51 protein-coding genes and 1 pseudogene (2 of these 52 only partly in view) are annotated in these 55,691 nt (G+C 71.6%); 25 read left to right on the top strand and 27 right to left on the bottom strand.

The features are described 5' to 3' along the window. Positions 1-725, top strand: partial view of a PaaX family transcriptional regulator gene (locus ACH4G3_RS04730; protein WP_397623078.1) — the 3' portion only. 103 nt of this gene lie to the left of the window's left edge; the window shows 725 of its 828 coding nt (coding positions 104-828); its start codon lies beyond the left edge, outside the window; the stop codon is at positions 723-725. Here the strand turns inward: ACH4G3_RS04730 and ACH4G3_RS04725 are convergent. From ACH4G3_RS04725 to ACH4G3_RS04710, 4 genes are read right to left on the bottom strand one after another with little or no spacing between them, the layout of a single operon-like run. Further along, positions 716-1,171 carry a MaoC family dehydratase gene (locus ACH4G3_RS04725; protein ID WP_397623077.1) on the bottom strand — a complete coding sequence of 152 codons (456 nt, stop codon included), beginning with the start codon at positions 1,169-1,171 and terminating at the stop codon, positions 716-718. The genes ACH4G3_RS04730 and ACH4G3_RS04725 overlap by 10 nt on opposite strands. Positions 1,172-1,182: 11 nt before the next feature. After that, the gene (locus tag ACH4G3_RS04720; RefSeq protein ID WP_397623076.1) at positions 1,183-2,691 is read right to left on the bottom strand and encodes an acyl-CoA synthetase; all 1,509 of its coding nucleotides are present in this window, start codon (positions 2,689-2,691) and stop codon (positions 1,183-1,185) included. A gap of 10 nt (positions 2,692-2,701) precedes the next feature. Beyond that, positions 2,702-3,577: an amidohydrolase family protein gene (locus tag ACH4G3_RS04715; protein WP_020277638.1), complete on the bottom strand. Its 876-nt coding sequence runs from the start codon at positions 3,575-3,577 to the stop codon at positions 2,702-2,704. Next, positions 3,577-4,494 (bottom strand): SDR family NAD(P)-dependent oxidoreductase, encoded by a 918-nt coding sequence (locus ACH4G3_RS04710; protein WP_354744721.1) that lies wholly within the window; start codon positions 4,492-4,494, stop codon positions 3,577-3,579. The genes ACH4G3_RS04715 and ACH4G3_RS04710 overlap by 1 nt, the downstream gene beginning before the upstream one ends. A 185-nt stretch (positions 4,495-4,679) precedes the next feature. Here ACH4G3_RS04710 and ACH4G3_RS04705 point away from each other — a divergent pair, with 185 nt between their 5' ends. The 5 genes from ACH4G3_RS04705 to ACH4G3_RS04685 all read left to right on the top strand — a co-directional run bounded on the left by ACH4G3_RS04705 (position 4,680) and on the right by ACH4G3_RS04685 (position 10,279). Next, positions 4,680-5,105 (top strand): MarR family winged helix-turn-helix transcriptional regulator, encoded by a 426-nt coding sequence (locus tag ACH4G3_RS04705; RefSeq protein WP_397623075.1) that lies wholly within the window; start codon positions 4,680-4,682, stop codon positions 5,103-5,105. Positions 5,106-5,232: 127 nt separating this feature from the next. After that, positions 5,233-6,534 carry an MFS transporter gene (locus ACH4G3_RS04700; RefSeq protein ID WP_397623074.1) on the top strand — a complete coding sequence of 434 codons (1,302 nt, stop codon included), beginning with the start codon at positions 5,233-5,235 and terminating at the stop codon, positions 6,532-6,534. Then, positions 6,531-7,898 carry an alpha/beta hydrolase family protein gene (locus ACH4G3_RS04695; protein ID WP_397623073.1) on the top strand — a complete coding sequence of 456 codons (1,368 nt, stop codon included), beginning with the start codon at positions 6,531-6,533 and terminating at the stop codon, positions 7,896-7,898. Before ACH4G3_RS04700 ends, ACH4G3_RS04695 begins: the two co-directional genes overlap by 4 nt. Next, the gene (locus tag ACH4G3_RS04690; RefSeq protein WP_397623072.1) at positions 7,895-8,689 is read left to right on the top strand and encodes an IclR family transcriptional regulator; all 795 of its coding nucleotides are present in this window, start codon (positions 7,895-7,897) and stop codon (positions 8,687-8,689) included. The genes ACH4G3_RS04695 and ACH4G3_RS04690 overlap by 4 nt, the downstream gene beginning before the upstream one ends. A gap of 195 nt (positions 8,690-8,884) precedes the next feature. Further along, on the top strand, positions 8,885-10,279 hold the full coding sequence (locus ACH4G3_RS04685; RefSeq protein WP_397623071.1) for a glycoside hydrolase family 16 protein: 1,395 nt from the start codon (positions 8,885-8,887) through the stop codon (positions 10,277-10,279). 64 nt (positions 10,280-10,343) lie between these two features. Here ACH4G3_RS04685 and ACH4G3_RS04680 read toward each other — a convergent pair whose 3' ends face one another. Continuing rightward, entirely contained in the window at positions 10,344-11,231 is an 888-nt protein-coding gene (locus ACH4G3_RS04680; RefSeq protein WP_397623070.1) for a helix-turn-helix domain-containing protein, read from the bottom strand. Between the two features lie 166 nt (positions 11,232-11,397). On the opposite strand from ACH4G3_RS04680, the gene tkt reads away from it, so the two are divergent. From tkt to ACH4G3_RS04640, 8 genes are read left to right on the top strand one after another with little or no spacing between them, the layout of a single operon-like run. After that, positions 11,398-13,473 (top strand): transketolase, encoded by a 2,076-nt coding sequence (gene tkt / locus ACH4G3_RS04675; protein WP_397623069.1) that lies wholly within the window; start codon positions 11,398-11,400, stop codon positions 13,471-13,473. A gap of 19 nt (positions 13,474-13,492) precedes the next feature. Next, positions 13,493-14,638 carry a transaldolase gene (gene tal / locus ACH4G3_RS04670; RefSeq protein ID WP_397623068.1) on the top strand — a complete coding sequence of 382 codons (1,146 nt, stop codon included), beginning with the start codon at positions 13,493-13,495 and terminating at the stop codon, positions 14,636-14,638. Further along, positions 14,635-16,302 carry a glucose-6-phosphate dehydrogenase gene (gene zwf / locus ACH4G3_RS04665; protein WP_397623067.1) on the top strand — a complete coding sequence of 556 codons (1,668 nt, stop codon included), beginning with the start codon at positions 14,635-14,637 and terminating at the stop codon, positions 16,300-16,302. Before tal ends, zwf begins: the two co-directional genes overlap by 4 nt. Next, complete coding sequence (gene opcA / locus ACH4G3_RS04660; protein WP_354744699.1) at positions 16,299-17,234, top strand: glucose-6-phosphate dehydrogenase assembly protein OpcA; 936 nt, start codon at positions 16,299-16,301, stop codon at positions 17,232-17,234. The genes zwf and opcA overlap by 4 nt, the downstream gene beginning before the upstream one ends. Then, positions 17,227-18,891 carry a glucose-6-phosphate isomerase gene (pgi, locus tag ACH4G3_RS04655; RefSeq protein ID WP_397623066.1) on the top strand — a complete coding sequence of 555 codons (1,665 nt, stop codon included), beginning with the start codon at positions 17,227-17,229 and terminating at the stop codon, positions 18,889-18,891. Before opcA ends, pgi begins: the two co-directional genes overlap by 8 nt. Position 18,892: 1 nt before the next feature. Next, positions 18,893-19,777 (top strand): phosphogluconate dehydrogenase (NAD(+)-dependent, decarboxylating), encoded by an 885-nt coding sequence (gene gnd, locus ACH4G3_RS04650; RefSeq protein WP_397623065.1) that lies wholly within the window; start codon positions 18,893-18,895, stop codon positions 19,775-19,777. Between the two features lie 3 nt (positions 19,778-19,780). Next, entirely contained in the window at positions 19,781-20,368 is a 588-nt protein-coding gene (locus ACH4G3_RS04645) for a histidine phosphatase family protein (protein WP_397623064.1), read from the top strand. A 59-nt stretch (positions 20,369-20,427) separates the two neighbouring features. Continuing rightward, complete coding sequence (locus ACH4G3_RS04640; RefSeq protein WP_397623063.1) at positions 20,428-21,894, top strand: membrane-associated oxidoreductase; 1,467 nt, start codon at positions 20,428-20,430, stop codon at positions 21,892-21,894. Here ACH4G3_RS04640 and ACH4G3_RS04635 read toward each other — a convergent pair. Then, positions 21,881-23,677, bottom strand: a complete 1,797-nt coding sequence (locus ACH4G3_RS04635) for a bifunctional sugar phosphate isomerase/epimerase/4-hydroxyphenylpyruvate dioxygenase family protein (RefSeq protein ID WP_397623062.1) — start codon at positions 23,675-23,677, stop codon at positions 21,881-21,883. The two genes, ACH4G3_RS04640 and ACH4G3_RS04635, sit on opposite strands and share 14 nt — an antisense overlap. Positions 23,678-23,691: 14 nt before the next feature. Then, positions 23,692-24,567, bottom strand: coding sequence for a shikimate dehydrogenase (locus ACH4G3_RS04630; protein ID WP_397623061.1), 876 nt, complete (start codon positions 24,565-24,567; stop codon positions 23,692-23,694). A gap of 141 nt (positions 24,568-24,708) precedes the next feature. Here ACH4G3_RS04630 and ACH4G3_RS04625 point away from each other — a divergent pair, with 141 nt between their 5' ends. Together ACH4G3_RS04625 and ACH4G3_RS04620 are read left to right on the top strand one after the other, a co-directional pair. Beyond that, positions 24,709-25,380 (top strand): TetR/AcrR family transcriptional regulator, encoded by a 672-nt coding sequence (locus tag ACH4G3_RS04625; protein WP_397623060.1) that lies wholly within the window; start codon positions 24,709-24,711, stop codon positions 25,378-25,380. A gap of 176 nt (positions 25,381-25,556) precedes the next feature. After that, entirely contained in the window at positions 25,557-26,915 is a 1,359-nt protein-coding gene (locus ACH4G3_RS04620) for an MFS transporter (RefSeq protein WP_397623059.1), read from the top strand. Positions 26,916-26,964: 49 nt separating this feature from the next. Here ACH4G3_RS04620 and ACH4G3_RS04615 read toward each other — a convergent pair whose 3' ends face one another. Then, positions 26,965-27,375, bottom strand: a complete 411-nt coding sequence (locus tag ACH4G3_RS04615) for a VOC family protein (protein ID WP_397623058.1) — start codon at positions 27,373-27,375, stop codon at positions 26,965-26,967. 239 nt (positions 27,376-27,614) lie between these two features. Here ACH4G3_RS04615 and ACH4G3_RS04610 point away from each other — a divergent pair, with 239 nt between their 5' ends. Then, positions 27,615-28,847 (top strand): serine hydrolase domain-containing protein, encoded by a 1,233-nt coding sequence (locus ACH4G3_RS04610; protein WP_397623057.1) that lies wholly within the window; start codon positions 27,615-27,617, stop codon positions 28,845-28,847. 6 nt (positions 28,848-28,853) lie between these two features. Here ACH4G3_RS04610 and ACH4G3_RS04605 read toward each other — a convergent pair whose 3' ends face one another. The 3 genes from ACH4G3_RS04605 to ribA all read right to left on the bottom strand — a co-directional run bounded on the left by ACH4G3_RS04605 (position 28,854) and on the right by ribA (position 31,871). After that, positions 28,854-30,011 (bottom strand): saccharopine dehydrogenase family protein, encoded by a 1,158-nt coding sequence (locus tag ACH4G3_RS04605; protein WP_397623056.1) that lies wholly within the window; start codon positions 30,009-30,011, stop codon positions 28,854-28,856. Continuing rightward, positions 30,001-31,062, bottom strand: coding sequence for a saccharopine dehydrogenase (locus ACH4G3_RS04600; protein ID WP_397623055.1), 1,062 nt, complete (start codon positions 31,060-31,062; stop codon positions 30,001-30,003). Before ACH4G3_RS04600 ends, ACH4G3_RS04605 begins: the two co-directional genes overlap by 11 nt. 149 nt (positions 31,063-31,211) lie before the next feature. Beyond that, positions 31,212-31,871, bottom strand: a complete 660-nt coding sequence (gene ribA, locus ACH4G3_RS04595) for a GTP cyclohydrolase II (protein ID WP_397623054.1) — start codon at positions 31,869-31,871, stop codon at positions 31,212-31,214. A 41-nt stretch (positions 31,872-31,912) separates the two neighbouring features. Here ribA and ACH4G3_RS04590 point away from each other — a divergent pair. Then, positions 31,913-32,635: pseudogene (locus tag ACH4G3_RS04590) on the top strand (creatininase family protein); the annotation flags it as partial. Here the strand turns inward: ACH4G3_RS04590 and ACH4G3_RS04585 are convergent. From ACH4G3_RS04585 to ACH4G3_RS04565, 5 genes are all read right to left on the bottom strand, one after another. Continuing rightward, on the bottom strand, positions 32,518-33,828 hold the full coding sequence (locus ACH4G3_RS04585) for a lysylphosphatidylglycerol synthase domain-containing protein (protein ID WP_397623053.1): 1,311 nt from the start codon (positions 33,826-33,828) through the stop codon (positions 32,518-32,520). The pseudogene ACH4G3_RS04590 and the gene ACH4G3_RS04585 overlap by 118 nt on opposite strands. Then, positions 33,825-34,817 (bottom strand): class I SAM-dependent methyltransferase, encoded by a 993-nt coding sequence (locus ACH4G3_RS04580; RefSeq protein WP_397623052.1) that lies wholly within the window; start codon positions 34,815-34,817, stop codon positions 33,825-33,827. The genes ACH4G3_RS04585 and ACH4G3_RS04580 overlap by 4 nt, the downstream gene beginning before the upstream one ends. Then, positions 34,814-36,019 (bottom strand): glycosyltransferase family 4 protein, encoded by a 1,206-nt coding sequence (locus ACH4G3_RS04575; protein ID WP_397623051.1) that lies wholly within the window; start codon positions 36,017-36,019, stop codon positions 34,814-34,816. The genes ACH4G3_RS04580 and ACH4G3_RS04575 overlap by 4 nt, the downstream gene beginning before the upstream one ends. Beyond that, positions 36,016-36,414: a 6-pyruvoyl trahydropterin synthase family protein gene (locus ACH4G3_RS04570; RefSeq protein WP_243378660.1), complete on the bottom strand. Its 399-nt coding sequence runs from the start codon at positions 36,412-36,414 to the stop codon at positions 36,016-36,018. The genes ACH4G3_RS04575 and ACH4G3_RS04570 overlap by 4 nt, the downstream gene beginning before the upstream one ends. 161 nt (positions 36,415-36,575) lie before the next feature. Next, a complete protein-coding gene (locus ACH4G3_RS04565) occupies positions 36,576-37,556 on the bottom strand; it encodes a zinc-dependent alcohol dehydrogenase (RefSeq protein WP_397623050.1) in 981 nt (326 codons plus the stop codon). A 108-nt stretch (positions 37,557-37,664) separates the two neighbouring features. On the opposite strand from ACH4G3_RS04565, the gene ACH4G3_RS04560 reads away from it, so the two are divergent. Further along, on the top strand, positions 37,665-38,426 hold the full coding sequence (locus ACH4G3_RS04560; protein WP_397623049.1) for a CDP-alcohol phosphatidyltransferase family protein: 762 nt from the start codon (positions 37,665-37,667) through the stop codon (positions 38,424-38,426). Between the two features lie 13 nt (positions 38,427-38,439). Here ACH4G3_RS04560 and ACH4G3_RS04555 read toward each other — a convergent pair whose 3' ends face one another. Beyond that, positions 38,440-38,823 (bottom strand): winged helix-turn-helix transcriptional regulator, encoded by a 384-nt coding sequence (locus ACH4G3_RS04555; protein ID WP_020274346.1) that lies wholly within the window; start codon positions 38,821-38,823, stop codon positions 38,440-38,442. 113 nt (positions 38,824-38,936) lie between these two features. Here ACH4G3_RS04555 and ACH4G3_RS04550 point away from each other — a divergent pair, with 113 nt between their 5' ends. Continuing rightward, positions 38,937-39,338, top strand: coding sequence for a RidA family protein (locus ACH4G3_RS04550; protein WP_397623048.1), 402 nt, complete (start codon positions 38,937-38,939; stop codon positions 39,336-39,338). Between the two features lie 23 nt (positions 39,339-39,361). Here ACH4G3_RS04550 and ACH4G3_RS04545 read toward each other — a convergent pair whose 3' ends face one another. After that, positions 39,362-40,861, bottom strand: a complete 1,500-nt coding sequence (locus ACH4G3_RS04545; RefSeq protein ID WP_397623381.1) for an ABC transporter substrate-binding protein — start codon at positions 40,859-40,861, stop codon at positions 39,362-39,364. A 167-nt stretch (positions 40,862-41,028) separates the two neighbouring features. On the opposite strand from ACH4G3_RS04545, the gene ACH4G3_RS04540 reads away from it, so the two are divergent. After that, the gene (locus ACH4G3_RS04540) at positions 41,029-41,988 is read left to right on the top strand and encodes an ATP-binding protein (protein ID WP_397623047.1); all 960 of its coding nucleotides are present in this window, start codon (positions 41,029-41,031) and stop codon (positions 41,986-41,988) included. Between the two features lie 22 nt (positions 41,989-42,010). Further along, the gene (locus ACH4G3_RS04535) at positions 42,011-42,403 is read left to right on the top strand and encodes an SCO5389 family protein (RefSeq protein ID WP_397623046.1); all 393 of its coding nucleotides are present in this window, start codon (positions 42,011-42,013) and stop codon (positions 42,401-42,403) included. 13 nt (positions 42,404-42,416) lie between these two features. Here the strand turns inward: ACH4G3_RS04535 and ACH4G3_RS04530 are convergent, their stop codons facing one another. Then, positions 42,417-42,959 (bottom strand): hypothetical protein, encoded by a 543-nt coding sequence (locus ACH4G3_RS04530; protein ID WP_397623045.1) that lies wholly within the window; start codon positions 42,957-42,959, stop codon positions 42,417-42,419. Positions 42,960-43,148: 189 nt separating this feature from the next. On the opposite strand from ACH4G3_RS04530, the gene ACH4G3_RS04525 reads away from it, so the two are divergent. Beyond that, positions 43,149-43,760: an HD domain-containing protein gene (locus tag ACH4G3_RS04525; protein ID WP_397623044.1), complete on the top strand. Its 612-nt coding sequence runs from the start codon at positions 43,149-43,151 to the stop codon at positions 43,758-43,760. A gap of 159 nt (positions 43,761-43,919) precedes the next feature. Continuing rightward, entirely contained in the window at positions 43,920-44,147 is a 228-nt protein-coding gene (locus ACH4G3_RS04520) for a hypothetical protein (RefSeq protein WP_397623043.1), read from the top strand. A gap of 118 nt (positions 44,148-44,265) precedes the next feature. Here ACH4G3_RS04520 and ACH4G3_RS04515 read toward each other — a convergent pair whose 3' ends face one another. From ACH4G3_RS04515 to fusA, 3 genes are all read right to left on the bottom strand, one after another. Then, a complete protein-coding gene (locus ACH4G3_RS04515) occupies positions 44,266-46,191 on the bottom strand; it encodes a GmrSD restriction endonuclease domain-containing protein (protein ID WP_397623042.1) in 1,926 nt (641 codons plus the stop codon). A 120-nt stretch (positions 46,192-46,311) separates the two neighbouring features. Further along, complete coding sequence (locus tag ACH4G3_RS04510) at positions 46,312-47,175, bottom strand: alpha/beta fold hydrolase (protein ID WP_397623041.1); 864 nt, start codon at positions 47,173-47,175, stop codon at positions 46,312-46,314. Between the two features lie 192 nt (positions 47,176-47,367). Next, positions 47,368-49,410 carry an elongation factor G gene (gene fusA / locus ACH4G3_RS04505; protein WP_397623040.1) on the bottom strand — a complete coding sequence of 681 codons (2,043 nt, stop codon included), beginning with the start codon at positions 49,408-49,410 and terminating at the stop codon, positions 47,368-47,370. Positions 49,411-49,947: 537 nt separating this feature from the next. On the opposite strand from fusA, the gene ACH4G3_RS04500 reads away from it, so the two are divergent. Next, the gene (locus ACH4G3_RS04500; RefSeq protein WP_397623039.1) at positions 49,948-50,331 is read left to right on the top strand and encodes a DUF6083 domain-containing protein; all 384 of its coding nucleotides are present in this window, start codon (positions 49,948-49,950) and stop codon (positions 50,329-50,331) included. 11 nt (positions 50,332-50,342) lie between these two features. Here ACH4G3_RS04500 and ACH4G3_RS04495 read toward each other — a convergent pair whose 3' ends face one another. The 5 genes from ACH4G3_RS04495 to ACH4G3_RS04475 form a co-directional block, all read right to left on the bottom strand. Beyond that, positions 50,343-51,257 (bottom strand): YceI family protein, encoded by a 915-nt coding sequence (locus ACH4G3_RS04495; protein WP_397623038.1) that lies wholly within the window; start codon positions 51,255-51,257, stop codon positions 50,343-50,345. A 131-nt stretch (positions 51,258-51,388) separates the two neighbouring features. Next, complete coding sequence (locus ACH4G3_RS04490; protein WP_397623037.1) at positions 51,389-52,231, bottom strand: NAD(P)H-binding protein; 843 nt, start codon at positions 52,229-52,231, stop codon at positions 51,389-51,391. An 87-nt stretch (positions 52,232-52,318) separates the two neighbouring features. Beyond that, positions 52,319-53,608, bottom strand: a complete 1,290-nt coding sequence (locus ACH4G3_RS04485) for a patatin-like phospholipase family protein (protein ID WP_397623036.1) — start codon at positions 53,606-53,608, stop codon at positions 52,319-52,321. Beyond that, positions 53,605-54,684 (bottom strand): ComEC/Rec2 family competence protein, encoded by a 1,080-nt coding sequence (locus tag ACH4G3_RS04480; protein WP_397623035.1) that lies wholly within the window; start codon positions 54,682-54,684, stop codon positions 53,605-53,607. Before ACH4G3_RS04480 ends, ACH4G3_RS04485 begins: the two co-directional genes overlap by 4 nt. A gap of 28 nt (positions 54,685-54,712) precedes the next feature. Further along, on the bottom strand, positions 54,713-55,691 hold the 3' portion of the coding sequence (locus ACH4G3_RS04475) for a S8 family serine peptidase (RefSeq protein WP_397623034.1). It continues 833 nt past the right edge of the window; 979 of the gene's 1,812 nt are visible here — the last part of the coding sequence; its start codon lies beyond the right edge, outside the window; it ends in the stop codon at positions 54,713-54,715.

Genomic DNA, 55,691 nt, shown 5'->3' with positions numbered 1-55,691 from the left:
ACGTGTTCGCCCGCGCGGGCATCGGCGAGCAGGCGACCCGCTCGACGCTGACCCGGATGGTGGGCCGTGACCTGCTGCGCCGCCAGCGAGAGGGCCGCCGGATGTACTTCGGGCTGACCGAGCGCTCGGAGGCCGTGCTGCGCGACGGCGAGCGGCGCATCTGGCAGACCGGCGCCGTCAACCGGCACTGGGACGGCACCTGGACCCTGCTCGGTTTCTCCCTGCCCGAGTCCTGGCAGCGCCAGCGGCACGACCTGCGCTCCCAGCTGACCTGGAGCGGCTTCGGGCCGCTGTTCAACGGCCTGTGGATCGCGCCGGGCGAGGTCGAGGTGTCGGCGCTGGTCGCCGAGCTCGGCCTGTCCGCCCATGTGAAGGTCTTCCGCGCGCACGCCGACGCCGGGACGGACATCGGGCAGATGATCGAGGAGACGTGGGAGCTGTCCGACCTGGCCGGCCGCTACGAGGCGTTCGTACGGCGCTGGCAGCCCTGGGAGGAGGAGCTGCCGGACGCCGACGACGCTCTCGTGCTACGGCTGCGGTTGCAGACCGAGTGGCTCCGCATCGTCCGGCGCGATCCGCGCCTGCCGGTCAAGCACCTGCCGGACGACTGGCCGGCGGAACAGGCGGAGAAGACGTTCCGGGCCGTGCACGACCGGCTCTCACCGCTCGCGCGTGACGCCTCGGAACGCCTTCTCGACCTGGTGCCCGCGCGGCCTCAGGCGTAGAACCGCGACAGGCTCTGGAGCACCGCGGCCGGCTTGCCGCCGCCCTCGATCTCGATGGCGCCGTCGACGGTGATCTGCACTCCGCCCGGCACCTCCTCGACCTCGGCGAGTTTCGCCGTCAGCCGGATGCGGGAGCCGACCTTCACCGGGGAGGGGAAACGCACCTTGTTGAGGCCGTAGTTGACCTTCGTCGTCACGCCCTGGACGTCCAGCAGCCCGGTGAACAGCGGGATGAAGAGGGAGAGGGTGAGGTAGCCGTGCGCGATGGGGGCGCCGAAGGGGCCCTCCTTGGCCTTCTCGGGGTCCACGTGGATCCACTGGTGGTCCCCGGTCGCGTCGGCGAAGGTGTCGATCCGCTCCTGCGTGACCTCGATCCACTCGCTGGTGCCGAGGTCGCTGCCCGCGAGCTTCTTCAGTTCGTCGAGGCCGTTGACGGTGATGCTCATGGAGCCGTCCTTCACTGGGAGTCGGTGCCGTAGCGCTTGCGCACACGGGATTTGAGGAGCTTCCCGGAGGCGGTGCGGGGCAGTTCGTCCGCCACCACGACCGACTTCGGGATCTTGTACTTGGCGAGGCGGCCGGCGAGCGACGCGAGCACCTCGTCGGGGTCGAGTGCGGCGCCTTCGCGGGGCACGACGACCGCGCGGGGCACCTCGCCCCACTTGTCGTCCGGCACCCCGATCACCGCGCACTCGACGATGTCCGGGTGGGCGAGGAGCTGGTCCTCGATCTCGGCGGGGTAGATGTTCTCGCCACCGGAGATGATCATGTCCTTGATGCGGTCGACGATGTAGACGTAGCCGTCCTCGTCGATCTGGGCGGCGTCGCCGCTGCGGAACCAGCCGTCCGCGAAGGACGCGGCCGTCTCCTCGGGCAGCCCCCAGTAGCCGGGCATGACGTGCGGCCCGCGCACCACGACCTCGCCCACTTCGCCGACGTCGACCGGCGCGAGGTCGGGCCGTACGACGCGTACGTCGCTGAAGAAGTGCGGCACACCCGCGGAACCCGCCTTGCCGACGGCGTGCTCGGCGTCCAGGAACAGCGTGCCGGGGGCGGCCTCGGTCATGCCGTAGCCCTGGAGGAAGGTCAGGCCGCGCCGCTGGTACGCCGCGATCAGCGGGGTCGGGACCGGGGAGCCGCCGCAGGTCAGGATGCGCAGCGACGACAGGTCGGCGTCCGGCCAGCGCGGGTGCCGGGCCACCTGGTCGAACATGGTGGGCACGCCGAACATGAAGGTGATCCGGTGCCGTTCGATCAGGTCGAAGGTGGCGTCCGGGTCGAAGGCCTCGACCAGGACGCAGGTGCCGCCCTTCAGCAGGACCGGCAGGGTCAGCATGTTCAGGCCGGCCGTGTGGAACAGCGGGGCGGAGACCAGGGCGCGTTCGTCGGCGACCAGGTCGTGGTCGATGAGGACGTTGATCGCGTTCCACGTGAGGTTGCCGTGGGTGAGCATCGCGCCCTTGGGACGGCCGGTCGTCCCGGAGGTGTACATGATGATGCAGGTGTCGTCGGGGGCGACGGGCGTGTCGATGGGCTCCCGGGAGGCCGAGGCCAGCGCCTCCTCGTACTCGGCGCCCACTTCGACGTACGTACGGACGTCGGTGCTGCCCGGCAGTCCCGCGACGAGGCCGGCGTGCGAGGGGCCGTAGACGAGGGCCTTGGCGCCGGAGTCGGCGAGCTGGTAGGCGATCTCGGGGCCGGCCAGGCGGGTGTTGAGGGGGACGAAGACCGCGCCGAGCGTGCCGGCGGCGAACAGGGTCTCCAGGTAGGAGGGGTGGTTCGGGCCGAGGTAGGCGATGCGGTCGCCGCGGCGCACGCCCCTCTCGCGCAGGGCGTGGGCGAGGCGGGTGGTGCGGTCGTACAGGCCGGCGTAGGTGCGGGTGGTGTCGCCGTGGATCAGGGCGGTGCGGTGCGGGGTCTTGCGGGCCCGGCGTGCGGGCCATGACCCCAGTCCCTCGTTGCGCATGTCACGCCCCTTACGGTTTCGTCAGCCCGAGCAGACGGGCGGCGTTCTCCTTGAGGATCTTCGGCCGGACCTCTTCCTTGATCGTCAGCTTGTCGAAGTCGGCGAGCCAGCGGTCGGGGGTGAGGACGGGGAAGTCGGAGCCGAAGAGCACCTTGTCCTTCAGCAGCGTGTTCGCGTACTGCACGAGCTGTGGCGGGAAGTACTTCGGCGACCAGCCGGACAGGTCGATGTGCACGCCCGGCTTGTGCGTGGCGACGGCCAGGGCCTCGTCCTGCCAGGGGAACGACGGGTGCGCCAGGATGATCTTCAGGTGCGGGAAGTCGGCGGCGACGTCGTCGACGTGCAGCGGGTTGGAGTACTTCAGGCGGATCCCGCCGCCGCCCGGCACCCCGGCGCCGATGCCGGTCTGGCCGGTGTGGAACAGGGCGATCGTGCCGGTCTCCTCGATGACCTCGTAGAGGTCGTAGGCCACCGACCGGTCGTTGGGGAAGAAGCCCTGGATGCTGGGGTGGAACTTGAAGCCCTTCACCCCGTACTCCTCGACCAGGCGGCGAGCCTGCTTCACCCCCGCCTTCCCGCGGAAGGGGTCGATGGAGGCGAAGGGGATGAGGACGTCGGCGTTGGCGGCGGCGGCCTCGGCGACCTCCTCGTTCGGGACGGGCGCCGTGCCGGTGGCGGACTCGGCGTCGACCGTGAAGATCACGGCGGCCATCCTCCGCTCGCGGTAGTACGCGGCGGTCTCCTCCAGGGTCGGCTTCCGCTTGCCCTCGACCTTGAAGTAGGCCGAGGAGGCGTCGTGCAGGTCGTCGTCCAGGGAGGAGTGGCCCTTGGAGGACACCTCGGCGTGGGTGTGGACGTCGATCGCGACGAGGTCGTTCAGGTCCATCACGCCTCCGGGAACTTCGGTGCCGGGATGCCGACCGACTGGAGTTCGGCACCGACCGAGGTGGGCCAGGCGTCCGCCAGGGCGCCGGGGGTCCAGCCGCCGTCGGCGTAGGCCGCCCTGATCTCCTGCGGATGCGACCAGAGTGCCACCTTGTCACCGCCGATGCCGATGGCCTGCCCGGTGATGCCGCGCGCGGCCTCGGAGGCCAGGAACGGGACCAGGGCGGCGCAGTCCTCGGGGGTGCCGAATCCCTCGCCCTTGCGCAGGAAGTCCGGCAGCGGCTCGCCGCTCCTCATGGCCTCGATGTACGGGGCGAAGGCCGGGATCGTCTCGGTCATCGCGGTCGCGGCGACCGGCACGATCGCGTTGACGGTGATGTTCGCGCGACCCAGCTCCATGGACCAGGTGCGGGCCATCGCCGCGATGCCGGCCTTCGCGGCGGCGTAGTTCGTCTGGCCGAAGTTGCCACGCTGCCCGGCCGGGGAGCCGACCAGGATCAGCGAGCCGCCCTCGCCCTGCTCGCGCATCCGGACGGCGGCGGCGCGGGCGCAGGTGAAGGTGCCCTTGAGGTGGGTGGTGATCACCGCGTCGAAGTCGTCGTCGGTCATCTTCCACAGCACCTTGTCGCGGAGGATGCCCGCGTTGGTGACGAGGACGTCCAGTCGGCCGAACTCCTCGACCGCGCGGTTCACCAGCCGCTCGGCGGCCTCGGAGGTGCCGACCGGGACCACCTCCGCCACTGCCTTGCCGCCCGCCTCGGTGATGGACTTCACGGCCGCCTCGGCCACGGCCTCGTCGACGTCGTTGACGACCACGGATGCGCCGTGGGCGGCCAGGGCGTGGGCGTAGGCGAGGCCGAGGCCCCGGCCGCTGCCGGTGACGACGGCGACCTTGCCGGAGAGATCGATGCTGGGCACGGGTGGGTCCCTTCACGCGGGTTCGACTTCGAGATCGAAGCTAAGAGCAATAATTGTTGACGTCAATAGTTGTTGGCGACCCAAAGGTGCGAGATGCTGGGATCCCAGGAAGCACCGAGCACAGGGAGCCCGTCATCACACGCCAGAACGTCACCCCGAAGCCCATCGACGCGCACGAGCCGTGGATGCGCGGGCTGCACGCCGACACGGGCTACCTGCTGTACCGCCTGGGCCTGCGCTCGGGACAGCTCTTCAACGCCTGCCTCCAGGAGTCGGGCCTGCGCCTGCGCCACTACGCGGTACTGCGCTTCCTCGCCACCTCCGAGGGCGCCCTCCAGCGCGAGCTGAGCACCCGGCTCGGCTACGACCCGAGCGCGATCGTCGGCCTGGTCGACGACCTGGAGAAGCAGGGCTTCGCCGAGCGCCGCCCCTCCCCCGACGACCGCCGCAGCCGGATCGTCGCGCTGACCGAGAAGGGCCGCGCGTTCCTGCGCGACACCGACGAGGCCGGCCAGCGGGTGACGAACGAGCTCCTGGGCCCGCTGGACCCGGCCGAGCGGGACGCGCTGCACGCGCTGCTGCTGCGGATCGCCGAAGACGGGCTGAACTGATGTTGTGCAAATGATTGACGGCTGCACGATGGGTGCATAACTTCATCGGCCAACCGAGACCCGTCCCCAGGGAGCTCCCGTGCAGCCATCCCCTCCTGCCGCTCAACCCGCCCCCGATTCGCGACAGTTGCGCCGCGTTGCCGTCTCCGGCCTGCTCGGAACGGCCGTCGAGTTCTACGACTTCCTCGTCTACGGCACGGTCGCCGCGCTCGTCTTCGGCGAGCTGTTCTTTCCCCGGGCCGACCCGGCGGTCGGCACCATCGCGGCTTTCGGCACCTTCGCAGCGGGCTATCTCGCCCGGCCGCTCGGCGGCATCGTCTTCGGCCACTTCGGCGACCGCATCGGCCGCAAGTCGATGATGCTGCTGACCATGGTCCTGATGGGCTCGGGCAGCTTCCTCATCGGCCTGCTGCCGACGTACGACGCGATCGGCGTCTGGGCCCCGATCCTGCTGGTCGCCCTGCGCGTGGTGCAGGGCATCGCGATCGGCGGCGAGTGGGGCGGCGCGATGCTCATGGTCGTCGAACACGCCGAGCACGCGCAGGGTTCCCGGCGCGGCCTGTGGTCCAGCTTCACCCAGCTCGGCGCCCCGCTCGGTTCCGTGCTGTCGGCCGGTGTGGTCACCATCGTCGCCGGCCTGCCCGACGACGAGTTCCGCTCCTGGGGCTGGCGGGTGCCGTTCCTGCTGAGCATCGTGCTGCTGGCCGTCGGGCTGTTCGTGCGCCTCAAGGTCGCCGAGAGCCCGCTGTTCGCCCAGGTCAAGCGGCAACCGGTGGACAAACCGCCGATCGTCGAAGTGCTGCGCCGTCCGAAGCCCGTGCTGCTCGCCGCGTGCGTCGGCATCGGCGCGTTCACCGCCCAGTCGCTGCTGACGAGCTTCATGATCTCCTACGCCGTCGACGAGGGGTACACCCGCCCGCAGGTGCTGACCGCGGTGACCGTCGCCTCCTGCGTGGCCCTCGTCGTCCTGCCCGCCGCGTCCACGCTGTCGGACCGGGTCGGCCGCCGGCCCGTCGTGCTCGCCGGAGCGGTCGCCTCGGCCGCGCTCGCCTTCCCCGTGCTGGCGCTGGTCGACTCCGGCTCGCCCGGGCTGCTGATCCTCGCCCTCGCTCTCGGTCACGGTGTCGCCCAGTCCACGATGTACGGACCGCTCGGCGCCCTGCTCACCGAGATGTTCGGCACCCGCGTCCGCTACACCGGCGCCTCCCTCGGCTACCAGGCGGCCACCCTGGTCGGCGCCGGCTTCTCCCCGCTCATCGCCGGCAGCCTCCTCGCCTCGTACGGAGGCGGAAGCACGCCTGTCTCGCTGCTGCTGTGCGCAGGCGCGGCGATCACCGCCGTCACCGTGTGGCGACTGCGCGAGACGCACACCGACGCCCTCGACTCCCCCGCCCCCACCACCCCCACCCTGGAAGGGACCCCCCGTTGAGGATCCGCCTCGCTTTACTGACCGCCTGCCTGTCCCTCGCGACCGCGCTGCCCGCGCAGGCCGCCCCCAGCGACACCCACCTGGAGGGCCGGCTCGCCTCCGGCGCCGCGTACGTCATGGACGTCCCCGCGTCCTGGAACGGCACCGTGCTGCTGTTCAGCCACGGCTACAACCCGGCCGGAGCCCCCAACCCGGCCCAGAACACCCCGCGTACGGCCGACCGGGACAAGCTGCTGGCCGAGGGCTACGCCCTGATCGGCTCCTCGTACGCGACGAACGGCTGGGCCGTCACCGAGGCGGTGCCCGACCAGCTCGCCACGCTGGACCTGTTCACCGAGAAGTTCGGGGCGGCCCGGCGCACGCTCGCCTGGGGCACCTCGTACGGCGGTTTCGTCACCACGATGCTCGCCGAGCGGCACGCCGACCGGTTCGACGGTTCACTGTCCATGTGCGGGCTGGTGCAGGGCGGCGTCGCCAACTGGAACAGCACCCTGGACCCGGTGTTCGCGCTGCGTACGCTCCTCGCGCCGGACTCCGGGATCCGGCTCACGGGCTTCGCCGGCCAGACGGAGGCGGTGGCCGCCGGGAAGGCGCTCACGACGAAGGTCGACGCCGCGCAGAAGACCCCCGAGGGCCGGGCGCGGATCGCCCTCGCCGCCGCCCTGCACAACATCCCCGGCTACAACGACGCCTCGCAGACCGTGCCGGGCCCGACGGACTGGCAGACCCAGCAGGTCAACCAGTACTCCGCCGTCCGGGGCCTGCTCGACAGGCCCGCGTTCAGCTGGCGGCAGGAGGCCGAGAGCCGGGCGGGCGGCAACCCGTCGTGGAACACCGGTGTCGACTACACGGCCATGCTCGCCCGCTCCCCGCTGTACAAAGAGGTGACGGAGCTCTACAAGGAGGCGGGACTGTCCTTGCGTACCGACCTCTCGGCCCTGGCCCGGGCACCCCGGATATCCGCCGATCAGCCGGCCGCGCGGTGGATGCGGAACACCAGCGTGCTCTCCGGCCGGCTGGCCGACCCGCAGCTGAACATCCACACGACCGGTGACGCGCTGATACCGGTGCAGGCGGAGAGCGCCTACCGGCGGGCGGCCGGCGCGGCCGGCTCCGCACCGCTGTTCCGCCAGGCCTACGTCGACGCCCCCGGCCACTGCACGTTCACCCCCGGCGAGACCCTGGCCGCCCTGCACACCCTGGAACACCGCCTGGACACGGGCCGGTGGGACACCTCGCCCGCCGCACTCAACTCCCGTGCGACAGCCGCGGATCCGACCGCCGACCCCCGCTATGTCCCGTACCGGCCGGCCGCCTACCCCCGCCCCTACGACCTCGCCCACCCGGGAGACACCCGGCCATGACCGCACTGCCCCGAGTCCTCGGCTCCGCTCAGTCAGGGGGCGCCGCCCCGACCGCGACCGACCGGCTGCTGTCCGTCCTCGCGGCCTTCGACCACGAGCACCCGGCCCTGTGTCTGACGGACATCAGCCGACGGGCCGGGCTGAGCCTGACCACCGCGCACCGGCTGGTGGGCGCGCTCACCGAGTGGGGAGCCCTGGAACGGGACGAGTCCGGCGTCTACCACGTCGGGCTCCGGCTCTGGGAGATCGCCGCACTGGCGCCGCGCGGTCTCGCCCTGCGGCAGATCGCGCTGCCGTACCTGGAGGACCTGTACGAGGCGACGCACGAGAACGTGCAGCTGGCGGTGCGGGACGGCACGGACGTCGTCTACATCGAGTGGCTGTCGGGGCGGTCGGCGGTCGGTGTGCACATCCGCGTGGGCGCGCGCTGGCCGCTGCACGCCACCGGGGTCGGGCTCGCCCTGCTGGCGCACGGGGACCCGGAGTTCCAGGAGGAGTACTGCGCGGGCACACTCGCGTCCTTCACGCCGTACACGATCACCGACCCGGCGCGGCTGCGGCGGGCGCTCGCCGAAGTGCGCCGGGCCGGCGTGGCGGTGAGCGACCGCCAGGTCACGGAGGACGCCCTGTCGGTGGCCGCGCCGGTGCGCACGGCGGACGGCTCGGTGGCCGCCGCCGTGTCCATCGTGGTGCCGCACGCCGACGCCCAGGTGCCGGTGCTGGTCCCGGCGGTTCGGGTGGCGGCGCGCGGGATCTCACGGGCGCTGGGGTGGCTGCCGGAGCGGGCCTGAACCGGCGTGGCCGGCTTACCTCGTCCCCAACAACCCGGTCGGCAGAGCCCGTTCGGGACGTGCACTCATCGGCCGCCCCGCACTTTTCCCGGCTTCACCTCTTGACGACCCGGGTGACGTGGAGCACATTGACGACACCTTGAGAGCGCTCTCAAGCTCCCCGCACCCGTACCCGTACCCGAGAGGCATCCCCACATGAGTGACACCTCCGGCAGACCCCACACACGGCGCCCTTTGCGGCGGGCGTTCGTCGCCGTCGTCAGCACACTCGGCCTCGCCGCGGTCGCCGCCACCGCCGCCACTCCCTCCGCGAGCGCCTCCGCGCCGCCGCCCCCGTCGGGCTGGAACCAGGTCTTCCTCGACGACTTCAACGGCCCGGCCGGCAGCGGCGTCAACACCTCCAACTGGCAGTACGCGACCGGCAAGGGCTACCCGGGCGGCCCCGCCAACTGGGGCACCGGCGAGATCGAGACGATGACGAGCAGCACGGACAACGTCTCCCTCGACGGCAACGGCAACCTCCGCATCACGCCCCGGCGGGACGGCGCCGGCAACTGGACCTCCGGCCGCATCGAGACCAACCGCACCGACTTCCAGCCCCCGGCCGGCGGCAAGCTCCGCGTGGAGTCGCGCATCCAGGTGCCGAACGTCACCGGAGCGGCGGCCAAGGGCTACTGGCCCGCGTTCTGGATGCTGGGCGCCCCCTACCGCGGCAACTACTGGAACTGGCCGGCCGTCGGCGAGCTGGACATCATGGAGAACACCCAGGGCCAGAACACGGTGTTCGCGACGATGCACTGCGGCACCTCCCCGGGCGGGCCCTGCAACGAGACCAGCGGCATCGGCAGTTCGACCACCTGCCAGGGCACCACCTGCCAGGCCGGCTTCCACACCTACCGGATGGAGTGGGACCGTTCGACGAGCGTCGAGGAGATCCGCTTCTACCTCGACGGCGTCAACTTCCACACCGTGCGCGCCAACCAGGTCGACGCGACGACCTGGCGCAATGCCACGGACCACGGCTTCTTCATCATCCTGAACGTCGCGATGGGCGGCGGCTTCCCGGACGCGTTCGGCGGCGGCCCCGACGCCGGGACGCAGCCCGGCCACCCGATGGTCGTCGACTACGTCCAGGTGCTGTCGTCCGGCGGCGGCACCACACCTCCCCCGACCGGCACCCGCGACGCCTACTCCACCATCCAGGCCGAGTCCTACGACGGCCAGTCCGGTGTGATGACGGAGACGACGTCCGACTCCGGCGGCGGCCAGAACGTCGGCTCGCTGGCGGGCGGCGACTGGCTGCACTTCAAGGGCGTGAACTTCGGCTCCACCTCGGCCCGGCAGTTCAGCGCCCGGGTGGCGAGCGGCGCGGCGGGCGGCGTCAGCGGACTGGTCGAGGTGCGCCTGGACAGCCGCGGCAACGCGCCCATCGGGAGTTTCGCCGTGGGCAGCACCGGCGGCTGGCAGGCGTGGCGGACCGTTCCGGCGAACATCGCCTCCGTGACGGGCACGCACGACGTGTATCTGACCTTCACCAGCGGGCAGCCGGCGGACTTCGTGAACGTCAACTGGTTCACGTTCGGGCACTGACGATCCTCGAAAAGGGGTTCCACGCGCGCGTGGAGCCCCTTTTCGCTGCCCGGATGTCCGGGCCTCAGCGCAACTCCGCCCGGAACGCCGCCGGCGTCAAGTCCGTGTGCTGGTGGAAGAACTTGGAGAAGTTCGCGGCGTCGGGGAAGCCGACCGCCGCACCGACCCGGCCGATCGGCAGGTCGGTGTGGGCGAGGAGCCGTTTGGCCTCCAGGACCACGCGCTTGTCGATGAAGGCCTTCGGCGTGTCGCCGGTCGCGCCGCGGACCGCGCGGACCAGGGTGCGGCGGGAGTAACCGAGCGCGTCGGCGTAGGCGCTGACGCTGTGGTTGGTGGCGAAGTCCTTCTCCACGGCGTCCCGGAAGAGGGTGAACGTGGAGTCGGAGGTCTGTCGTACCGACTCCGCCGAACTGGCGGCGAGATGGGCGAGCCGCAGCAGGAACGCCGTCAGAGAGTGGCGCAGGACGGCGGTGTGCAGGCTCAGCGGCAGCGTGTCCGTGTCCTCGTACTCGCGTCGCAGCTGGCCGAGCGAGTCGCGCAGACCGGCGAGTTGGGCCGCGTCGGGGCGCAGCAGCGGCGGCAGGTCGTAGCGGTACAGGCCGGTGGCCTCCACGGTCGCGCGGGGCAGGAAGCCCGGCTGCATGGTCAGCACCGTTCCGCGGTACTCGCTCGTGCGGGAGAAGCGGTGGACCTGCCCCGGGCGGATCCACAGCAGGTCCCCGGCCGTGGCCTCGTACTCGGTGAAGTCGACCATGTGCCGGACCGGGCCCTCGCCGAACAGCAGCACGACGTGGAAGTCGATGCGGTGCACGCGCTCCAGGGGCGCGTCGGCGTGCCAGGTGCGGCCGGTGCCCATCGGGCCGACCTGCATGCCGACGCCGCCGACACTCAGCTCGACCGGGAAGGGGAACGTTCTGATCCCGTCGCCGCCTTGGATGCTTCTGTCTGCCATATCCGCCATGTCCGCCTCGTACCGCCCCGTGCACGCGCCGTGCTGCCTCCGGGTGTCCCACTTTCACCACAGGCTGGCACACCGCGACCTTCCGTCGAAAAAGTCAGACTTTTAGTTTTGAAGACGTCAGACCAGCCACTTCGCTCCTATCGAGGACTTCTTGAAGATGAGCACGCAGACAGCGGACAGCTTCGAATGGACCGAACTCGACCGGCGTGCCGTCGACACCGCCCGTCTGCTGGCGGCCGATGCCGTCCAGCGGGTCGGAAACGGCCATCCCGGCACGGCGATGAGCCTGGCGCCGGCCGCCTACACGATCTTTCAGAAGGTGATGCGGCACGACCCGGCCGACCCGGAGTGGACCGGCCGTGACCGCTTCGTCCTCTCCCCCGGTCACACGTCGCTGACCCTCTACACGCAGCTGTACCTCGCGGGCTACGAGCTGGGGCTGGACGACCTGAAGGCCTTCCGCACGCACGGCTCGAAGACGCCCGGCCACCCCGAGTACGGGCACACCGCCGGCGTGGAGACCACCACCGGCCCGCTCGGCCAGGGCGTCGCGAACGCGGTCGGCATGGCGATGTCGGCCCGCTACGAGCGCGGCCTGTTCGATCCGGACGCCCCCGAGGGCGAGTCCCCCTTCGACCACACGATCTGGGCCATCGTCTCCGACGGCGACCTCCAGGAGGGCGTCTCCGCCGAGGCCTCCTCGCTGGCCGGTCACCAGAGGCTCGGCAACCTGGTCTTCCTCTACGACGACAACCACATCTCCATCGAGGGCGACACCGCGACCGCGTTCTCCGAGGACGTGCTGAAGCGGTACGAGGCGTACGGCTGGCACGTGCAGCGGATCGAGCCGCGGGAGGACGGCGACGTCGACGTGCACGCGCTGTACGGGGCGCTGAAGGAGGCTCAGGCCGAGACCGGGCGCCCCTCGATCATCGCGATGCGCACCATCATCGCCTGGCCCGCTCCGAACGCGCGGAACACCGAGGCCTCCCACGGTTCGGCGCTCGGCGAGGACGAGGTCGCCGCCACCAAGCGCCTCCTCGGCTTCGACCCGGAGCAGAGCTTCGAGGTCGCCGACGAGGTGCTGGCGCACACCCGGCAGGCCCTGGACCGGGGCGCCGAGGCGCACACCGCCTGGGACAAGCGGATCGCCGCCTGGCGCGGTGAGAACCCGGAGCGGGCCGCCACGTTCGACCGGGTCAGCAAGGGCGAGCTGCCCGCCGGCTGGGAGGACGCCCTGCCGGTGTTCGAGCCGGGCAAGGCGGTCGCCACCCGTGCCGCGTCCGGCAAGGTGCTCCAGTCCCTCGGTGCCGTCGTCCCCGAGCTGTGGGGCGGCTCGGCCGACCTGGCCGGTTCGAACAACACGACGATCGACAAGACGTCGTCCTTCCTGCCGAGGGGCAACCCGCTGGCGGAGGCCGACCCGTACGGCCGGACGATCCACTTCGGCATCCGCGAGTTCTCCATGGCCGCGGAGATGAACGGCATCGCCCTGCACGGCAACACACGCGTCTACGGCGGCACCTTCCTGGTGTTCTCCGACTACATGCGCAACGCCGTCCGGATGTCGGCCCTGATGCAGCTGCCGGTGACGTACGTGTGGACGCACGACTCCATCGGCCTCGGCGAGGACGGCCCGACCCACCAGCCCGTCGAGCACCTGGCGTCGCTGCGGGCCATCCCGGGCCTGAACGTCGTACGCCCGGCCGACGCCAACGAGACCGCGCTCGCCTGGGCCGAGATCCTCAGGCGGCACACCACCGACCCGGCCCCGCACGGTCTCGCGCTCACCCGCCAGGGCGTGCCCACGTACGAGCCGAACCCGGACGTGGTCCGCGGCGGTTACGTGCGGGCCGAGGCGGAAGGCGGCGAGCCGCAGGTGATCCTGATCGCCACCGGTTCCGAGGTGCACCTCGCCGTCGAGGCCCGTGAGCGGCTCCAGGCGGCGGGCGTGCCCACGCGGGTCGTGTCCATGCCGTCCGTGGAGTGGTTCGAGGAGCAGCCCCGCGCGTACCGGGACAGCGTCCTGCCGCCGTCCGTGAAGGCCCGGGTCGCGGTCGAGGCCGGTATCGGCCTGACCTGGCACCGGTTCGTGGGGGACGCGGGACGCATCGTCTCCCTGGAGCACTTCGGCGCCTCCGCAGACGCCAGGACCCTGTTCGCCGAGTACGGCTTCACCCCCGAGAACGTCGTCGCCGCAGCCCGGGAATCCCTGGCCGCTGTGCGCGGTTGATCCGACCGCCCGAAAGAAGATGATCACTGTGACCGAAGCGACCGCGAGCGCGGGAGCACTCAAGCGCCTGTCCGACGAGGGCGTGTCGATCTGGCTGGACGACCTGTCCCGCCGGCGGATCGAGTCCGGCAGCCTGGCCGGGCTCGTGGAGACGGGGAACGTCGTCGGCGTCACCACCAACCCGTCCATCTTCCAGGCCGCCATCGGCTCCGGCGAGGGTTACGAGGAGCAGCTCGCCGACCTGGCGGTGCGGGGCGTCACCGTCGACGAGGCCGTCCGGATGATGACGACGGCCGACGTCCGGGCCGCCGCGGACGTCCTGCGGCCGGTGTACGACGCGACCGGGGGCCGGGACGGCCGGGTGTCCATCGAGGTGGACCCGCGGCTGGCCCACGACACGGCGGCGACCGTCGCCGAGGCCCGGCAGCTGGCCTGGCTGGTGGACCGCCCCAACGTGATGATCAAGATTCCGGCGACGAAGGCCGGCCTGCCGGCGATCACCGAGGTGATCGGCGCGGGCATCAGCGTGAACGTGACGCTGATCTTCTCACTGGAGCGCTACCGCGAGGTGATGGACGCCTACCTCGCCGGCCTGGAGCAGGCACAGGCGGCCGGTCTCGACCTGTCGGCCATCCACTCGGTGGCGTCCTTCTTCGTCTCCCGTGTCGACTCCGAGATCGACAAGCGGCTGACGCTGCTGGGCACGGACGAGGCCCTCGCCCTGAAGGGCAGGGCGGCCCTGGCCAACGCCCGGCTCGCCTACGAGGCCTACGAACAGGTGTTCGCGGGGCCGCGCTGGCAGGCCCTGGGCGGTGCCCGCGCGAACCGGCAGCGCCCCCTTTGGGCCTCCACCGGTGTGAAGGACCCCGCTTACAAGGACACCCTGTACGTGGACGAGCTGGTCGCCCCCGGCACGGTCAACACCATGCCGGAGGCCACGCTGAACGCCGTCGCCGACCACGGTGACGTCCAGGGCGACACCGTCACCGGCGGTTACGCCCAGGCGCGCGCCGACCTGGCGGCCGTCGAGCGGCTCGGCATTTCCTACGACGAGGTGGTGCGGCAACTGGAGGACGAAGGCGTCGCCAAGTTCGAGGTGGCCTGGCAGGACCTGCTGGACGCGGTCACCAAGTCCTTGAACAGCAAGGGAGTTGACGCGGAATGACTGAGGGCATCCCCCAGACGGCCGAGCAGGAGACCATCGGGACCAAGGAGGACAAGGAGGCCCGGGCGGCGCAGGAGGCCGCCGGGGTCGAGCAGACCGGGGTGAGCGGCCGGTCCGCCCCGCGCCCGCAGTACGCCGGCACCGACTTCGCCAATCCGCTGCGCGACCCGCGTGACCGCCGCCTGCCCAGGATCGCGGGCCCGTCCGGGCTCGTCATCTTCGGTGTGACCGGCGACCTGTCCCGCAAGAAGCTGATGCCGGCCGTGTACGACCTGGCCAACCGCGGCCTGCTGCCGCCGGGCTTCTCGCTGGTGGGTTTCGCCCGCCGGGACTGGGAGGACCAGGACTTCGCGCAGGTGGTGCACGACGCGGTCCGTGAACACGCGCGCACCCCGTTCCGCGAGGAGGTCTGGCAGCAGCTCGCCGAGGGCATGCGGTTCATCCCGGGTGACTTCGACGACGACACGGCGTTCAAGCAGCTGCGCTCCGCCGTGGAGGAGCTGGACGCTTCCCGGGGCACCAGCGGCAACTACGCCTTCTACCTCTCGGTGCCGCCGAAGTTCTTCCCGAAGGTCGTCCAGCAGCTGAAGAAGCACAAGCTGGCCGACGCCCAGGAGGGCTCCTGGCGCCGCGCGGTCATCGAAAAGCCGTTCGGACACGACCTCGACAGCGCCTGCGAGCTGAACGCGATCGTGCACGACGTGTTCGACCCGGAGCAGGTCTTCCGTATCGACCACTACCTGGGCAAGGAGACCGTCCAGAACATCCTGGCGCTGCGCTTCGCCAACCAGATGTTCGAACCGATCTGGAACCGGTCGTACGTCGACCATGTGCAGATCACCATGGCCGAGGACATCGGCATCGGCGGCCGGGCCGGGTACTACGACGGCATCGGCGCCGCCCGTGACGTCATCCAGAACCACCTCCTGCAGCTGATGGCGCTCACCGCCATGGAGGAGCCCGCCGCCTTCGACGCGGCGTCGCTGCTCACCGAGAAGCTGAAGGTGCTGCGGGCCGTGCGGCTGCCGGAGGACCTGGGCCGGCACACCGTGCGCGGGCAGTACGCGGCGGCCTGGCAGGGCGGCACGAAGGTCCGCGGCTATCTGGAGGAGGAGGGCATCGACCAGGCCTCCTCGACCGACACCTACGCCGCGATCAAGCTCCAGGTGGACAACCGCCGCTGGGCGGGCGTGCCGTTCTACCTGCGCACCGGCAAGCGGCTGGGCCGCCGGGTGACGGAGATCGCGGTGGTGTTCCAGCGGGCCCCGCACTCCCCCTTCGACTCCACGGCGACCGAGGAGCTGGGCCAGAACGCGATCGTCATCCGCGTCCAGCCGGACGAGGGCATGACGGTGCGGTTCGGCTCCAAGGTGCCGGGTACGTCGATGGAGATCCGCGACGTGACGATGGACTTCGCCTACGGCGAGTCGTTCACCGAATCGAGCCCCGAGGCGTACGAACGGCTGATCCTGGACGTCCTCCTGGGCGACGCCAACCTGTTCCCCCGTCACCAGGAAGTGGAAGAGTCCTGGAAGATCCTCGACCCGATCGAGCAGTACTGGGCCAAGCACGGCCGGCCCGCGCAGTACGCCTCGGGCAGTTGGGGACCCGCGGAAGCCGACGAGATGCTCGCACGAGACGGACGGAGCTGGCGCAGGCCATGAAGATCGACCTGACCGACACCACGGCAAGCAAGATCAACAAGGCGCTGGTGCAGGGCCGCCGCGCCATCGGCACGCCCGCCGTGGGCATGGTCCTGACGATGGTGATCGTCACGGACGAGGAGAACGCCTACGACGCGATCAAGGCGGCCGAGGAGGCCTCGCACGAGCACCCCTCGCGCACCCTGGTCGTCATCAAGCGGCACGCCCGCACGCCGCGCGACCGCACCCAGTCCCGGCTGGACGCCGAGGTCCGGGTCGGCGCCGACGCGGGCACCGGCGAGACCGTGGTGCTGCGGACCTACGGCGAGGTGTCCGAGCACGCCGACTCGGTGGTGCTGCCGCTGTTGCTGCCGGACGCGCCGGTGGTGGTGTGGTGGCCGATGGAGGCGCCGGAGGTGCCCTCGAAGGACCCGCTCGGGGCACTGGCCCAGCGGCGCATCACCGACCTGTACGCGGTGGAGAACCCCCTGGAGATGCTGGAGACCCGGGTCCGCTCCTACGCGCCCGGCGACACCGACCTCGCCTGGACCCGGCTGACGCCCTGGCGTTCGATGCTGGCGGCGGCGCTGGACCAGGCCCGGGCGAAGGTGATCTCGGCGGCCGTGGAGGCCGAGGCCGAGAACCCGGCCGCCGAGCTGCTGGCCCGCTGGCTGGAGGCGCGGCTGCACGTCCGGGTCGACCGGGTGGTCACCGCCGGGCCGGTCGTGACGGCGGTCCGCCTGGGCACGGAGAACGGTGAGATCGTCATCGACCGCCCCGAAGGACCGCTGGCCACGCTGACCCTGCCGGGCCAGCCCTCCCGCACCCTGGCGCTGAAGGTCCGTGCCACCTCCGAACTCATCGCCGAGGAGCTGCGGCGCCTCGACGCGGACGAGATGTACGCCATCGCCCTGAACGGCGAGGCAACCGAGGAGACCCCTGCTCATGTCTGACTCCCCCTCCGGCTCCCCCAAGCTCACGCGGCGGCCCGAGTGGACCGCCCTGGAGGACCACCGCAAGGACGCCCTGCCGCAGCCGCACCTGCGTGAGCTGTTCGCGGCGGACCCGGGGCGCGCCGAGCGCTACGTCGTGCACGTGGGCGACCTGCGCATCGACTACTCCAAGCATCTGATCACCGACGAGACGCTGGCCCTGCTCCAGGAGCTGGCCACCGCCACCGACGTGTTCGGGCTGCGTGACGCCATGTTCCGCGGCGAGAAGATCAACGTCACGGAGAACCGCGCCGTGCTCCACACCGCGCTGCGCGCCCCGCGGGACGCGGTGATCGAGGTCGACGGCGAGAACGTCGTCCCGGGTGTGCACGCCGTACTCGACAAGATGGCCGCCTTCGCGGACCGGGTGCGCTCGGGTGAGTGGACCGGGCACACCGGCAGGCGGATCCGGAACGTCGTCAACATCGGCATCGGCGGCTCCGACCTCGGCCCGGCGATGGCCTACGAGGCGCTGCGGCCGTTCACCGCCCGGGAGCTGACGTTCCGCTTCGTGTCGAACGTGGACGGCTCGGACCTGCACGAGGCCGTCCGCGACCTGGACCCGGCGGAGACGCTGTTCATCGTCGCGTCCAAGACCTTCACCACGATCGAGACCATCACGAACGCGACCTCGGCGCGCTCCTGGCTGCTGGAGGGGCTGGGCGGTGACGACAAGGCGGTCGCCAAGCACTTCGTGGCGCTGTCGACGAACGCCGAGAAGGTCGCGGACTTCGGCATCGACGTCGACAACATGTTCGAGTTCTGGGACTGGGTCGGCGGCCGTTACTCGTACGACTCCGCGATCGGCCTGTCCCTGATGATCGCCATCGGCCCGGACCGCTTCCGGGAGATGCTCGACGGCTTCCGCATCGTCGACGAGCACTTCCGCAACGCCCCCGCGGAGGCCAACGCCCCGCTCCTCATGGGCCTGCTCGGCATCTGGTACGGCAACTTCCATGACGCCCAGTCGCACGCCGTCCTGCCGTACAGCCACTACCTGTCCAAGTTCACCGCGTACCTCCAGCAGCTCGACATGGAGTCCAACGGCAAGTCGGTGGACCGCGACGGGCGTCCGGTGGAGTGGCAGACGGGTCCGGTCGTGTGGGGCACGCCCGGCACCAACGGGCAGCACGCCTACTACCAGCTCATCCACCAGGGCACCAAGCTCATCCCCGCCGACCTGATCGGCTTCGCGCGGCCCGTCGCCGAGCTGGGCGACGAACTGAAGGCGCAGCACGACCTGCTGATGGCCAACCTGTTCGCGCAGGGGCAGGCGCTCGCCTTCGGCAAGACCGCCGAGGAGGTGCGGGCCGAGGGCGTGCCCGAGGAGCAGGTGCCGCACCGCACGTTCCAGGGCAACCACCCCACCACCACGATCCTGGCCACCGAACTGACCCCGTCGGTCCTCGGCCAGCTGGTCGCCCTCTACGAGCACAAGGTGTTCGTGCAGGGCGCGGTCTGGAACATCGACTCCTTCGACCAGTGGGGCGTCGAGCTCGGCAAGGTGCTCGCCAAGCGCGTCGAGCCCGCCCTGACCGAGGGCGCTGACGTCCCCGGTCTCGATCCGTCCACGGCCGCGCTGGTGGCCGCCTACCGCAATCTTCGGGAAGTGAACTGACATGCAGATCGGTCTTGTGGGTCTCGGCAAGATGGGCGGCAACATGCGCGAGCGCCTGCGCAACGCCGGCCACACCGTCATCGGCTACGACACCAACCCGGAGAAGTCCGACGTGGCGAGTCTGGCCGACCTCGTCGACCAGTTGGAGGCGCCGCGCACGGTCTGGGTCATGGTCCCGGCCGGCGACCCCACCCAGCACGTCATCGACCGTCTGGCGGACCTCCTCAAGCCGTACGACACGGTGGTCGACGGCGGCAACTCCCGCTGGACGGACGACGAGAAGCACGCGGAGGAGCTGGGCAAGCGCGGTATCGGCTTCGTCGACGCGGGCGTCTCCGGCGGTGTGTGGGGCCTGAAGAACGGCTACGCCCTGATGGTCGGCGGCGAGAAGGAGTACGTCGACCGGCTCCGGCCGATCTTCGAGGCGCTCAAGCCGGAGGGCCCGTACGGCTTCGTCCACGCGGGCAGCGTGGGCGCCGGGCACTTCGCGAAGATGGTCCACAACGGCATCGAGTACGCGATGATGCAGGCCTACGCCGAGGGCTGGGAGCTGCTGGAGGCCGTGGACTCCGTCGACAACGTCCGCGAGGTGTTCCGCTCCTGGCAGGACGGCACCGTCATCCGCTCCTGGCTGCTGGACCTCGCGGTCAACGCGCTCGACGAGGACGAGCACCTGGAGGGCCTGCGGGGCTACGCCCAGGACTCCGGCGAGGGACGCTGGACCGTGGAGGCCGCGATCGACAACTCCGTGCCGCTGCCCGCGATCACCGCCTCGCTGTTCTCCCGGTTCGCCTCCCGGCAGGACGACTCCCCGCAGATGAAGATGATCGCGGCGCTGCGCAACCAGTTCGGCGGCCACGCCGTCGAGTCCGCGAAGAAGGCGTAGGACGTGGGAGATCTGCTGCTGGTACGCCACGGCGAGACCGAGTGGAGCCGGAGCGGACAGCACACCAGCTTCACCGACCTGCCCCTCACCCCGAACGGCGAGGAGCAGGTCAAGTCGCTGGCTCCGCTCCTGGCGGGCCGTTCCTTCGCGCTGGTCCTCACCAGCCCGCTCGGCCGCGCGGTGCGCACCGCCGAACTCGCCGGCCTGACGGGGGCCGAGCGGGACGCGGACCTGCACGAGTGGTACTACGGCGCCTACGAGGGCGTCACCACCGAGGAGATACACCGCACCCGTCCCGACTGGGACCTGTGGACCGACGGGGGCCCGCCCGGACCCGACGGCAAGCCGGGTGAGTCCCCCGAGGAGGTCGGCGAGCGCGCCGACCGGGTGCTGTCCCGGGTGGCCGACGCGCTGCCCGAGGGCGATGTACTGCTGGTGGCGCACGGCCACTTCCTCCGCGTCCTGACGGCCCGCCGGCTGGGCCTGCCGCCGTCGCAGGGGCGGCTGTTCCGGCTGGAGACGGGCACGGTCAGCCGGCTCTCGACCGAGCACGGGCGGCCTGTGATCGCAGAGTGGAACACCAGGGCGTAACGAACCCCGGCCGGAGGTGAGTTGACAGCCTCCGGCCGGGCGCGTCAGAGTCCCCGTCGATGCAGATCGACGACATGACACCCGCCGAGGAGCGGGTGTGGCGCGCCTTCCCACGCGGGGACGACGTGGACTTCCGGGGGCCGGCGGACGAGGACCCGGGGCGGGGCGCGGGCTGGGGACCCGAACGGACGGTACGGGCGGCCGTGGTGCGGGCCCTGCTGCTGAGCGGCCCGCAGGAGGACGGGGAGACGGCCGCCCTCCGGCTGGCGGGCGCACGGATCACGGGCGTGCTGGACCTCAAGTACGCAGAGGTCGACCACGCCGTGCGCCTCAGCGACTGCTACTTCGAGGACGTCCCCGTCCTGTACGGGGCGCGGCTGCGGCAGCTGAATCTGCGCGACTCCGTCCTGCCCGGGCTGGACGCCGCCACCCTCCGCGTGGACGGCGTGCTGCGCATGTCGGACTGCCTGTTCGAGGGGCCCGTCCGGCTCGGCGGGGCGCAGATCTCCGGGGCGCTCTTCATGGACAGGGCCTCTGTCGGCGAACCGCCCGCCGGTCAGGCAGCGCTCCAGCTCAACCACGTAGCCATCGGTGACGGCCTGTCGGCGCCGGGACTGCGCACCCGCGGCGAGGTGCGCCTGACGGGTGCCTCGATCGCCGGGACGATCGACTTCAGCGCGGCTCGGCTGGCCGCCGGGGCCGGTGCGGCCGCCCTCGACGCGGTCACCCTCACGGTGGAGGGCGATGTCCTGCTGCGCGAGGCGGACGTGCGCGGCTGGATCGGCCTGCGCGGCGCCCGCGTCGCGGGGCGTCTGGACTTCTCCCGCGCCCGCCTGGTGAACCCCGGTGACACGGCGCTGCGGGCGAGCAGCTGCACGATCGGGGAGCTCTGGCTGCGCAACAGCCCGCCCGTGTCGGGTGCTCTCAACCTGCGCCGCGCCCAATTGGACGTCCTGTTCCTCGAACCGGACGTGGTCCCCGAGGAGGTCCTGCTCGACAGCCTCGTCTACACCTCCCTCACCCCGCACGAACCCGCCGAGCGGCGCCTGGTGATGCTGGAGCGGGACCGCGAGGGCTATGTCCCGCACGCCTACGAGCAGTTGACCGCGGCCTACCGCCGGATCGGCGACGACGACGCCGCCCGCGTCGTCCAGCTCGCCAAGCAGCGCCGCCGCCGCGGCACCCTGCCGTGGTACGGCCGGTTGTGGGGCTATGTCCAGGACGCGGCCGTCGGCTACGGCTTCCGGCCCCTGCGCGCCGCCGGCTGGCTGGTGTCGCTGCTGGTGATCGGCTCCGTGGCCTACGCGCTGCACCATCCACAGCCGTTGAAGGCCGACGAGGCCCCGCAGTTCAACCCGGTCTTCTACACGCTCGACCTGCTGCTGCCGGTGATCTCCTTCGGGCAGGAGGGCGCGTTCGCCCCCACCGGCGGATACCAGTGGCTCTCCTACACGCTGGTGCTCACGGGCTGGATCCTGGCCACGACGGTCGTCACCGGTATCACGCGGACCGTCAGCCGCCAGTGAGCGCCCGCGCCGCGTGCTGTGCCGCCAGCCGTACCGGGGCGTTCGCTGCGCCGTAGCCCCGGTAGCCGGCGTCGCGCTGGACCAGTTCGAAGAAGACGCGGCCGACGGTGCGGGTGTAGCAGTGGCGGAAGACGCCGTGGGCGTCGCGGTCGTAGAGGATTCCGAGGTCGCGGTAGGTCTCCAGCTCGCCGTCGGCGAACTCGAAGCGGGCGGCGAGATCGTCGTAGTAGTTCGCCGGGACGGGCAGCAGAGCGCCGCCGGCCTCCCGGAAGCGGCGGGCCGAGGCGACCACGTCGTCGGTGGCCAGGGCGATGTGCTGGGCGTGGACGGTGTCGTCCGTGGGCGCGGGGCCGACGGTGAGGGCGATCCGGACGCTGCCGTCGGCGTTGGTCACGGCGCGGCTGCGCAGCAGGCCGTAGGGGTCGGCGACGTCCACGCTCTCCTGGGCGTGCAGGCCGAGCACACCGTGGTGGAACAGGGCCGCCTCGTCGAAGTGGTGCCAGGGCTGGGTGAGGGCGAGATGGTCGATGCCGTGGACACCGGTGGGCACGGGTGCCGGCGCCGTGTCCTCGAAGTCGGTCCGCCAGTCGGGCAGCCCCGGACGGCCGGTGGCGCAGAAGAAGAGCTCGGTGCCGTCGGGGGCGGCGACCGCGTCGAGCGGGGCGTCCCCGGGTGCCCGGCGCCGCGGCAGGACGGGAGCCAGCAGCGCCTCGGCACGCCGGGCGGCCGCGGCCGGGTCCGGTGACTCCAGCCCGATCGCGGCGAGCTGGGTGCCGTCCCGGCGGACCATCGGCCCCGTGTTGACGAGGATCCGGGCGTCCCCCTGCTCCCACAGGGCGACGGGCTTGCCGCGATGGCGGGCGGTGCGGGTGAAGCCGAGGGCGCCGAGCAGGGCGGTGAGGGGTTCGGCGTCGGGCGTGACCAGCTCGGCGAAGGCGACGCCGGTGGGGACGACGGGCTCGGGCAGGGCGGCCCGGCCCACCGTCTCCTGGAGGACCAGCAGGGAACGCCGGGCGTCGACGGCGGTCGGACCGGCCTCGGCCTGCCGGAAGACGTCGTTGAAGACCTCCAGGGACAGCGGGCCGTCGTAGCCGGTGCGCAGCACGTGCCGCACCAGGCCGGCGACGTCGAAGCCGCCCTGTCCGGGGAAACAGCGGTAGTGGCGGCTCCACTGGAGGACGTCCATGGCGAGCAGCGGGGCGTCGGCGAGCTGGAGGAAGAAGATCTTCTCGCCGGGGATGTCCTCGATGCCCTTGGGGTCCGAGCCGCGCGAGAGGATGTGGAAGCTGTCCAGGCAGGTGCCGAGGGCGGGATGGCCGGCCGACTCGACGATGCGCCAGGCGTGGTCGTACGTGCTGACGTGCCGCCCCCAGGCGAGCGCCTCGTAGGCCACCCGGATCCCGCAGTCCCGGGCGAGGTCGGCGAGCCGGCTCAGCTGCTCGGCCGCGAGGGCGTCGTCGTCCACGGCCCGCGGCGAGATGCTGGAGCAGACGAGGACCGTGTCGGCGCCGAGCCTGCGCATCAGCTCGAACTTGTGCCGGGCCCGCCGCAGGTTCCGGACGAACTCGTCCTCGGGGACGGCCTCGATGTCCCGCATCGGCTGGTACAGGTCGATGGAGAGGCCGAGGTCGGCGCAGCGGGCGCGGATCTCCTCGGGGGTGAGGGGGCTGGCCAGCAGGTCGTTCTCGAAGATCTCCACAGCGTCGAACCCGGCCCGGGCCGCGGCCGTGAGCTTCTCGGTGAGGGATCCGCTGAGGGAGACGGTGGCGATGGACGTACGCACGTCGGTACCTCTCTTCAGTTCGATGCCCCTACGGCTCCGGCCAGTTCCGTCAGGTCCGCGAGCATCCGCGCGGCGTCGGGTTCCCGCCCGGTGAACAGGCGGAACGCGTCGGCGGCCTGGAAGGCGGCCATGCCGCCGCCGTCCAGGGTGGCGCAGCCCAGCGCGCGGGCGGTGCGCAGCAGTTCGGTCTCCAGCGGGCGGTAGACCACCTCGGCGACCCACAGCCCGGGGTGGAGCAGCTCGGCGGGCAGGGGCAGGCCGGGGTGGGCCGCCATGCCGGTGGGCGTGGCGTGGACGATGCCGTCGGCCTGCGCGAGCAGCCGCGCCTGCCGGTCCGGGGTCGCGGCGGCGGCACGGCCCCGGCCGAAGGCCCGGTTCAGGGAGTCGGCCAGGGCGGCGGCCCGTTCGGGCAGGGCGTCGACGACGGTGACCCGCTCGGCGCCGAGGGTGAGCGTGGCGTGCGCGACGGCCGCGCCCGCGCCGCCGGCGCCCAGCTGCACGACCCGCTCCAGCGGTACGTCGGGCAGCCCGCGGGCGAAGGACGCGGCGAAACCGGTGACGTCCGTGTTGTGGCCGACCGCGCGGCCGTCCTCGAAGACGACGGTGTTGACCGCGCCCAGCGCCTCGGCCTGCGGGGCGAGCGCGTCCAGGTGCTCGATGACGAGCTGCTTGCAGGGGTGCGTGATGTTGAGCCCGTCGAAACCGAGGTCGCGGGCGGCCCGCACCAGATCGCCCACCGCCTCGGGCGGCACCCCGAGCGCGTCGATGTCGATCAGCCGGTACAGCAGGCGAAGGCCCTGCCGGTCGCCCTCCCGCTCGTGCAGCGCCGGGCTGAGCGACGGGCCGATGCCGGAACCGATCAGTCCGACGAGATACGAGTCCTTGGGCACACGGGCCTCCCGAGCGGCTCACTAATGTACGAACTAGTACGTTAGCTATATCAGCCGAGCTCGACCACGGGAAGCCCCCGGTGGGATCCGGCCGCTGCTCCTAGAATCACCGGCACCGGCCCCTCCGCCCGAAGGAACCTGATGACCAGCGTCGAAGAACCGGCACGCCCTGGCGAGCGCGAGCGCGTCCGTGACGCCGCCCGCACCCAGGCCGAGATCCTCGACGTGGCCACGCAGGAGTTCGCCCGGGCCGGCTACGACGGAGCCCGGGTCGACGAGATCGCCGCCCGCACCCGCACGACGAAGCGGATGATCTATTACTACTTCGGCGGCAAGGAACAGCTGTTCACCGCCGTGCTGGAGCGGGCCTACGGCGTGATCCGGGAGGCCGAGCAGCAGCTCGACGTCGAGCACCTGGACCCGGTTGCGGCCATCCGGCGCCTGGCCGAGGTGACCTTCGACCATCACGAGCAGCACCCGGACTTCATCCGCCTGGTCAGCATCGAGAACATCCACGGGGCACAGCACATCGCCGCCTCCGAGAAGCTCGGGAGGATCGGCTCCCCCGCCCTGGACGTGATCCGCCGCATCCTTGAGGAAGGCCGCAGGTCAGGGCTGTTCACGGCGGACGTCGACGCCGTCGACCTGCACGCGATGATCTCCTCCTTCTGTTTCTTCCGGGTCTCCAACCGGCACACCTTCGGCGCGCTGTTCGGCCGCGACCTGGTCGACCCGGCGCAGCGCGCGCACTACCGCACCATGCTGGGCGACATGGTGATCGCGTATCTGACGGCGGAGCGCGCGGCGGACTGAACATCCGGCGTGGGACATCGACGCACGCCCCCTTGACACCGACAGCACACGGGCGCAGCATCCCTAGCCATCCCCTAGTAACTACCCAGTGGGTTAATTAGCCGCGATCCGGCACGTCCCCTTCGCTCTCCCCTTCAGTTCACTCCGCCTATGGTGGAGCCCCCAAAGGAGCCGCCGTGTCCGTCCCCGCCACGCCCCGAGGGGCCGCAGCCCCGCCCGGTCAGCCCAGGAAAGCCGCGACCGCCGCCTGGATCGGCAGCGCGCTTGAGTACTACGACTTCTTCATCTACGGCAGCGCCGCCGCGCTGATCTTCCCCGAGGTGTTCTTCGACGAGTCCGACCCGGCCACGGCGACCCTGCTGTCGCTGGCCACGTTCGGCGTCGCGTACGCCGCCCGCCCGGTCGGCGCCCTGGTGCTCGGGCACTTCGGCGACAAGCTCGGCCGCAAGAAGATCATGGTCTTCACGCTGATGCTGATGGGCCTGTCGACGTTCCTGATCGGCTGTCTGCCGACCCGGGACCAGGTCGGCACGCTCGCCCCGGTCCTGCTCGTGCTGTGCCGGGTGCTCCAGGGCATCTCGGCGGCGGGCGAACAGGCCAGCGCCAACTCCATGACGCTGGAACACGCGCCGCCGGGCCGGCGCGGCTTCTTCACCAGCTTCACCCTCAGCGGCACGCAGGGCGGCCAGCTGCTGGCCACGCTGGTCTTCATCCCGGTCGCCGCGATGCCCGAGGACCAGTTGCTGTCCTGGGGCTGGCGGGTTCCGTTCTGGCTGAGCGTCGCGGTCGCCGTCGTCGGCTACGTCATCCGCCGCAAGCTGGACGAGACCCCGGCCTTCGCCCAGCAGGCCGCCGAGGAGGGCGTCGTCAAGCTGCCGCTCGTGGTGCTGATGCGCGAGCACTGGGCGGATGTGCTGCGGGTGATCGCGGGCGCGCTCATCGCCTCGGTCAGCACCATCTTCACGGTGTGGGCGCTGGCGTACGCGACGAGCGACGCGGTCGGCATGTCGCGCACCGCCATGCTGTGGGTGGGCGCCCTGGCCAACCTCGTGGCGCTCGCCGCGATCCCGCTGTGGGCCACGCTGTCCGACCGGATCGGCCGCCGCCCGGTGTACCTGATCGGTGCGGCCGGCAGCGCGGTGACGATGTTCCTGTACCTGTGGGCCGTGTCCACAGGCTCGTACCTGCTGACGTTCCTGCTCGGCATCCTCTGCTTCGGTGTGGTCTACAGCGCCGCGAACGGCGTGTGGCCCGCCTTCTACGGCGAGATGTTCACGACCCGGGTCCGGCTGTCCGGCGTGGCCATCGGGACGCAGATCGGCTTCGCCGCGGCCGGCTTCGCGGTGACGTTCGCCGCGCAGATCGCGGGGCCGCGCGGCGACGACTGGTCGGCGGTGGCCCTGTTCACGGCGGCCCTGTGCGTGCCGCCGGTCATCGCCGCGCTGTCGGCCCGCGAGACGCACCGGGTGCCGACGGAGGCGCTGGGGGAACGCCCGGCGCGGGCGGCCGCGGAGCCCGAGAAGGTGACGGCCTGAGCCTGGAAACCACTCCCCGCCGGGTCCTCGCGGGCCCGGCGGGGTCTCGTCAGCTGTTGGACCAGCCCCGGCGGCACAGCACCAGGCGATAGCCGTCGGGGTCCTCGATGGTGACGCCCCATTCGTTCCAGTAGGGGTTGGGGGAGGTGACCCGCTTGCCGCCGTGCCGCTCCAAGCGGGTGATCAGGTCGTCCGGGACCGGGTCGTCGGCGTAGACGACCAGCAGATCCTCCTCGGTGGGGCGGGGCTCCACCGGCCGGTCCGGCTCATGCACGAGCTCCAGATGCCAGTCGGCGTCGGGCCAGCCGAGCATCAGCAGGTCGTGGTGGCCCGGTTCGGATCCGCCCCCGGACCGCCACACGACACCGAGCCCGAGCCCCTCGCGCCAGAACCGCTCGGCCGCCGCGAGGTCGCGGGAGGGACGGGCGATCCGGATGTGGCTGCGGCCGTTCACGGGCATGGCGACCTCTTCTCGTGGCGTCCTGGTCTGCGGCGGCGCCTCGCAGCCTAGGGAGCCGGTCGCCGCGTGACATCGGTCATCGGTCCTGCGACCCGGAACCTAGGTCGTGTCGTGCACGAGTCGGACCAGGTTGCCGCTCCTGCGTGATCACGAATGGTTCCTGCACGAGGATGAGGTCTGAGGCGGTCCGGTCGGGGTATGCCGGAACTCACCTCGACGAGCGCGACGGAGGACGATCGATGGCACAGCTGCGACAAGAGGTCGACCCGGGTGAGGCCGGGCTGGATCCGGCGGCGCTGGGCCGCCTGGACCGGCACTTCGCCGGTCTCGTCGAGGAAGGCCGGCTGCCGGGCTTCCTCGTCTCCGTCGCCCGCGCCGGACGCATCGCCCACCTCACGACACACGGCCTGCGTGACCTCGCGGCCGGGCAGCCCGTCGAGCCGGACACGCTGTGGCGGGTCTACTCCATGACGAAACCGGTCACCGCGGTCGCCGCGCTGCTGCTGGTCGAGGAGGGCCGGCTGTCGCTGGACGACCCGGTCGCCGACCACCTGCCGGCCTTCGCCGACCCCGAGGTCTACGTCGGCGGCTCCGGGGCCGACGTCAGAACCCGCCCGGCCGCCGGCCCGATACTCGTCCGGCACCTGATGACCCACACCTCGGGCCTGACCTTCGGCTTCTACCACACCCACCCGGTGGACGCCCTGTACCGCGAGGCCGGTCTGGAGTCGTCGGTGCCGCCGGGCGCGGACCTGGCCGAGACGATCGAGGTGTACGCGAGCCTGCCGTTGCAGTTCGAGCCGGGCACGCAGTGGAACTACTCGGTGGCGAGCAACGTCCTGGGCCGGATCATCGAGGTCGTGTCGGGACAGCCGCTCGACGTGTTCTGCGCCGAGCGGATCTTCGGGCCGCTCGGCATGACGGACGCGGGGTTCCACGTCACGGACGAGCAGGCGCCCCGGCTGTCCGAGATGTACGGGGAGAAGGAGGGCGGCGGCATCGAGCGGATCGCCGGGCTGCCGCTGCGCGGCGGCCGGCCTCGGTTCCTGTCCGGCAGTGGCGGCATGGTGGCGTCCGCCCACGACTACCACCGCTTCATGGAGCTGCTGCGCCGCCGGGGCGAGCTCGACGGCGTCCGGCTGCTCGCCCCTCGGACGGTGGACCTGATGACCCGCAACCATCTGCCCGGCGGCGCCGATCTGCGTGCCTTCGGCAGCCGCCCGGCCCACGACGAGCCCGGCAACGAGGGGGTCGGCTTCGGGCTCAACGTCTCCGTGGTGATCGACCCGTCCCGCACGCAGGCGCCCTCCGGGCTCGGCGCGTACGGCTGGAGCGGGGTGGCCACGACGACGTTCTGGGTCGACCCGGGCCGCGACCTGACGGTGCAGTTCATGACGCAGGTGCGGCCGAGGTCCTCCCACACCGTGTTCCGCGACCTCAAGAAGTTCGTCCACGAGGCCGTGTCGGGCTGACCCCCGCTACCCGTCGACGCGGAGCGTGAACTCGAGGCCGTCCCGGGCCAGTTCCCGCAGCCACTGTTCTGCCCGGGCCGCCGTCTCGGCGGCCCGGTTCAGGCCCGGTGGCAGCGAGCCGTCCAGGACGTGGCGGACGCCCAGGGCGAGGGTGCGCGAGACACAGCGGGCCATCGCGCTCTCCCGGGCGTCACCCACCAGGTCCAGAAGGTAGCCGCCAGCCCAGGTCCGCCCGGTCTCGGCCCGGACGTCCAGCGACACGGCGAGGACGACCCGGTCGTGGTCGTCGTCCGTGGTGGGGTAGGCGGCGGCCAACTCCTGGGCCAGGGCGGTGATCCGCGCGTCGTCGCCCCTCTTCAGCTCCTCGAAAACGCCGTCCCAGGCGCGCAGCCAGCCCGCCAGACGCAGGGTGCCGCGTACGAACGTGCGCGGTGTCCAGGCGTCCGGCAGTCCGTACTGCTCGACGAAGGGGACGCTGTCGCGGTTGGGGTAGACCTCGAAGGCCTCCCCGTCGACGACGTGCCGCCGGGTCGCCTCCCAGGGGCGGTCGGCGACCGTCTCGGCGCCGCCCTCGATGTAACGGGCCGGGGAACGCAGGGCGCCCAGAACCCCGGCCGGTGCCCAGCTGAAGCGGTACGTGAAGTCGTTCGGGACGGCCGGGACGCCGCCGCAGTACGACGTGAGGGTGTACGAGGCGGGCGTCTCGTCGCCGATCGCCTCCCGGGCGCGGGCGACGAGTGCGTGGGCGAAGAGGTGGTCGATACCCGGGTCGAGCCCGGCCTCGGTGAGGACGACGACCCCGGCCTTCTCCGCCGCGGGCACCTGGTCGAGGACCGCCTGGGACACATAGCTGGAGCAGGCGAAGTGCGCCCCGAGCCGGACGCACTCGGCGAGCAGCGGCGCGTGCTCCGGCGCGGGCAGCATGGACACCACGACGTCCCCGGGCGCCAGTTCGGCGGCGAGGGCGGGCAGCGCGTACGCGCGGGGCTCGGCCCGTCCTGCCAGGCCCAGCCGGTCGAGGGCGTCGGCCGCGCGGCTCTCGGTGCGGTGCCAGAGCCGTACGCGCTCGGCCGTGTCGCACAGCGCGGCCAGGCCGCTGCCCGTGGACAGGCCGGCGCCGATCCAGTGGACGGTGCCGCTCGCGGGTACCGGGTCAGTGGTCAAGGATCTCCCCCTTGTCGAGGCCGTGTTCACGGCATGCCTGACGGAACCGGTCCAGACAGCGTCCCCAGGGCCCGGTGACGCCGAAACCGAGCAGGTGGGGCAGGAGGGCGGCCGAGAAGTCGGCGCTGGACTCCAGCGGCAGCAGGGAGGGCAGGTTGTCGATGGCGATCAGGTCGAGCGGGGGGTCCTCGCGCAGCCGTCGGACGGGCTCGTCCCAGTCGGTGGTCTCGTCGTACACCGGAAGGACGTTGAGCGGGGAGCCGACGTCGCACGTCACGTCGCACAGGGTGCGCAGGCGGCGGCCTCGGGTGTCGAGGTCCTGCTCGCGGAGGAAGGGCGGGACCGGGCTGGTGGCGAGCACCGCGTTCACCATCACGTCGTGCTCCAGCAGGGCGCGGCGGTCCAGATCGCGGGTCTCTGCGAGGTCCCAGCAGGACGGGTCGGAACCGGCGGTGGCGAAGGCCGCCCGGGCACCGCGGCCGCTGCGTCCCAGGGCGCCGATGACCAGACCGGTGAACTCGGTGTCGTCCGCCGCGGGCTTCAGCGTCTCGTCCAGCGCCTCCTTCGTCGTGGGCGTCAGCGGTGCCCGCAGCCGGCCGCGGTGCTGGAGCACCGCGAGGGCCGCGCCCAGGTAGCCGGCCCAGAACCCGAACGCGGCGAGGCGCCGCCCGGTGTCGTCGACCAGGTACTCCAGGTCGAACAGCGCCCCGCCCCCGGCGGCGAACCGGCGCAGCAGTCCGGCCGCCCCGGGCTGGCCCTTGTAGGCGTGGCCGAAGAAGATGTGCCGGTGCGTCAGTTCGGCCGGTTCTCCGGGCAGTTCCTTCAGGCCGAGCACGACGGCGTCCCGCGGGGCCGAGACCCACGAGCCCGCGGGGGCGACGCGGCAGCCGGCCGCCTCGTACTCCTCGATCGGGAAGACCCGCTGCGGGGAGTCCTCGACGGTCAGTGCCACTCCGTTCTCGACGAGCCGCCGGGCGTCGTCGGGCACGACCGGTGTGCGTCGCTCGGTCGTTCGGGCCTCGTGGCGCAGCCACAGATGGAGCTCGGTCATACCAGGTGGGCCTCCGGACGTGAGGCGTCGGCCGCTGCGGGCCGACGCTCAGGGGACGGACGTCCACGCAGCGTACGCGGCCCGCCCGCGGGTCGCGTACGAATGCGTCCGGTTCACGTCGCGGGCCACCGGAACCTGCCCGAACCCCTTCAGGAGGAGCTGACCACCGCGTCGAGGTGGGGCAGGTGGTGGTCGAGGCGCTCCCGCTTGGTGCGCAGATAGGTGATGTTGTTCTCGCACGGCGGGATCAGCAGCGGCACCTGCTCGGCGACCTCGATGCCGTGGTCGACCAGCGCCTCGCGCTTGCGCGGGTTGTTGGACATCAGGCGGACGGACCTGACGCCCAGGTCCTCCAGGATCCGGGCGGCCACGCCGTAGTCGCGGGCGTCCACCGGCAGGCCGAGGGCGAGGTTGGCCTCGACGGTGTCCAGGCCCTCCGCCTGGAGTGCCATCGCGCGCAGCTTGGCGAGCAGGCCGATGCCGCGGCCTTCATGCCCTCTGAGGTAGACGACGACACCGGCGCCCTCGGCGACGACCGCGCGCAGGGCTGCGTCGAGCTGGTCCCCGCACTCGCAGTGCTGGGAGCCGAAGGCGTCGCCGGTCAGGCACTCCGAGTGCAGCCGGATGAGCACGTCGTCCGTGCCGAGGTCGCCGTAGACCAGCGCCACCTGTTCGTCACCGCGGTCGTGGTCCAGGTAGCCGACCGCCTGGAATTTCCCGTACACGGTGGGCAAGGGCGCATTCACAACGCGTTCCACGCCGGTCCGCTGCGGTGACTTCTTGCCGAGTACGCCAATTTTTTCTGTCATGATTCTCGAGTTCCTAAGCAGAGACGAAAGGCCGTGACGTTATGAGTGACTTGGTGCCGGCGGACACCACGGAAGACGTACGGACGCGGGGCGCCGGTGTCTCACGGCAGGTCGCGGTGCTTCCCGTGGGGAGCTTCGAGCAGCACGGTCCGTATCTCCCGCTGGCGACCGACACGCTCGTCGCCTGTGCCGTCGCGCGGGAGATAGCCGGCGCGTACCCGGTGCACCTCCTTCCTCCGGTGACGATCTCGTGCTCGCACGAGCACGCGGCCTGGCCGGGGACCGTGAGCATCTCCTCGGTGACCCTTCATGCGGTGGTACGGGACATAGCGGCTTCGCTCCGCCGGTCCGGCGTCGACGCCCTGGTGGTGGTCAACGGGCACGGCGGAAACTACGTACTGGGCAACGTCGTCCAGGAATCCTCCGCCCGCGGCGAGCGGATGGCGCTGTTCCCGGCCCCGGAGGACTGGGAGGCGGCGCGGGAGCGGGCGGGTGTGGTCACCTCGCTGCTCACCGACATGCACGCGGGGGAAATAGAGACCTCCATCCTTCTGCACGCTCATCCCGAAATGCTCCGACCCGGTTATGAGACTTCCGATTTTGTCGCTGACGACCGGCGTCATCTGCTCACCCTCGGCATGTCCGGCTATACCGATTCCGGTGTCATCGGCCGTCCTTCACTGGGTTCGACGGAAAAGGGGAAGGAACTCCTTGCGAGCCTGGCGGATTCCTTCGGGACGTATTTCTCGCTGCTGACCTCCGACGAGTAGTCAGGCACGGTCGCGGGGCCGGGTCCAGGGGCCGGTGAGGCGGACTCGGCCCCGGCGCGCAGGCCCGCGTACCAGCGGGCGACGAGCACGACCAGGCCGGGCAGGCTCGCCACGAGGCTGAGCACCCCGTAGACCACCGCGACGGCGAGTCCCCGGCCGGCGCCCAGGCCCGCGGCGCCGAACGCCCAGGCGGTGACGCCCTCCCTCGGTCCCCACCCGCCGACGTTCAGCGGCAGGCCCATGGCCAGCAGCGCGAGGACCGCGAGCGGCACCAGTACGGCCACGGAGGCGGCGGCTCCGGCGACGCGGGCGGCCAGGACGAACATGGCGACGTAGCCCGCCAGGACGACCACGGAGGAGACGACGACTCCGGGCCCGTTGCGTCGGGACAGCAGCCCCTCGCGGGCCTCGGCGAGCATGGCGCGCAGCGCCCGGCCCCGGCGGGAGGGCGCCGCGCGGTTCATGCGCAGGGCGAGGACGACGGCGACCGCGCCGAGTGCGGCCAGGGCCGCGAGCGGGGCGATGTGCCGGGCCTGGGCCAGCACCGGCGACGGCATGGTCAGCAGGACCACGGCTCCGACGGCGAACAACGCGATCTGTCCGGCGGCCCGTTCGAGGACGACGGCCTTCACGCCCCGCCGCACATCCCCCTCGCTCTGCCCGTGCCGTACCGCCCGGTGCACGTCGCCGAGCACCCCGCCGGGCAGCGCCGCGTTCAGGAACAGCGCCCGGTAGTAGTCGGCGACGGCCGGTCCGAACGGCAGCCGGATCCTGAGGCTCCGGGCCACGAGCGCCCAGCGCCACGCGCTGAACACGGTGGTGACGAGCCCGATCCCGAGTGCGAGCAGCACCGACACGGTGTCGATCCGGCCCAGTCCGTCCAGGAAGACGCCGGTGCCGAGCCGCCAGAGCAGTACGCCGAGGATGACGACGCCGGCGAGGGTGCCGAGATGCGTACGGACCTTGGGGGAGCCGAGGCGGGCGAGGGCGGTACGGACCGGGCGACGGGGAGACGAAGCGGCGGTGGCGTCGGCCGCGTTGCCGCAGGGGGTGGCCGACGCAGTGGACGGACCCGGGTCGCCGCCGGTTTCCGGCAACCACGGTGCGTCGAGGGGCGTCGGCCGCTCGCACACGGCCGTCGGCGCACCCCGCGGCACCTCCGCCGTTCCCGTCGCCTGCGGGCTCATGACGCTCCGCCCGCCGGGCGGTTCAGGGCCAGGAGGTCGGTGTGGTGGACGGTGACGCGCAGCCGGCCTGCGGCGCAGGCGGCCAGGCGTTCGGCCAGGTAGGCGTCGGCCCGGGCGCGCAGGTCGGGGCGCTGTTCGACGGCGGCGCCGACCCAGCCGCGCAGCCACTGCTCGGTGAGCGCTGCCTGCTCGGGGCCGAGCCGCCAGGGGCTCGGATGCAGCCGTACGGTCGCGCCGTGCTCGGAGAACGCCTCGGTCGCCGCCGTCACCGCGTCCGGACCGAGCAGACCGTCGCGGCGCTGGTGGTCGTTGAACGCCTGGGCGATCTCCGGGTCCAGCGGATGGGACGGCGTCAGCTCCACGCGGCCCGCGACGGACAGCGTCAGCAGGGCGGGGCAGCCGGCTCCGGCGCAGGCGGCGGCGAGGGCGTCGATCTCCTCGCGGGTGAGGACGTCCAGCAGTGCGGACGCCGTCACCAGGGACGCGCCGTGCAGGGCGTCCGCGGTGAGGCGGGCGACGTCACCGCGCCGCGTCTCCACGGTGACCCGGCTGCCGTCGGCCGCGGAGCGCGGGGAGGCGACGGCGGCGAAGTGCAGCAGGTAGGGGTCGCGGTCGTGCAGGATCCAGTGCTGCGCGCCGTCCAGGCAGGGGGCGAGCCACCGGCCCATCGACCCGGTACCGCACCCGAGGTCGTGGATGACTGCACCGCCGGACTTGCCGGGCAGGTTGGCGAGCCGGATCCGCAACGGGTCGAGCAGATCGTGCGCCCGCGCGGCGGCATCGGCCGGCTCCCGCAGCTCCAGCCACTCGGGCGCGTAACGGGGCGGATCGTCGGGGTTGGCCTCACGCAGCTTCACGGTGGGCCGGGCACCGGGATTCCCACTGGGACCGGCACCCGGAATCACTCCGTCCATCGACTCGGCAGCCTCCCTCGGTCCGGGCTGGGCCGGGATCGTCCCGCTGTGCTGGGTCGTCACCGGGTTCGTCATGCGGCCCTCCGGGGGTCGGTCGGGAGCCGGCGCAGTACCGTCGCCAGGCTCTGTGCGGTCGTCGCCCAGCCGCCGAGGGCGGCGCGGCGGCTGCGGGCGGCGGCCTTGAGGCGACGACGTACGTCCGCCTCTCCGAACCAGCAGCGCAGCTCCGCGGCGATGGCGGCGGAGTTCTCCGGCGGGACGAGGATGCCGGGCACACCGCCGTCGGGGGCGCGGCCGACCGCCTCGGGGAGTCCGCCGACGTCCGAGGCCATGACCGGGATGCCGCGCGCGAGTGCCTCGGTCACGGCCATGCCGTACGTCTCGGCGTAGGAGGTGAGGACCATCAGGTCGGCGGTGGCGTAACTGGCGTCGAGCGCCGCGCCGGACTGCGGGCCCGCCAGCTCCAGCCGGTCCTGAAGGCCGTGCTCGGCGATGAGGGACCGCAGATGGGCGACGTACTCCGGGTCCTGGGTGAGACTGCCGACGCACACACAGCTCCACGGCAGGTCGGCCACCGTGGCCAGCGCCTCCACCAGCCGGTGCTGTCCCTTGCGCGGGGTCACGGCGGCCACGCACAGCAGCCGTGAGACACCGTCGGTGCCGGGCGCGAGCGGCGCGATGTCGGCACCGGGGGCCGCGACGTGCACCCGCTCCGGGGGAAGGCCGTGGTGGGCGACCAGACGGCGGACCGCCCACTCGCTGGTGGCGACCACCGCCGGCACCGCCCGCAGCACCGCCCGCTCCTTGGCGTCGAGTTCCGCGGCCACGGCCGGGTCGAGCCCGGTCTCGTCGCCGAGCGGGAGGTGGACGAGGACGGCCATGCGCAACCGTTCCGCCTCCGGCACGACGATCTCCGGGACGCCGCAGGCCACCAGCCCGTCGAGCAGGACGACGGCGCCGTCGGGCAAGCCGCTCAGGGCGCGGGCGAGTTCCGTACGGGCCGCCGCCCCCGGCCGGGGCCAGTCACCGGCCACGGCGTGCTTGGTGACCTGCCAGCCGAAGCCGGGCAGGTCCAGGCAGACGCGCCGGTCGTAGGCGTTGCCGCCGCTCGGCGCCGCCGGGTCGTCGACGCCGCCCGGGAGCACGAAGTGCACGGTGCGCAGGGACATGGGGATGATCTCGGCGTTCTTCAGGGCGGCATGCTGCACGGGAACATAGTTCAGCCGCGCGGGCACGGGTCCGCTCTGCCCGGGCCGTTCGATCGTCGTGTCGGTCACAGCGCACGCTCGTAACTCGCCCAGGCGATGTGCGACTCGTGCAGCGTGACGGTCAGGCCCGCGATGCCCTTGGCGCCCTCGCCCAGCGCGCCCTTGTGGATGCGCTCGGCGAGCCGGTCGGCGATGACCTTGGCGAGGAACTCCGTGGAGGTGTTGACTCCGGCGAAGTCGGGCTCGTTGTCGAGGTTGCGGTAGTTCAGCTCGCTGACCACCGCCCCGAGTTCCTGGGTCGCCAGGCCGATGTCGACGACGATGTTGTCGTCGTCCAGCTGTTCACGCCGGAACGTGGCGTCGACGAGGAACGTGGCCCCGTGCAGGCGCTGCGCCGGTCCGAAGACCTCGCCACGGAAGCTGTGGGCGATCATGATGTGATCGCGGACGGTGATGCTGAACAACGGACGACCCTCCAGGTGCGGCGCGTCTGCTCCCCCGCTCCAGCTGCCGGGGATGCCGTGTATTACGGCTCCTTGCCTTCCCCTGTTCAGCCTCCGGTACGTCTTTTCTCAGGTCAGGCGCTCTCGACTTCTCTCAGGTCAGGCGCTCCGGCCGTATCCGGTCAGGCGCTCTGGTCGTAGCGGACGCGGTGGCACAGCGCGGGGATCTCTCCGGAGGCGAGCCTCGGCAGCACGTCCGGCAGGTCCTCGAAGGCGGACTCGCCGGTGATGAGGGCGTCGAGGGCCGGGTCGGCGAGCAGGTCGAGGGCGAGGGCGAGCCGGTCGGCGTAGGTGCGGCCCGGGCGGGCCGGGGAGACGGTGCCGACCTGGCTGGAGCGGATGACGAGCCGCCGGGAGTGGAAGGCCTCGCCGAGCGGCACGCTCACCTGCCGGTCGCCGTACCAGCTCAGTTCGAGCACGGTCCCTTCGGCGGTGAGGAGTTCCAGGGACCTGGCGAGGCCCTGCTCCGTGGCGCTGGCGTGGACGACCAGGTCGCACTCGCCGAGGGCGTCCTGAGGGGAGGCGAAGCCGACGCCCAGGGCCTTGGCGATGTCCGCCCGGCCCGGGTCGGCGTCGACCAACTGGACGCGGACACCGGGGAACCGGGCGAGCAGGGCGGCCACCGAGCAGCCGACCATGCCTCCGCCGACCACGGCGATCCGGTCGCCGACCAGGGGCGCGGCGTCCCACAGGGCGTTGACGGCGGTCTCCACGGTCCCCGCGAGGACGGCCCGTTCGGCCGGCACGGTGTCGGGTACGGGCGTGACGGCGCCGGCCGGGACGACGTAGCGGGTCTGGTGCGGGTAGAGGCAGAACACCGTACGGCCGACGAGGGCCTCGGGCCCCTCCTCCACCACACCGACGTTGAGGTAGCCGTACTTCACCGGGCCCGGGAAGTCGCCCTCCTGGAACGGCGCCCGCATGGCCGTGTGCTGGCTTTCCGGCACGCCGCCGCGGAAGACCAGTGTCTCCGTGCCGCGGCTCACGCCGGAGTACAGCGCGCGGACCAGCACCTCGCCCTCGCCGGGCTCCGACAGGGCGACGTCCCGGATGCCGCCTCGCCCGGGCGAGTCGATCCAGAACGCGCGTCCGGTGTGCTTCATCGAAGTCCTCCTGAACGATCGGGAAGCTGCTTGCGTACCGAGGGGTGCACAGGCCGCGCACAAGGTAGCGGCGTTGATCGACTCTGTCACACGGCCGGAGGGTGTTCGGTGGCCCTGAACAACACTTACGACGCGAGGCTCGTCCAGCAGGAGACCGCCGTGGGGGCGGGAGTGCAGATCCTGCTGCTGGCCCTGATCGGTACGGCGATCGGGATGGGCCCGGCGGGCTGGCTGACCGGCCTCGCGTTCGCGATCGCCACCTGGGCGGTGCTCTCCCGGGCCCTGCACCGCTCCCGGCTGCGCTCGTTCGGTGCGGCGAACCGGGTCACCCTCGGCCGGGCCACCCTCGTCGGCGGGGTCACCGCGCTGGTCGCGGACTCCTTCCAGAGCTCGCCGCCCGTGTCGCTGTTCGTGGGCCTGACGGCGGTGGCCCTGATCCTCGACGGTGTCGACGGCAAGGTCGCCCGCCGCACGGGCACCTCGACCCCGCTGGGCGCGCGCTTCGACATGGAGGTCGACGCGTTCCTGATCCTGGTGCTGAGCGTGTACGTGTCGATGCAACTGGGCCCGTGGGTGCTGCTGATCGGCGGGATGCGGTACGTCTTCGTCGCCGCCGCCCGGGTCTGGCCCTGGCTGACCGCCGCACTCCCGCCGAGCACCGCCCGCAAGACCGTCGCGGCACTCCAGGGCGTGCTTCTGCTGCTGGCGGGCGCCGACCTGCTGCCGTACGCCGCCAACTTCGGGGTCGCGGCCCTGGCTCTGGGCCTGCTGGTGTGGTCGTTCGGACGGGATGTGCTGTGGCTGTACCGGACCTCGCGGGTCGAGAAGACCCCGGCCCGGCGGCAGGTGCGGGAACTGGTCGCGAGCTGACGCCCCGGGCCGGTCAGGCGTCGAACCGGCCGCGCGCCGACTCGATGTGCCCGAGGTACTGGTGGGTCCAGCCGCAGATCAGGTCGACCGTGGCGCGCAGGGCCCGACCCGGTTCGGTGAGCGTGTACTCGACCTTCGGCGGCACGGTGGGATGCACCTTCCGGTCCACCAGGCCGTTGCGCTCCAGCATCCGCAGGTTCTGCGTCAGCATCTTGTGGCTGACGCCCTCGACCTCGTCGCGCAACTCGCTGAAGCGCAGAGTGCCTTCACCGAGGGCCTCGATGATCAGCAGCGCCCACTTGTTGGCCACGTCCGAGAAGATCTCCCGTGCCAGGGAGTCGGCCCGCCGCAGATCCGCGTTCTCCGGCAGGTCGTCCCTCACCTGCTTGGTCACCATCTGGTTCCCCAGTCACTGAAAAGTGCGTTCTTCCAGGTCGGCCGTCACTCTCCTACGGTTTCCGAGTAACCGCAAGAGAGCGTGGAAGCGCGCTCGACGGAAGGACGGGAACCATGACCACCATCGATGTCTACGACCACGCCATACCGGCCGAGACCCACTTCGGCTACGCGCAGGCGATCAGGTCCGGCGATCTGATCCACGTCTCCGGACAGCTCTCGTTCGACGAGGCGGGCGGCTTCGACCCCGCGGACGATGTCGCCGCCCAGCTCGCGCAGACGTATGTGAACATCGACAGGGTCCTGGCCCACTACGGCGTGACGCGCAACCAGATCGTCTCCCAGACGCTGTACGTGGTGGACCTGGTGAAGAACGCCGACGTGATCGCGGAGGGCAACCGCGCGTACTTCGGCACCCACCGCCCGGTGGCCACGGCCCTGGGCGTCACCGAACTCACCTTCCGCGGACAGGCGGTCGAGATCAGCTGCGTGATCGACACGAAGCTGCCGGCGTGAGCCGATCCGCCTGAACCGATCGGTCAGCGACGCGTCCCCGCGCCCACCAGGGTCCGCTCGTACGGGTCGAGGACGACGCCCCTGACCTCGGTGGAGACACCGGCGATGATCTGCTGATGGGCCAGTGGCACGACCGCGTCCGTACCGAGAACCGCGGCCTCCGCTGCCATGGCCGCGTCCTGCCGCTCGCCCGTGCCGTCGGTCCCGTCGGCCTTCTTCACGGCCCGGTCGACCTTCTCGTCGCACAGCAGGGCCAGGTTGTAGCCGCCGTCACAGGTGTAGTCACCGGCGAGGATGCCGACGGGGTCGCCGGTGTCCAGGAGGCTGTTGCGGGCGCCGATGAAGGCGTCGAACTTCCCCTCCAGCGCGTCGCTCTCCAGCCGCGAGTACTCGCGCACCTGCAGCTTCACCTCGAATCCGGCCTTCTCGAGCTGCTGTTGCACGACCTGGGCGACCTCGGGGAGTTCGGGCCGGTTGTCGTAGGTGGCGAGGGTGATCCGCGTGCCGTCGGGCCGGGCGGCGTCAGCGCGCCCCGTCGGCTTCATCCGCTTGCTCTCGGCCCAGGTGACGGCGGGTCCGTAAATGCCCGCGCCCGGGTCGGCGTACCCCTCGAAGACGCCCTTGACGATGACGGAGGAGTCGATCGCCTCCCGGGCGGCGGCACGCAGTTCCGGGTCCTTGAAGGGGCCGGTCCTGGTGTTGAGGTGCAGGCTGGTCGTGCGGGTGGTGCCGGCTTCCTTCAGGGTCGCCTTGTCGAGGGTGGCGGCCTGGGCGACGGGGATCGCCTCGGCGATGTCGACGTCGCCGGTGCGCACGGCGTTGGCGCGCGCGGTGCCGTCCTTGACGAAGCGTGCGTCGATGCCCGAGGCGTGGGCGCGGCCGCCCCAGTAGTCGTCGAAGCGGTCGAGGGCGGCCGAGCCGCCGCCGTTGACCTCGGTGATCTCGAAGGGCCCGGTGGCGGTGCCGACGGGCGTGGGGGCGCCCTTCTTCTCGTACGCCTTCGGGGAGAGGATCGCCAGGCTGGGGCTGGACAGGCGCATGGGCAGGACGGGATCGGCCGCGGCGGTGGTGAGGCGGATGCCGCGGCTGCCGTCAGCCTCGGCGTCGAGGGTGACACCGGCGAGGGCGGCGGGCACGGGCTTCGCCTGCGTGGCGCGGTTGAGCGCCTCGGCCACGGCGGACGGGGTGACGTCCGTGCCGTCCTGGAAGGTGGCCTCGCGCAGGGTGAACCGCCAGGTGCGGTCGTTCTCGCGGCGCCAGGACTGGGCGAGCGCGGGGGTCGCGGCACCGTTGGCGTCCAGGGCGGTCAGGCCCTCGGTGACACCGAGCCGGCTGAGGAGCGTGGCATCGGCTCCGTACGGCGAGAAGTTCTCGGCGGGCGGGAAGGCGAGGGCGACGCGCAGCCGCGAGCCCGGCTGCCCGCCGTCCGACGACGACTCCCCGCCGGGGGAGGCGAAACAGCCGGCCAGGCCCGGGACGAGGACGAGGGCGGCGAGGAACCGGAACGGACTCTTGATGCTCACTTCACGCACTTGCACAGCATATGCATCACGGCAGAGGTGCCGGTCGGCCGGGGGCCCACCGTTGGACGCCACCGCAAATCCCGTTTGGAGCAAGCAATTTGACAGCGGCGACGATCACTCCCTAAACCTAACCACATGACATTCATTTTCAAAACGGCGGAGCGGTCGTGAGGGTCGCGTTCGTCGGCAAGGGCGGCAGCGGCAAGACCACGCTGTCGGCACTCTTCTCCCGCCACCTGGCGCGCTCCGGCGCCCCGGTCCTCGCCATCGACGGCGACATCAACCAGCACCTGGCCGAAGCGCTCGGCGGCGAGGAGGAGTCCGCCCCTCCCCTGGGCCGGCACCTGGCCGAGATCAAGGACTTCTTGCGCGGCACGAACCCACGCATCACCTCCCGTGAGGCGATGATCAAAACGACTCCCCCGGGACGCGGCTCCCGTCTCCTGCGTCCACTCGGCGACGACGAACTGCACGCCCGGCACGTCGGCCGGGCGGGCGGCGTGCCGCTGATGGTCACGGGCGAGTTCGACGAGTCCGACCTGGGCGTGGCCTGCTACCACTCCAAGCTGGGCGCGGTCGAGCTGTACCTCGGCCACCTGGCCGACGGACCCGGCGAATACGTCGTGGTCGACATGACGGCGGGCGCGGACGCCTTCGCCTCGGGCCTGTTCACCCGCTTCGACATCACCTTCCTGGTGGCGGAACCCACCCGCAAGGGCGTCTCCGTCTACCGCCAGTACCGCGAGCACGCGGAACAGTTCGGCATCCGCATCGCGGTCGTCGGCAACAAGGTGACCGGCGAGGACGACCTCCTCTTCCTCAAGGAACAGGTGGGCGACGATCTCCTGACCTACCTGGTCCACTCCCCCTGGGTCCGCGCGGCCGAGCAGGGCCGCACCGAGGGCGGCCCGGACGCGCTGGACTCCCTGGAACCGCACAACCGCCACGCCCTCACCATCCTCCGTGAGGCCGTCGACTCCCACCCCCGCGACTGGGACCGGCTCCACCGCCACGCCGTCGAGTTCCACCTGCGCAACGCCCGAGCGTGGGCGGACGCCCGCACGGGCGAGGACCTGGCGGCGCAGGTCGACCCGGACTACGTCCCGGGCACCGGGCCCACCCCCTGACCAGACAGGACGACACTCCCCCATGTCTCTCGACGTCTCCCCGAAGCTCCTCGCCGAAGCCGAGCAGGGCGACATCCGTGAGGAGGACTTCGTGGACACGGTCCGCACGTCCCTCCCCTACGCCTACGACCTGATCGCCTCCCTCGCCACCGAACTCCACGACGGCCGGTCCGACTTCACCGACAACCAGACCCCTCCCCCGTCGGAACAGGAGCGCGGCCAACTCCTGCGCGCCCTCGCCAGCGACGCGATCCGCACCAGCCTGGAACGCCACTTCGGCATCACGCTGGCCTTCCAGAACTGCCACCGCGTGGCGGCGTTCCGCCCGGAGGCGCGGACCGGGGAGAGGTACGCGCGCTTCACCTCCGCGCGGTCCCAGATCCTGAACCAGTCCCCGGAGTTCAGGGACTGCTGACGCACCGCACCGGCTACTCGATCCCCGTGGCATCGAGTAGCCGGACCACGTCCTTGCGCCCGTATCCGAGCAGTCTGGCGCGGTCAGCGGCCATCAGCACCAAGTGCGCGACGATCTTCGCCGCGTATCCGTTCTTGTTGTCCGCGTCGAACCATTCCTGGGGCTTCTCGACACCCAGGCTGTTCATCACCAGCCCGTGCTCTCGGCGGACCTCCGCGACGGTACCGGCGACCGCGTCCATGAGCGTCTTCCCCGGCCGCTCGCACTCCAGGGCGAAGCAACCCCAGTCGACCGGCACGCAACCCTCCGGCGGACGCGCCTGGAGCCCCGCATACCTCTCGTCCCCGAACCCGGAGGCCCGGAACTCGTCGTGCACCAAAGAGAACCGATGGAACCCTGGTGGAACCGGAGGCGGTGGAGGCGTGTACTCCCATCCGGCGTCCTCGTACAACTGCCTCTTCACCTCTTCTTCTTCGGCATGCGTCACGGTGAAGCCGTTGGCTTCGTTGCGCCCGGTCGTCGTGCCGTCGGGGTTGCGGTGGAAGTGCAGGCTCATGGTGTGCTCCCGCTGCCGTGATGACATTGGACGAGAGGTCCCCGTCACCAGCTCGAACGGCCCGCGAGGCCGGCCTGTGCCCGCTGTGCCGCAGCATCACCCGATCGCGTGGAAACAGGCGGCATGGGAACTGGCCGACCAATGAGAACTGGCCGACCAAGTGGGATCGGCGGTTGTTACGCTCTTCCGGTGAGGATTCCGGGCCCCGCAGAGATCCAAGCGCTGCACGAGAAGCACGCGCCCACCGCCGAGGCGTTCGCGCTCGTCCACACGCACTGCGAGATCGTCTGGGGAGTCGCCGAGCAGCTCCTCTCCGCGCCCCACCTCGCTCACCTCGATGCCGAACTGGTCCGCGCGGGCTGCCTGCTTCACGACATCGGCGTCTACCGCCTCTACGGGGACGACGGACGGCTGGACCACGAGAATTACATCCGGCACGGACTACTCGGCCACGAGATCCTCGAAGCGGAGGGTTTCCCCGAGACTCTCCGCCGCTTCTGCTCCCACCACACCGGGGTGGGACTCACGCGCCACGACATCGTGAGCCAGGGGCTGCCCCTCCCGCCCGCCGACTACCTTGCGGTGACGGAGGAGGAGAGGCTGGTGATGTACGCCGACAAGTTCCACACCAAGTCCAGGCCGTCGGCGTTCCTCTCCCCCGACGAATACGCCGCCCATGTCCGCCGCTTCGGCGAAGACAAGGTGAGCGCCTTCCAGAGCCTGCGCGCGGAGTTCGGCGACCCGGATCTCACCGGGCCGGTGCCGTGCGGCGACAGCATCCAGCGGGTGGCCGGGCCGTAGGCGTCCGGGGCGCTCGGTGAGCACACGTGCCGTGTCCGAGGGCGTGTGGCAGAGGTACTCGTCGTGCGCCCACGTCGGCGTCTCTGCGAACATGGCCCACCGCACCGGGCGGGCGCACTCCACCGCGATCGCCCACCATGTCTGAGGAGCGGCAAGACAATGACCGAAGCGACACCGGCCACCAGTCAGCGCGCCGACCTCGAGCAGGCGGTGCGGACGTACGGCGGCTACTGGGACACCGAACGAGGCCTGCGCACGCTGCGCGACGCCGGGCACGAGCCGCGGGACAAGCACACCCGCCGGATCCTCCGGGACCTCGCGCAGGAGGGACTCCTCACGAAGGTAGCGGACCGGCCGGTCCGCTACCTCGCGGTGCAGGCGGAGTGAGGACGTCGAGCGCCGTGCTCGGTCCGGGCACACGGCGCACCGGGTCGTGCCGTCGGTGGCGACGCGCGCCTCGGCTCGGTCATCCTGCGGATGCGCAGTTCAGTAGAGGGGCTGTTCGCTAACGGATGCTCTGCAGCAGTTGCCCCGTGGCAGTGACGGTCCAGAACGACCATCCGTTGCGATTGGGATTGACGTGCGGGTTGAGGGCGTGCACCACGGCGACTGCCGCCCCGCTGGGAGTCTCGTACTCGCCGCGGCCAGGCCCGGAGGGAATCGTCACCGTGCGGGACGAGGGGTCGTAGTAAGCGTTGGTACGCCGGCCCTCGTAGTCCGCGTGGATCTCGACCCCCTGCTCCGTACGAAGCTCTTGGACTTCCGCCCCGATCAAAGTGGGCGCGGCCGGGTCCTCCGCGATCAGCTCCTCGTCGGCAGGCAGCTCGTCGGTGTCCCGGTGGGCGGTCTGCGCGTCGTAGCGGGGAAGCCCCAACAGCTCGTTGAGGACGTTGGCCAGCATGCGCCGGCGTGCGGCCAGGAAGTCGGGGAAGCGGTCGAGGGACCACAGCTCCGGTTCCGCGGGGATCCACTGTTCGGCCAGGCGTTCCGACGCGATCTCCGCCATGTACTGGGCGGGCAGCCTCGCGGAGATCATCTTGTTGGTCTGGCCAGTGACGAAGGCCAGGTTGGCGAGGCTGTTCCACTCTTCCTTCGCGTACGTCCCCTGAACCCGGGCGCGCGGGAACACGTGGTGGAACTCGATATTGGCACCGGTGTTCATCGGCTGGTCACTGATGGCGATGTTGGTCGCCCAGTCCCGTGCCGTGCCCCGCAGCGCGGCGATGTAGAGCAGTTTGAAGAAGGGGTGCGTGGAGTACTTCTGCTCCAGATCCCTCGGGTGCAGGGCGCTGTCCAACGAGCGGGTGCCGGAGGCCCGGCGGATGAGCTCGGCGAACAGGCCCTCACCCTCGCGCGACTTGATCAGCCTGGCCTCCGCATCGAGCTTGCCCTCCACCTGCAGTGAGTAGTGGCTGAACGCCATCGCCGTGTACACCCAGCGGCGCAACAACTGGGCCTCTCCTGGACGCAGCTTGCCGTCCCGGTGGTGCAGCAGCAGGGCGGGCACGATCGTGACGTTCGGCGACGAGAGCACCTCGGACCGGGGAATCGAGCACTCGCCCTTCAGGAAGTCGATGGCGAAGCGCAGGGCCCTCTCGGTGTCCTGCCAGGCCTCCTTCAGAGCGGCTTCGTCCACCTCGGCCCCGATGAGCTTGATGTGATGGGCCCCGGTTCCCGCGAGGAGACTCATGAGGCGCAGGACGGCTTCCCTGTTCAGGGCGAAGTTGCTGTCCTGCAGTTCCTGGTGGAAGGAGTCCATGGTGTCCAGGCCGTCCGCCCAGCGAGCCGCGATGGCGCTGTACACGAGGTCGCCCTTGGACAGCCGTCGGCCGCCCTTGTTCAGTCGGGCGAAAAGCTCGGCGACCTCCTCGTAGTCGTCCGACTCGTAGGTGATGACGGCGATTTGGTGATGCCGGATGTTGTTCACCTTCTGCATCCGTCGAGTCCACGCGTCGAAGTTCGGATCGTCGAGCGGCACCCCCGCCTTGAGGAGGACCTGATAGAACTGCACGTTTTCCTGCAGCAGCGTCGATACCGGGATCAGCAGCGGATCCTTGCGCTGTACGGCGCTCGGGTTGACGAACTCCTCGGTACGCACGTCGAAGCGCAGGTCGATGAGCCGGCCGTCGGCCTTCGACTCAGGCCGGTACACCCAGGCGAGGGAGGTCAACCGCTGCTGTCCGTCCAGCAGATAGAGAGGCTGGTGCTTCGACTTGTCGGCCTGGACGACAGCAGCGGTCTTGAAGGGGACGGTCAGGTTGGTCTTCCACAGCAGCAGGGCACCGACCGGGTAACCACGGTAGAGGGAATCGAAAAGATCACGTACATCAGGCCGCATCCAGACGAAGTCGCGCTGGATGGAAGGAATGACGACCCTGCCCTGCAGCAGGTTCTCGACCTGAGAAACAATCTTGTCGTTTTCCAGCCCCATGCTGCCGCCCCCAACGTGCGAGTGATCTACAGCACACACCATAACTGCCGTCGCGGTCCGCGGTCTTGTCCGCTATACCGGCCGCACAGGTGGACCCCGAGCACGTCCCGACGCCCGGCTTCAGGGACCGCCGACACCATCGGTCTCATCCAGGAAGGCCGCCAGGGCCGTCACGAACAGCTCCGGATCGTCCCTCCACGGGAAGTGCCCCGCCCCGCCCTGCACGACCAGCTCGGCTCTCGGGAACAGCCCCGCGTACTCCTTCATCACACGCTCGGGTGCCGCCACGTCGTACTCCCCGGCGAGGACGAGCACCTGCGAGGGGAACGCGGCAAGGGCGGTCCGGGTGCCGTCGGGGTCGAAGGCGCCGTCGGAGGCGTACAAGGCGGCGGCCTCGTCGTTGCGCTGTCGCTGCTCCGCCGCGCGGAAGGCCCGGGCCTCGTCGTCCCAGCGGCCGTACCAGAACGGGGCGACGGCGTCCCAGTCGCCGTCGGTCGCGCGGCCGGCCGTGATGGCCTCCATGGACGCGTACGCCGGGGCGAACCACGGTTCGTCCCGGCGCAGGCGTGCCGTCTCCAGGCGGTCCTCGGCGGTGATGCCGAGGCCGACGGCGAAGACACTGGGCGTGATCAGGGCGAGCCGGTTCACGCGGTCCGGATGGCGGGTCGTGTACAGCGCGGCCAGATTGGCCCCGGCGGAGTGCACGAGCAGGTCCAGCCGCTCCAGACCCAGCTCTTCGCGCAGCGCCTCGACATCGGCGACCTGCCGGTCGCAGCGGTACGACGCCGTGTCCCGGGGCGCGGCCGAACTGCCGGTCCCCCGGAGGTCCAGCCGGATCAGGGTGCGGTGGGCGGTCAGGCCGCCCAGGTCGCCCAGGTAGACCGAGTCCTGCATCGGACCACCGGGGAGACAGACCAGAGGCGGTCCGTCCCCCGTCGCGTGGTAGGCGAGGGTGGTGCCGTCGGGAGCGGTGAAGGTGGGCATGGGGGCGAGGTTCGCAGGGGGTGGAGGCCGGGGCAACCGGATATCCGCCGGATGTCAGCCGTCAACGGTGGTGTCCTGCCCATGAACGGGCCGGTCGGCCCTCCTCTTCCGGGAGGGCCGACCCCTTCCGGGGAGGGCCGACCGCTTCCGAGGAGGGCCGACCGCTTCCGAGGAGGGCCGACCGCCGTCCCGCTACCGCACCGGCGTCGCGACCGGCGCCGGCGCGTAGCCGGTGGGCCGGGCCGTGAAGGTGCCACGGCCCTGGGTGCGGCTGCGCAACCGGGTCGCGTAGCTGAAGAGTTCGGCCAGCGGCACGGTGGCCGTGACGACCGCCGCGCCCGCCCGGGTGACCGAGCCGGTCACCCGGCCGCGCCGGGCGGCGAGGTCGCCGAGCACGCCGCCCACCGCGTCCTCGGGCACGGTGACCGTGACCTCGACGACCGGCTCCAGCAGGACCATCGCGCAGGCGCGCAGGGCCTCGCGCAGGCCGAGCCGGCCTGCCGTGCGGAACGCCGTGTCCGAGGAGTCCTTCACATGGGTCGCCCCGTCGGTGAGCGTGACGCGCAGCCCGGTCACCGGGTGCCCGCCGAGCGGCCCTTCCGCGAGGGCGTCCCGGCAGCCGGCCTCGACCGCCCGGACGTAGTCCTGCGGCACGCGACCGCCGACGACGGCCGAGCGGAACGCGAACCCGCCCTCCTCGTACGGCTCCACGTCGAGGACGACATGGGCGAACTGCCCCGCCCCGCCGTCCTGCTTGACGTGCCGGAACACCAGACCGGACACGCCCCGGGCTACGGTCTCGCGGTAACTGACCCGAGGACGCCCGACGTTGACCTCCAGGCCCAGTTCGCGCCGGAGTTTCTCCACCGCCACCTCCAGGTGCAGTTCACCCATGCCCGACAGCACGGTCTGCCCGGTCTCCGGGTCGGTCCGCACGACCAGCGAGGGATCCTCCTCGGTCAGCCGGGCCAGCCCGGACGCCAGCCGGTCGGTGTCGCCGGCCCCGCAGGACTCGACCGCGACCGACACCACCGGCTCGGGCACGCCCGGCGGTTCCAGCACGAGCGGGGCGTCCGGCGCGCACAGGGTCGAGCCGGCGCGGGCCGACTTGAGCCCGACGACGGCGACGATGTCCCCGGCGACCGCCCTGTCCAGCGGTGCGTGCCGGTCGGCCTGGACGCGCAGGATGCGGCCGATGCGCTCGGTGCGCCGCGCGCTCGCGTCCCACAGGGTGTCTCCCTTCTCGATCGTCCCGGAGTAGATCCGGAGGTAGGTCAGCCGGCCCGTCGCCGTGGCGTGCACCTTGAACGCGAGAGCGGCCGTCGGTGCGTCCGGGTCGGCGGGCCGCTCCTGCTCGTCGCCCTCGTGGGTGCCGCGGACCGGCGGCACGTCCAGGGGCGACGGCAGGTAGGCCACCACCGCGTCGAGCAGCGGCTCCACACCGCGGTTGCGGTACGCGGACCCGCACAGCACGACCACGCCGTCGCCGTCCCGGGTGAGGTCCCGCAGCGCCGCGGAGAGAGTCCGCTCACCGAGCGTGCCCGTCTCGCAGAACTCCTCCAGGGCGCCCGGATGGAGTTCCGCCACGGCCTCCTCCAGCGCCCGGCGGCGTGCCAGGGCCTCGTCCCGGAGGCCGTCCGGCACCGGCACTTCCGCGACCGCATCGCCGTCGGCCCACAGCAGGGCGCGCAGGCGTACGAGGTCGACGACTCCGGTGAAGGTGTCCTCCGAGCCGATGGGCAACTGCACGACCAGCGGGGCCGGGTGCAGCCGCTCCCGGATCGAGGCGACGGCCGCGTCCAGGTCGGCGCCGGCGCGGTCCATCTTGTTGACGAACGCGATCCTCGGTACGCCGTGCCGGTCGGCCTGCCGCCACACCGACTCGCTCTGCGGCTCCACCCCGGCCACCGCGTCGAACACGGCCACCGCGCCGTCGAGCACGCGCAGCGCACGCTCCACCTCGTCGGCGAAGTCGACGTGTCCCGGGGTGTCGATCAGGTTGATCCGGTGACCGTCCCAGGCGCAGCTCACCGCCGCGGCGAAGATGGTGATACCCCGGTCCCGCTCCTGCGGGTCGAAGTCGGTGACGGTCGTGCCGTTGTGGACCTCGCCGCGCTTGTGCGTGGTTCCGGTGGCGAACAGGATCCGTTCGGTGACGGTGGTCTTGCCGGCGTCGACGTGGGCGAGGATGCCGAGGTTGCGGACGGCGGCGAGCGGGTTGTGGTTGGTGCGCACGGCCCAGGGCCTTTCGAGGCGATCGGGAAAAGGGGCAGCGCGATTCCGGGAGAGGCGGATGTGCAGACGTGCCTCAGCTCACTGACGTCATGTCAGCGAGCTGAGGCGCTCTTCAGGCGTTCGTCCCGGCCATCCGGCGCCGGCCGCGCAGCGGGCACCGGAGCGACGAGGACACGAGGATCACCTCGTAGCGCGGCAGGGAGACGGTGGCAGCGGTGCGGTCACGCATGGCCGTCTCCCTTCGTTCGTCACGACGGTGCACCGCCCGGGTCGTGGGCGGCGCGGGTACGTGCGTGAGTGTAGGGAGGGCGCGGGGAAGGGTGCCAGGGATTATTCCGACGTGACGGGGGCGGGAGGCCCGGACCCCCCACCCCCGCCGGGACTCGGGACCGTTGTGTCCCGGCCGCCGGAGGTTCGCCGGTGGTTGCTGGTTGCACCTGCCGAGCCTCGCTTCATCCCTGTGGTGTCATCACGCCTCGGATTCCTCGTCCGGTTCGCGCTCTACTCGCCGGGCCGGTGACTGCGGACGCTGGCCCTATGGGGGCTTCTGATGACGGGCCGCGCCGATTACAGGTCGGCCAATACGCGTGTCCGCTGTGCCGGTTGCCGCAGGACCGGGTGGCGACCCTGGAGCAGGACTGGGTTCTGCTGGAGCCGGGGGTGACGGTCCTGGCGCATCTCGTGCCCGCGGAGCACCGCTGGATCGAGCTGTCGGACGGCCGGGTCACGGTGTACGGCGTGTGCCCGCCGGACGGATCCCAGCGGTGCCGGATCGAGCATCGGCTGGCGTGTGCGAAGCAGCCGTTGCCGGATCTCTGGCCCTGGCTGACGGCGCTGCGGAACGAGAACGCCCGGGCGGCGGAGCGGCGATCCGGCCCGGAACCGTCGCGGCCGCCGGAGGTGTGGCCGGACGCCGGGTAGGTGCCGGACCGCTACTCCGGCGGTGTCGGGGTGTCGTGGGTGCGATACATCGCCTGGACATCCAGTTCCAGTTGCACCGTGGGGCCGACCACCGCGATGCCCCGGGCCAGCATGGAACGCCAGTTGAGCGTGTAGTCCTCGCGGTGCAGTTCCGCCGTGGCCAGGGCCGCGCAGCGCAGTTCCTCGCCGTAGCCGCCGTTCACGGTGCCGAGGTAGGTGGTGTCCAGGGCCACCGAGCGGCTCACGCCGTGCATCGTGAGGGAGCCCAGCAGCGACCACTTGCTGCCGCCCCGGTAGGCGAAGCGCGTGCTCGTGAAGTCGATGTACGGGAAGCGCTCGACGTCCAGGAAGTCGGCGGACCGCAGGTGGTTGTCGCGGGTGGTGTTGCCGGTGGTGATGCTGGCGGCGTCGATGCGGACGCGCACGCGGGAGTCGGCCATGTCCTGGGCTATCTGGATGCCGCCGTCGAAGCGTTCGAAACGGCCGTGCACATGGGCCATGCCGACGTGCTTGGCGATGAACCGGATCGCGGTGTGCGGCGGGTCGAAGAGCCAGGTGCCGGGCGTCGGCAGCTGGAGCGCCTCGGCCGGTTGCAGCCAGACCCGCTCGGTGGGCGTCGAGATGCCCGCGGCCGTCTCGATCGTCTCGCGGTGCGGCCGCAGGCCCTCGGCCGAGATGAGGACGCTGTACCGGCCGGGCGGCAGCGCGGCGAGGAAGTAACCGTAGGGGTCGGTCGTGCCGCGGGCGGCCACCCGGTGCGTGTCCAGGGCGGTGACGGTGACGTCCGCGGCGGCCAGGGGCGAGCCCATCGGGTCGACCACCTCGCGGGCGACGGCACCCGCACCGGGCGGCAGGGGGAGGGCGAGGCCCGCCGCCGCGGCCGAGGCGCTCTTGTGCCGCCGACGCCTGAGCAGTGCGAGGGCCATGTCGTTCACCTTTCCTCAGCGGCCGCCGGCGGCGATTCGGCGCACGCCGCCGGCCGCAGCTTGCTACGGTCACACCCCCTTGTCGATCTTGAAGGACCGTTCCGTACGGCGGGTGTCTCAATACGAGACAGTCAGGACCGCTCCCGGAAGGCGTCCGCGTGCTCGGCGGCCCACTGGGCAAAGGTGCGCGCCGGGCGGCCGGTGACCTTCTCGACGGTGCCGGCGACCGTGCGGCCCACCTCCGGGGTGTTCCCGTACGCCTCGAGCAGGAAGCCGATGACATCCTCCGGCAGGCCCGCCGCCCGCCATCCCTCGACGGCCTGCTCCTCGGTCAGCTCGACGAGGGCGATCTCCCGTCCTGCCGCCTCGGCGATCGTCTTCACCTTGTCGCCGACGGTGAGCACTTCGGGGCCGGTGATCACGTACGCCTGGCCCCCGTGGCCCTCCTCGGTCAGCGCGACCGCGGCGACGGCACCGATGTCGCCCTCGTGGACCATCGCGCTCAGCCGGTCCACGAACGGCTCCCGCACCTCGCCCGAGGCCGCGATCCCGTCCGCCCACTCCAGGGCGTTGGCCATGAACTCGACCGGCATGAGCACGGTCCAGTCGACACCGTCGTCGGCGCGCACCGCGTCCTCCAGCGGGGTCGGCCCGCCGCCGTGCAGCACGGTGACCCGGCGGACACCGGCCGCGCGGGCGAGTTCCAGGATCCGCGGGCCGGTCTCCAGCGGGCTGAAGGCGGCACCGCCGAAGGTGATCAGGTGCAGCCCGGTGGCCCCCTCGAGGGCGGGGGCCAGGCCGTCCGGTGCGGTCAGGTCGCCCTCGACGACCTCGACACCGGCCGGAAAGGCGGCCTTCGCCGCGTCGCGCGTCAGAGCACGCACCTCGTGGCCCCGGGCGAGCAGCTCGGCGACTACCTGACGGCCGACGGTTCCGGTGGCGCCGGTGACAAGAATCTTTCGCGTCTGGGTCATGCCCCGACCCTAGGAAGACTTGCGGTCACCTTCTGTCCGCGAGTCCTGGGCCGGACCGGTGTCGCGCCTCCGTCGGTCGACGGAGTGTCACCGTTCCGGCGGGCGCAGCGCTGCCAGGTCGTCCGGAAGCAGCTCGGGGTGGTACGCCGCCAGGGCCGCGCCGCCGAGCCACCAGCCGCGGTGGACCAGAGCCCGGCACAGGCCGGGGTCGAGTCGGTCGAAGACGGTCGGGACGAGGGCGAGGTGCCGGCCGTCGAAGGAGGGGTCTTCGGGGAAGGCCGCGCGCCAGCGGCGCAGGGCGTCCGGGCCGTTTGCCGGGAAGTCGGTGGAGAGCTGGACGAGGACCCCGCGGCGGGCGCCGCGCGGCACTTCACCGTCCGGGCCCGCGGCCCTCGCGCGCTCGAAGCGTTCGACGACGGCACGGGTCCGCAGTGTGGTGCTCTGCCGGTACAGCAGCGAGTTCGCCCGGGCCAGGTCCCGGACCACCGGGACGCGCCCGTACACGCCGGGGCGCAGCAGACCCCCGGCGTTGAGGACGCACAGGAAGGTCTGCCGGTAGCGGTCCGAGTCGATGGCCTCCAGGCCGGTGTTGTCGTACGTACCGCCGTCGAGCAGCGCCGGCGGGTGGGTGGCGCACGGGAAGGGTCCCGGGTCGAGGACGACGGGCGGGAACGCGCCGGGCACGGCCGCGGAGGCCGAGACGGCCCGGCTCAGCCGCAGCCGCGTGCCGGCCGTGGGGGCCAGGCCGATGGTGTAGTCGCCGTACACGTCGCGTTCGAAGGTGAAGCGGGCCCCGGTGGTCAGGTTGGCCGCGTTGACGATCCAGCGCACCTCCGGGTCCAGCCGCTCCAGTTCGGTCTCCCGCAGGAACCACTCGTCCAGGCGCCGGGCCAGGAGGTCCGTCCGGGTCGATGGGCCGAGGGTCCGCCACAGGCCGCCGACGAGGGCACGCTTGAGGGAGCGGGAGGAGACGCGGTCGACGACCGGGGCGACGACCAGCTCGTCGACGGCGTCCGCGGTGAAGTTCTCCCGCCGCAGCGCGGGCCAGGCGGTGGCCAGGAAGCCGTTGGCGACCGAACCGCCGGACACGGACGAGGAGTACCGCAGCCGGGAGAGCAGCCCGGTGTCGGCCAGCAGCCGCACGAAGCCCAGGGCGGCGAGGGTGGCGCGGAACCCGCCGCCGGACAGGGCGAGCGCGACCGGGTGAGCGGTGGCCGGTGGTTCGGCGGGGCGGAGGGTGTCGCCGCAGGGACGCGCCGCGAGGCCGGTGCCGGCGGCGGGCGAGTCCACGGCCCACCGCGGACCGGCGTCCGGCGCGGCGCCGGCCCGGGGCGCGGAAGGTGCGGAAGGGGCGGGGGCCTGCCGGGAGGTGGTCATGGCCGGTCTCCGATCGTGATGAGGAGCGCTTGCTCGGCGGGCGCCCGGACGTCGACGCCGAAGGCGCGGCCCTCGCTCAGTCGCGTCAGTTCCTCCTCGGCGAACGGGATGTGGTTGGTCAGGTGGATGACGTACTCGTCGTCCGGTGCCCGGGACTCGACGAGCCAGCGCAGCGTGTCCTCGCTGGGGTGGTGGTGGCGGACGCCGTCGGCGGATATGACGTAGTGGTCGGCCCGCACCTGCTCGAAGAAGCCCGCTTCGACGTTGCGGTCACTTCCGTGGTGCGGCAGTTTGAGCAGGTCGACGTGGAGGGGTTGCGAGTCGTCGAGCAGGCCCAGTTCGCGCAGTCCGGCCAGGACGCGGTCGCCGCGGGCGTCACCGGTGAGCAGGGCGGTGCGGCCCTCGTGGCGCAGCAGCAGGACGATGCTGGAGAGGTTCGGCACCGACCCGTCGGTGTAGCCCGCGGTGATGACGTCGGGATCGCCGCGCTGTTTCGCCTTGCGCCACCGCTCCTCCAGTTCCTCCAGCGCTTCTTGGTCGGGTGCGACGACCGTCACGTCCAGGTCGTCGAGGACGGCCTCGGCGCCCTCGGTGAGCGGTCCGCCGAACGGGGCGTTGCCCTCCAGGTGCAGCGCAGTCGCCGCGTTGCGGATGTCGCGGCCCTGGTTGTAGCTCGCCCCGACCGCGGCGTCGGTGGCGGCGCGTTCCAGGAGCGGCCGGACGGAGGCGCTCAGCCCGGGGGCGCGCCGGTCGACGAGTTCCTCCACGGAGTTGAACCACAGGGCGTCCACCGCGTACGGCGGGGCGTCCCCGTCCTGCTGGGCCTGCCTCATGTCGCGGAAGAGCCGGACGAGCCCGCCGGCGTGGTCGTCGTCGACGTGGGAGAGGCACACGACGTCGAGGTGCGGCGGGCCGCCGCCGTCCGGTACGCCGAGCTCCTGCAGCCGGCCGCGAAGTGTGGCCCGGTAGACGCCGCTGGGACCGCCGTCGACGAGCATGACCCGCTCGTGCGGTGTGCCCCAGTGGACGAGGAAGCAGTCGCCGTGGCGGGCGTCGAGGAAATCGAAGGTGAGCATGTCGGCTCCTGGCTGGTGGACCGTTCCGTCAGACGGACTGGATGGCACGCAGCACGTCGACGAGCCCATGGCCCTGGAAGTGGCGTTCGCGAGCCAGGTCCGTCGCCGTTGCGCACAGGATCTCCTTCACGCGTTCCGGGCGGCCGAGCAACTCCCGGTGGCGGGCCAGCAGCATGGCCGCGGCTCCGCTGACGTGGGCCGCCGCCTGGCTGGTGCCGTGCATGGCGGAGATGCCCTCGCCGGGGATGGGGCCGTCGATGTCCTCCCCCGGTGCCACCAGGTCGGGCTTGGGCCGCCCGTCGCCGGTGGGGCCACGGCTGGAGAAGTAGCTGACGCCGTGGCGGTGCGGGTTGCTGCGGTGGGTGGAGCCGACGGTGATGACGGACTCCGCGTTTCCGGGGTCGGAGATGCTGATGTCCCGGTAGTCGGCGCCCACGGTCCGCGCGGTGCCGGCGAACCCCGCGTTGCCGGCGGCGGTGACGACCACGACGCCCGACCGTGTCAGGCGGTCGCACTCGACGCACACGGGTGTCCACCCGGTGGAGTGGCTGGCGACGTCGTGCGGGACCGACAGGCTGATGTTGACCCCGGCGATGATGAACCGCCCGGTCTGCTCGTTGATGTGACGGATCGCCTGGAGGGCGGTGACGATGGAGAACTCGTCGCCACCGCCGTCGTCGTCGAGGACCCGGAAGTCGTAGAGCCGGATGCGCGGGCAGATGCCGCGGAAGTCCAGCTCGGGCCAACAGCCGCCGATGATCCCGGCGATGTGGGTGCCGTGCTGGTCGCCGGGCGGTGGCCGTGGGGGCCGCCCCGGGGACGGGGTGGTCTCGACGGACGGCAGCGCGGCCGCCCAGTTGACCAGGCCGTCCACGAGCACGTCGGAGGAGAGTTTGTCCCGTACGCCGGTGAAGTCGAAGGAGCGGGCGATGCGCGTCTCCAGTCGCTGCGGCGTCGGGCCGGTGGTGTCCCAGTCGTGGAAGGCGGGGTGCCGCGGGTCGATGCCG

The sequence above is a fragment of the Streptomyces afghaniensis genome (assembly GCF_044327915.1).
In the GTDB taxonomy this organism is placed as follows: Bacteria; Actinomycetota; Actinomycetes; order Streptomycetales; family Streptomycetaceae; genus Streptomyces; species Streptomyces afghaniensis.
The sequence above is the reverse complement of the archived record's forward strand: the minus strand, read 5'-3'. Positions and strand labels throughout refer to the sequence as shown.

Excerpts from the sequence above, each read along its gene's own strand:
- ACH4G3_RS04510 (WP_397623041.1), bottom strand. The coding sequence starts at position 47,175 with ATGCCCACCTTCACCGCTCCCGACGGCACCACCCTCGCCTACCACGCG.
- ACH4G3_RS04500 (WP_397623039.1), top strand. The coding sequence starts at position 49,948 with ATGGGGGCTTCTGATGACGGGCCGCGCCGATTACAGGTCGGCCAATAC.
- pgi (WP_397623066.1), top strand. The coding sequence starts at position 17,227 with ATGTCTGACTCCCCCTCCGGCTCCCCCAAGCTCACGCGGCGGCCCGAG.
- ACH4G3_RS04565 (WP_397623050.1), bottom strand. The coding sequence starts at position 37,556 with ATGAAGCACACCGGACGCGCGTTCTGGATCGACTCGCCCGGGCGAGGC.
- ACH4G3_RS04610 (WP_397623057.1), top strand. The coding sequence starts at position 27,615 with ATGGCACAGCTGCGACAAGAGGTCGACCCGGGTGAGGCCGGGCTGGAT.
- ACH4G3_RS04720 (WP_397623076.1), bottom strand. The coding sequence starts at position 2,691 with ATGCGCAACGAGGGACTGGGGTCATGGCCCGCACGCCGGGCCCGCAAG.
- ACH4G3_RS04520 (WP_397623043.1), top strand. The coding sequence starts at position 43,920 with ATGACCGAAGCGACACCGGCCACCAGTCAGCGCGCCGACCTCGAGCAG.
- ACH4G3_RS04535 (WP_397623046.1), top strand. The coding sequence starts at position 42,011 with ATGTCTCTCGACGTCTCCCCGAAGCTCCTCGCCGAAGCCGAGCAGGGC.
- ACH4G3_RS04480 (WP_397623035.1), bottom strand. The coding sequence starts at position 54,684 with ATGCTCACCTTCGATTTCCTCGACGCCCGCCACGGCGACTGCTTCCTC.
- ACH4G3_RS04685 (WP_397623071.1), top strand. The coding sequence starts at position 8,885 with ATGAGTGACACCTCCGGCAGACCCCACACACGGCGCCCTTTGCGGCGG.
- ACH4G3_RS04490 (WP_397623037.1), bottom strand. The coding sequence starts at position 52,231 with ATGACCCAGACGCGAAAGATTCTTGTCACCGGCGCCACCGGAACCGTC.
- ACH4G3_RS04600 (WP_397623055.1), bottom strand. The coding sequence starts at position 31,062 with ATGACCGAGCTCCATCTGTGGCTGCGCCACGAGGCCCGAACGACCGAG.
- ribA (WP_397623054.1), bottom strand. The coding sequence starts at position 31,871 with ATGACAGAAAAAATTGGCGTACTCGGCAAGAAGTCACCGCAGCGGACC.
- ACH4G3_RS04530 (WP_397623045.1), bottom strand. The coding sequence starts at position 42,959 with ATGAGCCTGCACTTCCACCGCAACCCCGACGGCACGACGACCGGGCGC.
- tal (WP_397623068.1), top strand. The coding sequence starts at position 13,493 with ATGATCACTGTGACCGAAGCGACCGCGAGCGCGGGAGCACTCAAGCGC.
- ACH4G3_RS04615 (WP_397623058.1), bottom strand. The coding sequence starts at position 27,375 with ATGCCCGTGAACGGCCGCAGCCACATCCGGATCGCCCGTCCCTCCCGC.
- ACH4G3_RS04555 (WP_020274346.1), bottom strand. The coding sequence starts at position 38,823 with ATGGTGACCAAGCAGGTGAGGGACGACCTGCCGGAGAACGCGGATCTG.
- zwf (WP_397623067.1), top strand. The coding sequence starts at position 14,635 with ATGACTGAGGGCATCCCCCAGACGGCCGAGCAGGAGACCATCGGGACC.
- ACH4G3_RS04485 (WP_397623036.1), bottom strand. The coding sequence starts at position 53,608 with ATGACCACCTCCCGGCAGGCCCCCGCCCCTTCCGCACCTTCCGCGCCC.
- ACH4G3_RS04515 (WP_397623042.1), bottom strand. The coding sequence starts at position 46,191 with ATGGGGCTGGAAAACGACAAGATTGTTTCTCAGGTCGAGAACCTGCTG.
- ACH4G3_RS04625 (WP_397623060.1), top strand. The coding sequence starts at position 24,709 with ATGACCAGCGTCGAAGAACCGGCACGCCCTGGCGAGCGCGAGCGCGTC.
- tkt (WP_397623069.1), top strand. The coding sequence starts at position 11,398 with ATGAGCACGCAGACAGCGGACAGCTTCGAATGGACCGAACTCGACCGG.
- ACH4G3_RS04550 (WP_397623048.1), top strand. The coding sequence starts at position 38,937 with ATGACCACCATCGATGTCTACGACCACGCCATACCGGCCGAGACCCAC.
- opcA (WP_354744699.1), top strand. The coding sequence starts at position 16,299 with ATGAAGATCGACCTGACCGACACCACGGCAAGCAAGATCAACAAGGCG.
- ACH4G3_RS04705 (WP_397623075.1), top strand. The coding sequence starts at position 4,680 with ATGCGCGGGCTGCACGCCGACACGGGCTACCTGCTGTACCGCCTGGGC.
- ACH4G3_RS04585 (WP_397623053.1), bottom strand. The coding sequence starts at position 33,828 with ATGAGCCCGCAGGCGACGGGAACGGCGGAGGTGCCGCGGGGTGCGCCG.
- ACH4G3_RS04680 (WP_397623070.1), bottom strand. The coding sequence starts at position 11,231 with ATGGCAGACAGAAGCATCCAAGGCGGCGACGGGATCAGAACGTTCCCC.
- ACH4G3_RS04725 (WP_397623077.1), bottom strand. The coding sequence starts at position 1,171 with ATGAGCATCACCGTCAACGGCCTCGACGAACTGAAGAAGCTCGCGGGC.
- ACH4G3_RS04495 (WP_397623038.1), bottom strand. The coding sequence starts at position 51,257 with ATGGCCCTCGCACTGCTCAGGCGTCGGCGGCACAAGAGCGCCTCGGCC.
- ACH4G3_RS04690 (WP_397623072.1), top strand. The coding sequence starts at position 7,895 with ATGACCGCACTGCCCCGAGTCCTCGGCTCCGCTCAGTCAGGGGGCGCC.
- ACH4G3_RS04580 (WP_397623052.1), bottom strand. The coding sequence starts at position 34,817 with ATGACGAACCCGGTGACGACCCAGCACAGCGGGACGATCCCGGCCCAG.
- ACH4G3_RS04640 (WP_397623063.1), top strand. The coding sequence starts at position 20,428 with ATGCAGATCGACGACATGACACCCGCCGAGGAGCGGGTGTGGCGCGCC.
- gnd (WP_397623065.1), top strand. The coding sequence starts at position 18,893 with ATGCAGATCGGTCTTGTGGGTCTCGGCAAGATGGGCGGCAACATGCGC.
- ACH4G3_RS04715 (WP_020277638.1), bottom strand. The coding sequence starts at position 3,577 with ATGGACCTGAACGACCTCGTCGCGATCGACGTCCACACCCACGCCGAG.